A 57,671-nucleotide genomic window follows, 5' to 3' on the forward strand; every position below is an offset into this window, starting at 1 on the left:
GACGCCAACAGAAGTCCGTCCGCACGCGGCGAGATGCGCGGCCATCAGCTCACCGGCGCGGACGTTGTCCAGGCTGATCGAGTGCATTCCGTCAACGACACGCGAAACGATCACGCATGGCGTGCCGTTGTCGGCCATCCGGCGCGTCGGGCTGTCGGCCGCGGCGCCGGTGGTCACGATCAGGCCGCGGACCCGTTGTTCGTCCATTGCCCGGACCTGGGCGGCCTCCCGGTCGTCCCGGCGAAAGGTGTTGGCTAGCATGACGAGGCTGTTGTTGGCCGCGGCCACCTCGTCGATGCCTCGGATCAGATCCAGATAGAACGGGCTGCTCAAGTCACGGATGACCACCCCGATCGTGTTGGACCGACCGGCGAAGATGCTCTTGGTCAGCGCGTTGGGGCTGTAGTCGAGGCTGCTGATCGCGTCCCACACCCTGGTGGCCGTCGTTTCCGCGACGACGCCGCCGTTGATGACACGCGAGACCGTCGCCGTGGACACGCCCGCGTGCGCGGCCACGTCGCCGATGGTTACTCGCTTCATACGACCGTGCCGCTGACCATGACCATGCGCACATTGTGGAGGTTCGCGGGATCTGTCACCACCAGATCCGCGATCGCGCCTGGTACGACGCGTCCGCGGCGCGGTGCGATGCCTGGAATGGCGTCCGCGACATTGGCCGTCGCCATCGCGATCGCCGCGGGCAAGCTCACTACCCCGGCCTTGGTCGCTTGGTCGATCGCCAGCAGGATCGAGTCGTGGTGCCCACCGGCGTAGTCGGTCGAGATGGTGTCCACCAGACCGGCCTCGAACAGCGCGTAGAGCAACTCCGGCCCGGTGGTCAGCCGCCGGGCACCGAATGTGTCCAAAGTGGATACGTCGATGACGGCGCCCATCCCCTTGAGCCGTTCGGCGTGCTGAACGGCCTCGCGGAGTTCGAAGCTGGAATGGTTGGAGTGCCCGGCGATCATCCGCACGCCGGTCGCGGCAGCGGCGGCGACCTTGCTCATCGATGCCGCCGCGTTGTGCACCAGCACTGGCACGTCGAACTGGCGGGCCACATCGGCTGCCTCGGCGATGCCGCGTAAGGCGATATCGAAGGCAGGCAACACAATGTTCGACACGATCTCGCGGACGTCCTTGACCTCCAGCTTGCCGACCAACCCGGCTCCAGCTAGCGCTTGTTCAACGGCAGCCTGGTCGAAGGCCGTGGCCGAGATGTGCCTGCCCAGCACCGCGACCTTCAACGCGTTCGCCTGGCGTGGCGTGATCGTCACGCCGGTCCGTTTCTCGATCTCGGCAGGGATGTACATGTAGCTCGCGCCACCTCCGCCAAGGGTGTGCCCTGCGCCGATCTCGCCGAGGGCAACCGCTCCAGCCTCGATCGCCTGCTGCGCGGTGAAAGCGCGGTTTGCTTCGGTCAGACCGCCGCCGTCGGCGACGGTTGCCGCTTCCAGGCACGCAGGTGTGTTGCAGGACGCCAGTTTGACGTTGATCGGATGCGTTTCCTCAGGCGGAAGGACGAATCCGTCGACGCACATCACTGTGGTCGTTCCTTCCCGAAGGTGCCGGTCGAGGTTGGCTCGGACCTGCTCGCGTGACAGCGCCTCGTGGCCGCTGGGGAACAGTGGGCCGTACGCGGTGCCGTGCGTGTGATTGTTGATCAGCCCTGGGATGACCAGCATTCCGGTGGGTTCGGCTCGCGTCGGGCGGATCTCGCGGATGGTGTCGCCGTCGATGACGATGTCGACGCCTCGTTGGATCGGGGTTCCCTGGCCGTCAATCAGGTCGTAGCCCTGGAGAACGTTCATAGCCGTTCGAATCGATATTGCGCCAGTTCGGCACTCCGGTCTTCGCCGAGGACTTCGGCTGCTACCAGGTCACCGACGTGCACGCTGAGGGTCGCAGCGCTGTGCGATACCGCGAAATGGAAGTTCGGCAGTTTGGCCACTCGTCCCAGCACTGGCATGCGGTCAAGTGGGATCGGCCGGTTGCCCACTCGCACGCTTTCTATGGTCGCGCCACGGATTCCTGGGTATACCTCGCAGGCCGCCGCCAGCACGTTCGCTGGATCGTCGTCGTCCTTGCCGTGCAGGCATAATCGGCCGCCGCCGTCTGGTCGTAGGTGCACGTTGGGCGCGTGGATCACCTGTGACACCGAAACCGCGACCGGCGAGGTGTACACGAGCACGCCAGGCTTGTTGCGCATCGGGAAGGTCAATCCGGCGAGTTCAGCGATCTCTCCCGCTTGCGGTCCCGCGCAGTTCACGACCGCGTCGACATCGATCCGCCGCCCTGAGGCAAGCTGGACCCACCGCACCCGGTCCGTCACGTCGAGGCCGGTCACGGCGTCGCCACGGATCACCTCGGCGGCTGTGGTCAGCAGGTGCGCGATCATCCTGGTCGGCTCGATCCAGGCTTCCCTCGGGAAGAAGGCGATCTCGTTGTCCGGCAACGCGGCGGGGTCGATGTCCGGTTCGAGGCGCAGCACTTCCTTGCGGCTGAGCCAATGTGCTTCGTAGCCGTAGTGATGGAGTCCGGCTACCCGGTTTCGCAGGCGCTCGGTGTCCCCGGCGACCCAGTCGAGGTTTCCGGTCTCGTGGTACCAGTCACCTGCCATTTTGCGGTGGGCTTCCATCCCGGCGACGTTCAGGTCGTGGTACGCGCGCGGTTGTTTGCCGCCGGAGTTGATCCAGGAGAACGTTGCCCCGGACGTGCCGCCACCGGGCGCTCCTGCGTCGACGACCGTGACGGTTGCGCCTCGTTTCGTGAGGGCCGCGGCGACCGCGGCGCCATAGAGGCCAGCACCGATGACAACTACGTTCATGACGACCTCCTGCAGGTCAGGAGTGGTGTAACTAGTTGCTGTAACTAGTTACACCATAAGGAGCGCACCCCCGCCGGTCAACAGCCAACCTCGTGAGTGGTTATTAGGGTTAGAACACGCCTAACCACTCACGAGGTGGTGAGGACCTCCTGGGTTACCCGTTCGGCTGACTCCAGGGCGCCGTTCATCCATCCCGGCCAGACCGACGTGTGTTCACCGGCGAAGTGCACGCGGCCTTCAACCTGGCGCATGGCAGGCAGCATCCACGCCAGCGTGCCGGGCGGAACCAGGCTCCACCCGCCACCGGCCCACCGATCCCGCTGCCACACCTTGTCCACTGTAGACACGACCTGGCCACGCAGCCCTGGGAGCGCACGCTCGGCCATCCGGCGGACCTCGAACCCGCCGAACTCGGCATACTTCGTCGCTTGGTCGTCCATCATGTAGCTGTGCAGCATCCCCATCCGCTGGTCAGGCTGCTGCGAGCTGGTGTTCCAGATCCGGCCGAACGCGGTGTCGCTCGCGACAAGATTGAGGCCACCAAGCCCTTCGGATTCCCAGAACCGCTGCCTGGTCTGGAAGTAGACGCGGGCCGCGGGCATGTAATCCAGTCGCCGAATAGCCTCCATTTTGGACGGCGAGAACACGGCATCGACGCGCCGCAATGGAATGAACGGAAGGGCGCACACAACCCGGTCGGCCCGAATCTCCCGACGCCACCCGGCCTCGCGATACCCCACCGTCACGCCTGCGGAATCCTGGGCGATGCGGGTGACCTCGGTGCGATACTTCAAACGCGTGCCGAGGGCAGCCGCGAACGCATAAGGCAGCCGGTCATTGCCGCCGGCGATGCTGCCGACGTTCCCTGTCGTCAGCGATTCGGCCGCCAGCACGGACCCCGCGTTCCACCGGCCGGCGTTGCCTTCGCGGGCGAACAGAAAGTCGTTCCACGTCTCCGAAGCTCCCAATGACCGCAAATACTCGGCCGCGGTGTACTTCTCGACCTCGGCCGATGACGGAACACTGCCCGGCCAGCCGGGGGTGAGCGCATTCCCGATCTTCTGAATACCTTGGCCAAGGTAGACCGGGAGCAATGCAGTTGGATCTGGTTGCTCGGATGCCAAAAGCCCGTCGAGTGGCCATGGCGTACCGGCGGGCGGAGGCAGGAATCGCTTGCCTTGCATGAGGTACGCCGTAATACCAGCGTCGTAGGGCGTCAAGTTCAGGTTGAATTCACGGATGTACTTGTGGGTGTACTCGTGGGAGTCGAAGACCCTGACAGCGCCCAATTCCGCGTGACCGCCATTCAGCAACGGAGATCTCGCAGTCTGTACGCGTCCGCCCGGCCGCTCCTGCGCCTCCAACACGGTCACGTCGTAGCCGTGCTTCATCAGGTTGTATGCGCTGGCCAGGCCTGCCAGACCCGCGCCAAGCACAACCACGCGCTTGCCACCAGCAGCCGCCGCGCCCACGAACGGGAGAGCCGCCAGGCCGGCTATGAAATGTCGTCGCCGCATCATGGTGAAGAGCTTGGCCTTGTTGGCACCGGGCGTGGTCAAGTCTGCACCTCTATCCCTCGGCGGCTGCCTTATTTGCCGACAAGGTAATCAATCTCCTTTGCCAGTGTCGCGGGATCGTTGAAGTAGGCGGTGTGACCGGCGCCTTGCCACGTGAGCAAGCGGGACCCGCTGATCTGCGAAGCCATTCCCACGCCCCACGAATGCGGAGTGGCCGGGTCGTTTGTGCCTGCTGCAACGAGGAGCGGCGGTGTTCCGCGTACCGGGATAGGACCCCAGGGATTCGCGGGTTTGATCGGCCAGCCCAAGCAGCCTGCTTGAACGTCCCACGCTTCGATGTAGCCACGGATCGTCGGCGCGAGCCGAAGCACTTCCGCCTCTCGTGCCGCGAACTCGTCATATCCGATATTTCCGGTTGGCATGTCGTGGCACGTGATCACGCGGTACGCCGGGCTGCTCGGATTGATGCTGGCGAAAACACTGGGATTGGTAAGGTCTGTCGCCAATTCACTCCATCGGCTGCGGAAAATCAGCCTTCCGTACACCCCGAATCCGATCTGTTCGGCGGTCACTCTGGCGGGCGGATGATCAAGCAACGCCCGGTACGCGGCCTCGATGTCTCGGCCGTACAAGGCGCAGCTGGGATCCGACGAGCACCACGAGGCGAACAGCCCGAACACGTTTTCGGCCGAAGCCGCCTCGTCCGCGACCAGTCTGCGGGATCCCAAGGTGTGGTCGAGTGGCCCATCCAGAACGGCGGCCCGTACCCGATTCGGGAAGAGCCGTGCGTAGCTGGCCGTGAGGAAAGTGCCGTAGGACAGGCCAATCCAGCTCACTTGCCGTTCACCGAGCGCACTTCGCACCGCGTCGAAATCCCGAGCCGCACTGACCGTGTCGACGTGGTCGATCAACGGTCCGGTGGCGCGACGGCATCCTTCCGCGAGGTCACGGTTGTACGCGATCAACTGCTCGAACTCGGCCCGATCACTGGGGTACCGTGTGTGGTTCGAAGTCGGCTTCTCGCAGGCGATCAGCGGCCTGCTGTCGCCGATGCCACGCGGGTCGACGCCGACGATGTCGAAGCGAGCTCTCAGCTCGGCCGGGAAGACGGCGTCGCCCTGCAGGAAAGGCCGTGCCGCGTTGCCTGGCCCACCAAAGTTGACGAACGCCACTCCGATCCGTCGCGCGGGGTCGGTGGCCTCCAGGCGGGTCACGGCAACGGAAATCCGCGTCCCGCCGCGCTGTCCCCAGTCCAACGGCACCGCCATTGACGCGCATTCAGCAGGGCCACACGGCCGCCAGTCAAGCGCAGGGGACGCATGGGCTTCGGGGACGACAACGAAAGCTGCCACGACCAGTGCCACCAAGGACCGCATGATCCATAACCTAGGTAACCAGGGTCCTTCAAGGATGGCTGATATGTGCCACTAACGCATGAGCGTCTTCGCCACTATGTAACCAGAGGCACCGTTGACGCCGTGTCCGGGCCATGTCGCAGCGCCCAATGTCCACAATCTACGGATGGCTGTCCGATGTGAGGGCTGCGCGGGCAATGGCCGGAACACGTAGCTCTGCGACAGGTCGTGGCTGCCACCGAAGGGATCGCCGGGGCCGGTGTTGCGGTTGGCTCTGGTCAGTTCGACTGGGCTGATGACGTGCATGGCGATGATCGCGTCCGGCAGGTTCAGCACGCTCCGCCCGGCGACTTCGAGGACACGGTCGGCGAAAGCCTTTTGACGTCCTCAGTCCAGCCGTCGACTTCGATCGACCCAGCGGCATCGCCGGTCGGATTCGTCGGTACGTCAAGGATCTGCAGCCGCGCAACGGCTTTGCCAGGTGGGCACCGTCTCGGGTCCACAGTGGAAGGAGCGTCGAAGCTGATCGTCGGCTCGACCGGAAGCAGCCCACGCGCGACCTCGTTGACCGAACGGGACAGTGCGTCCAGTCCCCCACTCAGATGTGGTTGGCCAGTGTGCATGAGCCGCTCGTCGGCGAACCGTGGCGGCTCGGACATGGCCACGTGAATCTGAAAGCAACCCCTGCCGTAGCGGTACTTGCCGGCCTGACGGCGGAGGTTGTCGGGCACCGACTCCAGCAGCTCAAGGTACAACTGGTCGGGGTTGACCGAAGCGATCACCGCCCGGCGGGCGCGATGCTTCTCGCCGCCAGCTCGCACTCCCCTAGCCCGCCCGTCTTCCACCAGGATCCGGTCGACACGTTGTCCTGTTTGGACGCTGCCGCCGTGCTTCTCAATGAGCTTGGTGAGGGTCGTCGCGAGTTGCCCGCTGCCGCCTTTGGGCGTCGGCATCCCAGCCGCGCCCAACGCGACCTGCACCAGGATCACCCACAGCGCGCTGTTCACGTCTTCTGGGCCGCGACCGAGATGCAATGCCCAGGGCGCGAGCGTGCCGCGCAGCACGGGCGAGGTGAACGTGTCGGTCAGCAAATCCCTTGCGGTACGCGTGAAAAGATGGGCGAACTCGGAGAACCGGCCGTCCTTCTCGTGGAACAGATCATGAATCTCACGGGATTTGGTCGCCAGGTCGGAGCCCATGAGCTCGAACACTGGCCCTATGTACGGCTCGAAGTCCTTGAGCAACTGGGAAAACTTGGCGCCATCACCGGGCGCGAGCCGTTCGGCCTCGGCAAGCGTCTCGTCGAGATCCCGTGACAGCACGGCAGTGCCCTGGCCGGGCATCGACACGCCTGTCCAATAGCGAGGCTGCAGGTACTCCAGGCCAAGCTCAGTCAATTCCGGCCCTAGCTCAGCAAACGCGGGCCCTCCCGTGAACAACGGATGCGCGGAGGAATAGGTGTCGTGGTGGAACCCAGGGAGCGTGAGTTCGTCGGTGCGGACCAACCCACCGGCGCGGTCTTGCTCCTCCAGCACGAGCACGCTCCACCCGTCGCGCGCCAGCAGTGCGCCCGCGACCAGAGCGTTGTGTCCACTGCCGACAATGATCGCGTCCCAAGTGCCCATACGCCGACCGTAACGGCATTTCGCATGCGCGCCAGGGCATTGCCCCAACGTGCAGGAAGTTCAGCACAGCCGGAATGGTCAGCGGCCACCCCGGCTCATGATCGCGCGAGTAGCGGTATGGGAACCGATGCCAGATGACAGGTCGGGCCCGGTTTCTCCCGTCGTGCCGCTGTGACTGCTCGCGCCAGCCGAAATTCCGGCCGCACACCAAAGCCGAAGTGCACGCGAAACAAAGAACACGGGGATGCAAGACCATTATTTCAGGCCATTCTTGCGGTTTTCTTCCGGTCGGCCAAAAGAGCAGAACATAGGGTCTGAGCTGCGAAGACTGACTCTACCTTTCCGGAGAAGTCTCGGATAATATCCGCACGCCGATTCAGCTTCTCAGGCAAGAGGGGATTTCACAATGCGAAGTCGTGGCGCCTTATTTCGCAGATCGGGATTGGCCGCGGTAGCGCTGATAACCGCATCCGCCGTCCAGACCACGCCAGTACTGGCCGCACCGGCGCAGGCCGAGCCCGTGCTCACGTGCAAGACCGCCGCCAACATATTCGGCGTCCGCCCGGAGATTCCGACCGGCGGCGACCCCAAGGGCGCGCTCGCGGTCTACCCGCACGAGGAACCCGAGACCGGGCAGAACAAGTACGGCGAGGTCCGGGTGATCGGCTCGGGCTGGCACGGGGTGCGGACGCTCGCCGGTCCCGACGGCGTGATGTTCCAGGTGCACACGGACGGGAAGCTCCGCCGGTACCGCTGGAACGGCAGGGGTTGGGACGAGTGGAACGGTCTGCAGTACCGGGATGTCGGCACTGGCTGGCAACGCTTCACCGACCCCGACCACCGGAACAAGATCACGGTGGACGAGAACGGCAGGATCTTCACGATCGCGGCCGACGGCTGGCTGCGCGCCTACACCTGGCGCGATGACGTCAACAACGGCTCGTTCTCCAACGGCAGGGCGCTCGACACCGGGTGGGGCCAGTACGACCTGATCGTCGCGGCTGGTGACGGTGTGCTGTACGCGCGCAAGCCCAACGGCGAACTGTTCCGCTTCCGCTGGGATTCGGCTTCCGACCGGTTCACCCAGTACGGCCTTCGCGTCGCCACCGGGTGGGGCAAGTTCAAGAAGGTGACCTCGGTCGGCGGCGACGTGCTCTACACGGTCGACGCGGCCGGAGTGCTGAACTGGACCCGCTACCTCGAGACTTCCAACACATGGAAGGCGCCGACCGCCATCGGCACCAGCTGGCACGACGAGATCGACATCGTCGGCGACCCCAAGGGCTGCTGGGTCACCGGGTACCCCCGCCCTGAAGCCCCCGGGATCCCGCGACAGTACGACGCACCGAACACAGCGATCCAAGGCACCGACGGCAAAGTGACGGTCTTCTACGTCAACTCGGAAGGCGCGCTGACCGCTGGCAAGCAGACCGGCCCCGACTTCTCGAACCTCCAGTACACGGTGATCGCGAACTACCGGCAGTCCACCGGCAAGCCCGGGGTCGGCGTGCGCGCTGACGGCAGGTTCGACGTCGTCGCCAACAGCTACGACGACGCCACCTTCCGCGGCAAGCTTCAGCAGACAACGAACGGCGACTGGGGGCCGACCGCTCCCGACAGTGTCCACAGTGGATATATGGTCGGCGATCCGGTCGTCATCCCTGAGCCGAACAAGGCATTGACGATGTACGCCGTCGACGTGAGCGGCGCGCTGTGGCGTCGCACGCAGTCTTCGCCATCCACCGACTACACGGCATGGCAGCAGATCTCCCCGATCGGCGCGGTCACGCCCGAGTTCACCGCAGTGCGCAACGGAACTGACGCCGACTTCGTGACCCGCAGAGTCGACGGAATCGTTCTGGCAGCGACGTTCGCCGCGAACAAGCTCAGCGCGTGGCGGATTGTCGGTACCGGCGCGGTCGATCGGCCTGCCGTTGCCGTCCACCCCAACGGCGACCTACGGGTGGCCGTCCGGACTTTCGATGGGGCGATCGTCACCCAGCGCGAGTCGAACAACGTCTTTTCCGGGGAGTGGCAACCGACTGCTGCCATCTCCGCGGTCGGTTCCCCCGCGGTGGTTGTGCGTCCATCCGACATCGCCGATGTGACTGTCCGCGCCACGAACAACCTCGTCCACGTCACCAGCCAGGTCGCGCCCGCAGGTGCGTTCCGGGAGTGGCAGGTCCACAACGTCGACGAAGCGGTCACCGATCCCACCGGGCTGTTGCTCAGCAACGGATCGCCGATCTTCACATGGCGTAACGCGAATGGCGGGGTCCAGTTCCTCTACGAACCCAGCGTCGGCCGGTTCACCAGCCAGTCCAGCCGTCCATAGTAGATAGTCGAGTGCTGGTGGCGAGTCACCGACTCGCCACCAGCACATTGTGTTACTTCCTTCGCCAGAATGTTGGGCGCCACCAATAGAGCGTGGCGCGGTCATCCGGCCATGGCTCCGTCGTATCGCCCGTCGGCTCGAAGAGTTCAGTCATGTGACCTATCACATGCCATCCCTCGTCCCGCCGCTCATTCTCTTGTGGGGCGCGAACAAGATCCTTGAACTGAAGCTCGCTCGCACCCGAATCGGCGTAGTTCTGCTGGGCATCGACGAGTGACGCCTTGTTGGCACCCCCGCGATATGCGGGCCACCGCAATTGCACCAGATCATCTTCCCAGTAACAGATCGGGCAGATGGCATGCGAACCCGCCGGTTCGTCATGAACCAGATATCCACAACACGGACAAGGGAACATCCTAGATTTCAAACCCCGGCTGCCGGTCGAAGTACGCAAGGCCGTCGTCGGGCTCGAAGTAGGTGATAATCCCCTTTTGTCCAGTCATGCCGTACTCTCCGGTCGCGGTGTCGTAATAGTACTTGGTCGTACCGTTCTGCTTGATTTTCATGGTAGACGGCCTACCCCGACAGGTGCACAGGAATTGCTGTGCCGCTTTCTGGTAGTCCTCTTTCAGGTAGAACCCCATGTCACGGCCATGCTTGTTGTAATGCTCGTCCAGGTTGAAATCGCTGGTCCACTGGTCACCACCACAGCCACCTGTGTTGTGCACCAGAATGTCGCGCCATACTTGGCCGTTCGCCAGCTTGGCTGTGACGTAGAAGGTGCGAATATCGGCGACAGTGAGGTTGAAGACCTTACGAACCTCAGTGTGTTTCCGCACGGCCGTGACGGCGCCTCGGCGGCCGTCCGCGAATCGCAGAACATCGCCGGGTGCGAGGTCCTTGGCTTCCAGCCAACGTCCTCGAACATCGAGCCAGAACGGATGACCATCGGTCGTCTCAATGGTTCCGGCCTTGTCGACGGTGACGCGAACAAGGTTCTTGCTGCCCTCACCGACAATCACCCGGGTGACCGCACGAGCCGCGGTCGTGTTGGTGACCGGATCAGTCGCGACAACCTGATCACCGATCAGGACGTCCTCGATCGGTTTATGGGACCCGTCCGCCATCAGTACCGGGGTGTCCGGCGTGAAGCTGTTGCCGATCCGGCACGTCTTCGTCTTCGTAAGGAAGTCGCCGACCTTGTCGAGCAGTTTTCGGCCCGCGGCAGTCGATTCGAGGAACTTGGTGAGCCCACTGACCACTCTGGCGATCGCGCCACTGACCGCTGGCAGCTTCGCGATCAGCATCAGCAATGAACCGACATTGACCACAGTCCACAGGCAAGCCGCGACGTCACCCTCGGTGAAGCACTTCTTGGCGTCGGTGTAGCCGATGACGTCGAGCAGAACCTGGCCACCGACTTCGAGGATGTAGTCGATGACGCTCTTCTTCGCATCCTGATACGCCTTGCGATACTCATCGACCAGCTCAGGACCGCCCTCCTCGAACAGGTCATTCAGCTCAGCGTCGGTGAGCCCCTTCGGCGCCTCTTGATCGACCTGCTGCCCTCGCCTCTCCGCTTCGGCCCTGCGGGCAGCCTCTTCGGCGCGGTCGGCGGCTTTTCCTGCGTCGACAGCGGCGTTATAGGCGTTCTTGGCTGCTTCAGCGGCTCCGTCGGCGTGCTTTTGCGCGCTGTCGGCCGCGGCTGCTGCCGCGGTCGCGTCGACCTCGGCCCGGTCAGCGGCTCCTCGTGCTGCCGCTGCGTCGGCTTCGGCCCGGCTGGCGGCCGAACGTGCTGCTGCCGCGTCGGCTTCGGCCGCGGATGCGGACCGTCCGGCGATCCGGGCGTCGTTGGCCGCCGCGTTGGCCGCGTTGCGTGCTTTACGGGCGTCTTCACGGGCTTGGGCGTCGGCCTGGTTGGCGCGTGCGGCGGCTGCCCGTGCCGCGGCGCCGTCGGCTGCTGCATCCGCGGCGGCTCTTTGGGCTTCGGCGGCGGATTGTGCCGCTGCGGCTGAGGACTTCGCCGCCGCGGCAGCTGCGTCGTAGGCGGGTTTGACTTCCTCCTTGGCCCGGCTGGCGGCTTCCTGTGCCAGACGGGCTGCTTCGAGTGCTTCCGCGGCACGGCGTTCGGCCGCGGCTGCCTGCTCGGCGCCGACCGCGCGGGCCTGCTCGGCGACCCTTGCAACGAAGTCGGCGTCGATGTCCTGACCAGTGAAGGGTGCCACGACAGTGATCGCGGTGTTCGCGGGTTCGGTGATCGCCTGCGACGACGCCTTCGCCGCCGACACCGCCTGGACAGCCAACGTAGCCTGCGTCGCGGCGGACACGGCCTCCTGCGCGGCCGCGTCGGCTTCGGCCTTCGTCCGGTCAGCCGCCATCAACGAGTTCATCGCCTCAGAGGCCGCCTGATTGGCCAAGTTCACTGCGTTCTGTGCCGCTTCGGCGGCCTTGGCTTCCTGGAACGTCGCGTCCGACGCAGCCGAGTTGGCCCGGAGTGCGGCAGCGTGGGTCGCTGCCGCTTCGGCTTCCGCACGGTTAGCTGCCGCGTTCGCCCGGGCTGCCGCTGCTTGAGCGGCCTGAGCCGCGGCGCGAGCACGTGCCGCGGCACGCGTCGCTTCAGTTGCGGCACCACGAGCACCAGCGGCCGCACCAGTAGCGATGTTGGCCGCGTTACGGGCCGCACCAGCGGCACCACGCGCAGTCAAAGCGTCACCAAATGCCTTGTTGGCCTCGTTCTGGGCCGCCTCAGCATGAGGGCCGCCACGAGCCGCCGCGGCCATGGACTCCATCGCTGCCGCACGTGCCTCAGCCGCACGCTGGTCACGTTCGGCCCGGTATGCCGCGTCACGGCTGGCTACGGCATTGCGTTCCTCGTTGCGGGCATTGGTTTCCGCAGTCGCCGCGGCACCATCCGCCGCTTCAGCCCGGCCCCGAGCCGCTGCGGCAATGCCTGCCTGCGTCTCGGCTTCGCCACGCATCGCGCGTGCGACAGCGGCTTGCTGCTCGGCACGGCCTCGCGCGGCGGCTGCGTTGGCCGCCTCACGCTGCGCGATCGCGCGCTGTGCGGCCGCGGTCGCGGCCTCGCGCTCGGCGGTGATCCGATGCTGACGGGTTCGTTCTGCTGCTGCCCATGCGTCGGCCTCGGCACGTTCGGCTGCCTGGCGGGAGGCCTTGGTGCGGGCCGCGGCGTCCTTGGCCGCTTGCGCCTGCACCTGAGCTGCCTTAGCCAGATCGGCTGCAGCGTCGGCGTGTTTCTGAGCGGTCTCACGCCACTTCCGGGCCTGCTCGGCATGCCGTTCCGTGCGCTCCTGCGCGTTGCGGGCCTGGTCAGTGAACGCCGCAGCATCGACCGAGTGCGACGCGGTTTCCACCGCGGAGACCGCGGCCTTGGCCGCCTGTGACATGCCAAAGGCCATCTGCGCCCACTGCGCGCCGTACGGCAAACCCGTCTCGACCAGCACATCAGCCTGGACCTGCGCCTGGACTGCCGCCCGGTTCGCGTCATCCGCGGCAGCACGGGCGTTGCTCAACTGGCGGGCGACTTCCGCCTTCACGCCGTTGAACGAGTCGGCCGGGTGCTGCCCGCCCGCGTCGTTCGCGGCCAGAATCTGCTCGGCCTTGCGGGCTTCGTTGCCTGCCAGGATCAAGGCGTTCGACGAGCGCTGCAACGCACGAACACCGTTGCCGTGCTGGATCATCAACACCCGGCGAGCCTCATTGGCCCGAGCTGATTTCTTGGCTAGCTCGGAGAGCGCTTCGGCGGCCTTGATCCGGGCTTCCTCGTCAGCGAGGAACTTCTCCCGCGCCTCAGCGTCCTTCCTAGCCGCCTCAAGGTAACCAGTGGCCAGGAACTGCTCAATCGCCGCATCCCCAGCGTCCAACGCGGTCTGCGCGGCACGCTTGACCTCCGGCCCACCCGCGGCCAGAACCATCGTCACCCGAGCGCGGTTCTCATCGGCCCGCTGCTTACCACTCTGCACCGCCGCAGCATCACGCTGCTCAGCGATTCCCTTGCCATACGCCAGGAACTGCAAGCGGTCGAGATCGGTGCCCGCGAGCACGCGGTCCACTTCGGCCCGCAGATACGGACCACCCGTACCACGCAACGGCTCGATCGCCGCACGATTCTCCGCCGCGACCCGAGCCTTACGATCCGCGGCCTTCTTCTGCGCTTCCTTCAACCCGGTGTTGAGGAAAGCCATGATCGCCGTGCGACCACCGGCCAGCGCGACCTTGGCAGCGTCCCGGACTTCGACATCCTCGGCCAGCTCAGCATTGTCGGCCACCAACTGCCGCAGCCGTGGATCACCGGTGTCCGGAACACCGGCTGTGCCGTCCCATTCCTTGTACGGATCCGGTGGCATTGGGCGGGCGGGGGATGGTGGTGGATCCTCTGTGGACGATGACGCCACGGTTGGTGCTTCGGCGACGGCGTTCGTTGGCTGGATCAGCCCCGCGAACACCACGGCGGTCAGCGATGCCGTGAGCGCTCTTCGGAAGAGCTTCATTCTTGGGTAACTCCCATGGAATCGAAAAATGGAGCCCGGCACCCGTCGAGCGAGTACCGGGCCCCTTGTGTCAGACCTCGTCGATCAGAACCTGGTGTCCCAGGTCCGTCCGGTCGCTGGGTCGTGATAGATGTAGCCGCCCTGGAAGGTGCTCCGGCGCAGGTTTCCTACCTGCTCCTCGTCCGTCTTCGGGTAGCCGAGGTACGAACGCTCCCAGTCCATTGCCGCCCACCGGTCGTAGATCGCGCCGTAGATCAGGTGCGCGCCGGTGTCCGGGGTCCAGTAGATCGACAGCTTGCTGGCGAAGTGGGTGTACGTGCCCTTGCCGTCTGGCGTGCGGGTGGTGTCGATGATCGGCATCCGCAGCTTGTGACCGCCGGAGGCAAGGAACTTGGTCAGCGCCTCGCCCGAAACGCTGCGCACGCCGGTGTCCTTGCCCCAGTAGATGCGGGCGTTGTTGGCGTACTCGCGGTATCGGATGCCGTCAACCAGCACCTCAGCGGCCTTCGGCGTGCCAACGAACGCGCGCAGCGCGTCGTCGTTGAGCCAGCGCAGCTGGATGTGCGTGGAGATGGCCGGGTCCGGGTCGACGACGGCCCAGGTGGCGTCCGGCTTGAACAGCGTGGGGGTGTCCCAGTCGAACTGACCGCTGTCGTTGGCCAGCCACACTTCCCCGTTGATGTGCCGCATGAAGCGACCGGGCACGTTCTTGGCTTCCAGTGCGATACCGGCACCTTCAAGGCCCGGCTTGGCGCACCAGGTGGCGTCGCCCTTGAACAGGTCGGTGCCGTCGTTGGCGTGCAGCTTCACCCGGTAGTCCTGGTGGCGCACGAAGCTACCCGCGTGGGTGGTGGACTCGAGGGAGAAGCAGTTCTCGTCCGCCAGACCCGGAACGATCTTCCAGCTGGCCTCGCCCAAAGGCGCGTCAGCGACAGTGTCGCCCTGGCTGCCTGGCGTGATCACCGCGTCGCCGCCGCCGGAACGCAGGTACCAGCCCTTGGCAGCGGTCGCGGCCGTGGTGGCCATGATCGACTGAGTCAGCACGTTGTACTGGGTCTCGGACAGGAACTTGGTCACGTCTGCCGCGGTGCCTGCCAGTGCGGCGTTGGCCGCGGCGACCAGGCGCGGGCGGACCAGGCTGGCTTCGGCCTTGGCCTTGATGTCCCGGACCTTCTTACGGTCGGCTTCCTCGCGGATGTCCTGCTCGCGCTTGGCATCCCGCGCGTCCGCGGCCTTGAGACCGGTGTCGATGAACGCTTTCCAGTCCGCCGGGTTGGTGGAGCGCAGCGCGGCCTCGGCGGCGTTGCGGACCTCGATGTGCCGCGGGTTCGCCAGCTCCGGCGTGGTCAGCAGCTGGCGGATGAAGTTGTCGTCCGACAGCACAAGCCAGCCGTCCGGCACGACAATGCCCAGCACCGCGGCGGCGTTCTTCTTGGCCTGCTTGGCCGCGAGAATGCGGGCGGCTTCTTCGCTTTCCTGCTTGGCCTTCTCGATCGCGTCGCGCTGGTCGGCGATGTGCAGCGTGAAGATGTCGGTGGCGATGAACTTCTTCCACGCCGCCGCGTCGCCGCCCCACGCGGTCATCGCGCCGTCTTTGACCTTGGGGCCCGTCGAACGACGCCACACCTGGTAGACGAAGTTCTGGTCGTTGCCGTCCAGCATCGCCGCGTCGGCCGCGATTTCGGCAAAGGCCGCGGCCTTCTGCCGGTCTTCGCGGCTCTTGCGGGCCTCTTCCTGACGACGTGCGTATTCCAGATGGTCACGGTCCACGAAGTCGTGGATGTTCGTCCTGATGAACGCGGTCGCGTCCGGCGCGTCCGGCTTCTCCACCACGATCTTGTAGACGCGGTAGGCCTCGGCCTTGGTGTACGGGTACTTGTCCGCGTTGATCTTGTCGTAGACGCGGAACACGAAGTTCTTGTCCGACAACATCAACCACTCGTCGGTCGCCTCGCCGACCTCGATCGCGCGGACCGCGCGAACCTTCTCCACCTCAGTGGATTCCGGCACGGCGGTCGCCGTGGGGTCGGCTGCGATCTGCGGGATCGCTGGCGCGTTCGCGGTCGCCTCGGAGTTGCGCGAGGCCGCCGCTGGTGGAATGTCGGACGGTGCCGCGTGCGCGGCGACCGGCGCCATCAAGCCGGTGACCACCGCGGCGGCCACAAGACCGCGCGCAAATCGTCTACTGTGGACAGTTGCACTTCGCATACCTCGGGTACCTTCTCTTTTCTGGGCATGGCAAAGCGATCGCCAGCACGGCGAAACGCTGAGAAAGGTCAGTTGATGTTCTTGACGCGCTGCTCCGCGTCAATTGCCTGCTGCAGCAACGCATTCCAGTACGCGGCCTGCTGCGACGCCGAGTCACGCTCGGCCAGCCACGCGGCCTCCGACGAACGCGCCGGATCGATGATCGACTCCCAGTTCGGACCCATCGCAGCCTGCGCCGCGGCCAACACAGCCCGCCAGTTCTCCGCCTGACGCACCGCGACATCCTGCGCCTGCGTCCACCCCGACCGAGCCGGTTCCGTCTGCGTACCCACCTGCTGCCACGCACGCGCCGCAGCATCCTTGGCCTGCTGCTTCGTCTCCTCCGACGCCTCACGCGCCGCCTTCTCAGCAGCCTCCGCATCGGCGATCAGACGGGTGATCGTGCTGCGCCACTTCATGTTGTCGTTCGCGTGCCGCATCCGGAAAACTTCAAGATCCAACCGCGACCCGGTTGCCCAGCCATAAGCGAAAAACTCGACCAAGTCGTCATCCGTCGCACCTACGCGGAAAGCGTGCGAAGCGGACAACCGGACCTGCTCACCCGGATCGTTGGACGCGAGGTTCCGGACAAAATCCCGATCGCGCTGAACAAGTGCTTGCTTCTGCGTACCGATCTCGTCGCGATACACCCGATCGCGTGATCGTGCGGCCTCATAACCCGTACGGACGAACGCCTCACGCTCAGCGTCCGTCGCATTCGGACCCAACAGCCGCTTGGCTTCGTTGTGGATTTCGGGCGAATACTCCACAGTGGTGGTCTCGAACACCCGACGGATGAAGTCCATGTTGCTAATGCGACGCTGCTGCGCCCGTTCGACCGCAAAATCGAACCCAGACTGCAGGAACGCAGCGATCGCCGTATCAGGATCGCTGCTCACCAACGCCGACCAGGCGGCGGTCCGCACAGTGCTGTACGGATGCGCATTCGCCAGATAGCGCACCCAAATCCAGTCGTCCGATGGCTGTTGCGCCTGGATCGTCACGGACGGTCCCGCATAGGCAACAACCGGTGCTGCCACGGAGAAGGACGCCACAATGCAGGCAGCACAAACTAGGGCACGTCTCACCCTTGATCCCCCACGGTTCATCGAGCCCCCCGGCTCGTTCAAATCGCAACCTAATCACCGAGCGGACGCCGCGCAAGCAAAACCATCACACTGTGACCAATACCGACTGAAGTACTAGGCCAACTGCTGCGATCAGACGGTACGGACGCCGAGTTCGAGATAGCGGGTGCGCGCGCTCCACGGCCCGAGATCCGGAGTGTCCGCCACGACGTCGTACCAAAGATCATCTTGCGGTGGCGCTGGGTGAACCGGCTCGTCAGCCCACAACCGGACCCACGACTGCCGGTCGTCCGCCAGGTCACGATCAACACGCCACGACTCAGGATCCAACGCGCTCAAAGCAAGGCCCGCCGCGTTGTAACCACTTTCGACCGCATCCCCGAACTCCCGCCGGATGGCGGACACGAACGACGAGCGGACCCACCCCACCGCGAGCGCGGCATTGAGCACGGCCGGTCGGATCGCGTCGGTCAATCGCTGGACCTTGATGGAGCCGACGCGAGACAGTCCCGTCTCACTCAGCGCGCAAACGGGCGTGCGGACCAGGGTCAACGTCTGGCTCTTGCCACGGTAGTTCGGCTCGCTGTAGAGCGTGACGCCGAGCCGCTCTCCCCGTTCGAACTGGCGGCGCAGATACGACTGCCCACCCGCGATGGCGGCCCCGACGGAAGCGACAGCGGCGATCGCCAATTTCGTCCGACGTTTCACCTGAACTCCAATCGGTGGCAGCCTGGTCGGTTGCGGCCAGCAGGATCGGTCGCATCATTGAACTCTCGCAGATCCGCGCCAAACCCGCCGCACAGGAAAATAAGTGGCGCGGTGCGTCATGCTGAATGCGATGTCAGTACAGCTTGCGTTCGGGGTCACAACGGGAACTGAGGTGCGCTGCTGGCTGCCCGCCTCAGGAGGCAGGTAAGTGTCACGGCCTGCCAGTGATTGAGCGGGCGCCCACCCACCTGGCGCCCCAGTCGCCGTCGGCCCGGCGGACGCGGAGGCCGACGTGGTGCTGGCGGCGACCAGACAGCTCATCGTTTTAGTGGCCGCCGGGACTGAAACGGCTGCTGCCGCAGGAGTTGATCTCGGCGGCGGGTTCACTTCGGCACGGTTGGCTGGCGCCTACGGGGACCGGCGCGATGCGGTGCTCGCGGCACTGAGAGTCCTCGGTGTGGAAGGTGCGCATCGACTCGGTGACCGAACCAGCACCCTGGTGGCACTTTTCGGGCTGTCGGCGACCAAGCGGGTCGGTGCGAGCAACCCCTCGCCCGGGCTCGTCTGCGCTCTTGCGATCGCTACCACCTGCTCACCGTCCACAATGGATGGCCTTGCACAGGTGGCCGAGAAGCGAAAGCGGACGGTGCCTGGCTTTCCAGCAAGTGATCTGGCTGACGCGGACGGGCCATGGCAGCACGCACTGCCCGCTGCCGCTGAACTCGGCGCGCCGGTTGGGCTGTTCTGGCAACGGATCGCTGAACACGGCTTGCTTATCCCGGCCGCACTGCTGGACAAGGGTGGTTGGCAAGCCCTGTGGAGCCGTGCGCACCGGCCTACGGCGCGCAACTGACGCCGACGCATGCGTGTAAGTCGCCTGATGAGGTATTTCCGCCGCCGTCTTGTACGCCAGTGGCCACGCGGAAACCGTAACCGCGATTGTTCACCGCGTGATTGTCCGACAGTGTCACCGATTGGCGGCCTAACTCCGGGTCGATGAGGCCGCCGCGATATTCGGCCGGGACGCCGTGCCGTTTCAGGCTGCCGTTGGCGGTGAATGTGTTGCCGGCGAAGGTGAGCTGCCCGGGACTGGGGTCCAGCCATATGCCAGCGTCGACGTTGCCACTGAACACGTTTCCGGAAATCGTGCCGGTTCCTTCGCCGATTCGCAGACCGACTCCGAACCCGGAAAACATGTTGTCCTGTATGACAAGGCGGCCGGGAGTCCGCACGGCGGGCGAATCCAGCACAAGATCATCCTGACGGTCCCCCATCACGTTGCCGACCAGTTCGAGGTTGTTCGTCGCGGTGATGTCTCCGCCGGTCGACTGGTTGGTCGTCAGCTTCACGTCGTCGCAGGCGTGGCCCAGTTCAGCGATGTCCAGAGCACTGTCCCGGATGGTGATCGACGACCCTGAATCCGTGTCTTCCTCGTTGCGGGCGCAGACGAGCCGATCGATCCTGACGGTGCTGCTGCCTGTCACAGCGCATGTGCTGTGGTCGCTGCACAGCGACACCGCTGATTGTTCGAACGTCGCCTTGCTGAAGGTGACATTCGACCGGTCCCTGAATACAAACGCGGTCGGGCCGCTCGTGGTGCTGTCGGTGACTTTCACGTTGGTCGCACGCGTGCCGACGATGTCCCCAGCCGAATCGTGGCCGAATGACTTGGACCTGATCTTCTGGATGGCCACACCGTTCACGTCCGTCATGGCTATGCCGGTGGTGAAACCGGTGACGCTGCCGTTCTTGATCGTGGCGTTCTTGGCTCCAGCCACTTGGATCCCGACGCTGCTGTTACTGGGGCTGGCGGTGGTGACGGTGTGGCTGCCCAGGTCGAACGTGACGTTGTCCGCGGCGATCCGGAACGCGACGTTCTGCGGGCACACGAGGTCGCCCGTGAGCACCGCGCTGGCGGTGAGGACATCGCCGCACTTCACTCGCGGCGGCGCGGGCGCGACGACGACCTGCTTGGATTCCTGCACCCGGACAGCGCCCGCGGTCACGGCGAGAGCGACCGTGTACGTCCCCGGAGCCGCGAACGTGTGCCGGAACTCTGGCTCCGACGACACTGGTTGCCCCTGGACAGTCCATTCCCACCGGTCAGGCGCTCGGCCAGTGACCTCCGCACCGAACAGGACAGGCTCGCCCGCCCGAGGAGCCTCGGGATCGACACGGAACCCAGCGATCCGAGGTGGCGCGTCCGCTGGCTCGATGACGACGGTGGCCGTGGCGACCGGCGCTGGCAGCCCGACAGTCAACATGGTGGCCACGCTGACCTGGTACTCACCGGGACGTTTCCAGCTATGACGGGCGACGAGCCCTGTTGCCGACGTGCCATCCCCGAAAGACCATTCGGCGGTGGCGAGGCCGATCGAACTTCTGGCGACGACACCAAGTTCGAACTCGTCGCCGACCAGCCCACGGTTGCCTGGCTTGAAGACAATGTCCGCCATCGGCGCGCCCACCAGGGCGAGTTCGTTCGCACCTGGTCCGCGCACCGGCGCGTTGGGCGAGCCGGACTCCGGACGAGGTGGCGGCGATTGCCTGCCGGGGCCGGGGCCGTCCACGGCAACCTGGTTGATGCCGGAACCCGGGTTGACCGGGTTGTACTTCGAGACCGCGCGGCCGTTTCCGTTGAGGTCGAAGACCCCGGCTTCGTCGCTGTCCGGGTCGTTGTAGAACACCAGGCCATCGCGTGCCAGCAGCTCGAAGCGCACTGGACGGTCGAACAGTTTCCGGTCAGCGACAACACGCATTGTCTCGAGGTTGACGACCCACGCTCGTCCAGCGGAATAGTCCGGCACGATGGCGTGACCTGCCACTTCCACCGCGGCACCGAGATCCGCTTTGCCCGAACCGAGTGCGACCGGGTTCCTGCACGACACGGTGAACTCGCAGGCCATCAGCAGGCCTCGGGTGGAGATCAAGATCCCTCGTGACCAGCCGGATACGACCGCAGCGTCATCCGCGCGCACGTCCGCCCTGACCGATTCGACGACCGTGCCAGTTTCCGGATCCAGGAGCTCAGCCTTACGCCGCGCCACATCCAGCACGGCGGGACGACCGTCCGTGACCGTGAGATGCGTGCCCGCATTAGTCCGAGAACCCTGGGAATCCTGCGAAAACCACACGAGCTCGCCGGTGTGCTGATCGAGGATCCACAGGCGACCGCCACCGTCCACTACGGCCTGATCAGCCTTGGTGGCTAACGAATGCGGCGCGCCCAGAGGCGTCATGGTGACCAGGTCTGTTGGCGTGAGCAGGCCGCGTGACGAGTCCAGCGCGTAGAGGGCATGGGGCGTCGGGAAGATCTTGTCAGCCGACCAGGACGAAGTGGACGGTTTCAAGGTCGCGCCGTCCACCCGCACCACCGATCCGTCCCACTGGTTGAGGGCGTAGCCGGTCGATTCGAGCTGTGCGGAACGGATGGGCGCGCCTGGTGGCGCGACCTGGACTCTTGCGGCGACCTCGGCCGAAGCACCGTCCAACAACGTCAGCTGTCCGGTCTTGCTGGACGCCAGCCAGGCCGAGCCGCCGTGCAGCCGCAGTTGCGGCGCCTGGTTGGCGTTGCCCATCCCCAGGACGACGACGCCCGCGAGGCATGCCACGGCCGCTGCGGCGCCGGTCCAGCGCTTGGTCCTGATCATCATTCGCCCCCCTCGCCCCTAGCATGACGCATCGGTCTGACATTTTCGGGACCGCTCCCGCCGCCGCTCCTCACGATAGGCGCATGGACTACCCGACACCTGAGCTGTTTCGGCACGACCGGCTGGCGGTCGCAATCGGCAACGCTTCCCTGCTTGGCGTCGGATATCTCTTGCTCGGCCGCAAAGCGTGGGCGATCGTCACCACGCTGGTCACGGTCGCTTTTCTGGTGCTGCTTGGGGTCACGGTCCCTGGAACATGGTTCGAGGTTCTGTTTGTGGTGTGGTGGGCCGCGCTGATCACGCACGGCTGGTATCTCGCAGGCAAGCCGGGCAGGCCTGCACCTGTGCGGTGGCCTCGCGTGATCGCCCTGCTCATCGCGGTTCCTGTGCTGACAAGCGTCGCATATGCACGGTTCGACGCCGCCAGCATCGAGGACAACATCACCGAGGCACGCGACAGCGGAGACTGTCCGAAAGCTCAGTCCGCTTTGGACAGGATCTGGTTCGGCCACTATGTCGTGGACGGTCCGATGGCTGTTCGCAGTGAGAACACCGCCGCGGCGTGCGCTCGCTTGCTCGAAACGGCCAGGGCTCTGCAAGTCGCGACTTCGGAAAGTGACACCCGTGGCCTGCAAGCCGCTTACCGTGAACTCGACGCGATACGCACGGACCTGCCCGGCCACGACATGATGGTCGGCACTGTCCTCAATGGATTCACTGAGCGTGTTTCCGACCGCGATCCCTGCGGTATCAGCGAAATCACCGATTGGCTGCGGCGACGTCCGGCAAGCAACAATCTGCTCGACCGGCCTGCCGATATTGTGCCGAGGATCGCACCGGCGGCACTCGTGGCTTGCGGAGACGACCGGGCGCGCAACAACGACTGGAACGGCGCGAAAGAGCGTTATCAGCAATTGCTTGACCAATATCCCGGCCACGAACTCACCGCCAAGGCTCAGGAAGGCGCCACCAAAGCCAAGCAGAGCCTTGAACTGATCCACGTTTCCTCGCTTGGCGCGAAGTACTGCCAGACGCCAGCCGCGTACAGCGGCGCGCCCGCGTACACAAAGGGAACCGCGAATCGCGCAGTCATCCACCACACCGACAACCTCAACGACGGGTACATCAAGAAGCTGCCCCAAGACTGGCAAGCCGACACCAGTCAGGCCGCACTGGTCGTCTGTATCGGCGAACGCGAGGCTGGCGCACCGATCCGCACATGTCGCTATCGGATTCTGTCAAACGGCCAGGTCCGAAACGTGACGTTCAGCAAGACGGCGTATTCGGTCAAAGGCTACGAGTTGCGGACCGGCAACCTCGTGATCGACACCAGGGTCGAATTCGGCGGCGCGGTCTGCCCACAGACAGTCACTGTCTTTGGTGACCAATCACGGATGCCCGCCGAACCGGCTGACTCGGACATTGTGGCCGCGTTCGCTCCGATATTCACGCAGTGAGCCCTTTTCAACTTCCCGTCCTGGTGACATTGCGAAGGACCGTCACGGCCTTGACCAGGCTGGTGATCCGGGTGGTACTGCACCGGAGCTTGCGCAGGAGACGCCAACCCTTCAGGGCTGCGTTGGCCTGCTCCCCTACGGCCCGGATCCGGGTGTGTGAGCGGTTGGCCGCCTGCTGGCCTGCGGAGAGATTCGCCCACCGCCCCCAGGTAGGGCACACGCACGGTGCCGCCGGCGCCGCGGTAGCCCTTGTCAGCCCAGCAGCGGATGTCGGCGGCGGTCAGTGCCTCGATTATCCCGTGGGCACGGGCGGCCTTGATGTCGTGCACAGCGCCGGGCAGGGCGGGCGAGGCCCACAACAGACGGCCGAGCGGATCGGCCAGGACCTGCACGTTCATCCCGTGTTTGCGGTGCTTTCCGGAGTAGAAGGGGCGGGCGGCGGCGATCCGGTCGATCGGCAGGAGCGTGCCGTCCAGGATCACAAAGGCGATCCGCCGAGCCTGCTGGATCGCGTCGGCCAACTTGGGCGCGAGCGCGGCAAGCAGGTCGACTGCTTCGCGGATGTAGCGGTAGGCAGTGGCCACGCCGATCCCGAAACTGGCGGCGAGGCGTGCGTAGGTATCCCCGCAGCGCAGGTGCGCGAGCACGAGCAGTGCCTGGCGGTGCACCGGTAGCCTGCGCCACCGAGTGCCTCGTTCGCGGCGACGCCGTTGCAGGTGCCCGGCGAGGAACCGCAGGTGCGAACTGGACAGGTCGATCGCGGATGGGTAGACAAGCATGGCGAAGCTCCTGGTCGAGCGAGTGATCTTGGTCGTGAACTCCTCTATCAGGAGCTTCGCCACATTCAGCACCTGGGGACCGACAAACTCCAGCCTGTCGCAACAAGGTTGGGAAGTGCTCACTGCCTGACGGGTGATGTTCCGGGCGCGATACTGCCTTCGTGACTCCAGAGAACCGCCCAGACAAAGTCCACTTGAGGGCGTTCACCGAGACCGACCTCGCCTTTCTCGACCGCCTCTGCACGGATCCCGATGCGCTCGGCGAGTTCGAGTGGCCCGGATTCGGTGATCCGAGGGCACGCCGCAAGCGATGGGAGATCGACGGGTATATCTCCGCCGAGTCCGCGGCGGTTGCGATCGCGCGGGCCGACGACACGGTTATCGGCATCGCCACCTGGAAGCCCCGCGGCTTCCCTTCGGGTGTCACCTACGAGATCGGCGTGGGGGTGCTACCCGAGCATCGTAGACAGGGGGTGGGCACGGTGGCGCAGAGGCTGCTCGTGGACTACCTGTTCGGCCGCACGACTGCGAACAGAATCGAAGCCCTCACCAATGGCGGTAACCTCGGCGAGCAGAAAGCCCTCGAACGCCTGGGGTTCCGCCGGGAAGGGGTCATGCACGGCAGGTCCTTCCAACACGGCGAGTATGTCGATGTGCTCGTCTACGGTCTGCTCCGCTCAGAGCATTGTCCCGGAACGCCATGAGCACTCCTCCCAACCTGTTCAGAGTGAGGTTGGAAAAGGCTCAGTGCCGCCTACTGTCGGCCAAATTGTGCCGATCTGCGAGAGATCCCGGCTCCGCGCAGCCAGGCTGGACCACGATGGTCAGTCATGAACGAAGAGCAGCAGCGCCAGCAGCTGATCGAACGGATACAGCGCAGAAGGCTGGAGATCGACGAGTTCCTTGATCGCGCCCGGCCACGCACGAACCGTCTCACGGTGTTCAGTGTGGTCAGCAGCGCGCTCGCTGCGGCTTTCACGGCAGGCCCGGCAATCGGCGGTCCGGGGATGGCAAGTGCCGTGCAGGGCCAACTGGGTTTGCCGTCGGAGTCGATCGTGTGGCAGGTCTTGTGCCTGCTCGCGCTGGCCGTGTCCATCATTGCCGCGATCTGCGCTGCTCTTGTGCGCTCACAGGACAACTCAAGCCAAGTGGCGGCAGCCGAGGCGACGAACGCTGAGCTCTACGGGCTGAAAACCATGCTGGAGTTCGGAAATCTGAACGTCGTTCCGGCGCTGGGGTTCTATCAGCAGTCCGTGGCCAAGGTCGCGTTCGTGGACGAGAAACTCCGCTGAGCGGCACCGCGGCATCTGACACGATGCGCCTCGTGACCGTCGAAGCATATGGACAACGGGCCGCCGAGTACATCGATCTGTTCGGCACCATCGACTCGGTCGCGGCCCGCGATCGCGAACTGGTCGGTGCCTGGGCACACAAGCACGCCACCGGGCAGATCATGGACGTCGGCTGCGGGCCCGGGCAGTGGACGAACTGGCTGCACGAACAAGGACTCTTTGTCGCAGGCGTCGACCCGACGCCCGAGTTCGTCGCCCATGCACAGCGGCAGTATCCGGACGTCGAGTTCAAGCTTGGCCGCGCCGAGGCGCTCGATGTCGCCGACGCGAGCCTCAGCGGCATCCTGGCCTGGTATTCGCTGATCCATACGCCACCACAGGAAATCCCTGGGATCCTGGCCGAATTCGCCCGATGCGTCGAACCTGGCGGCGGACTTTTCCTTGGATTCTTCGAAGGCCCGGAACTCGCGCCATTCGACCACAAGGTCGTCACCGCGTACTTCTGGCCGATCGACGTGCTGAGCCGCACGGTCGAAGAAGCCGGTTTTTCGGTGACCGCCCGTGAAGCCCGCACTGACCCCGGAACTCGACGGCAAGGCACGATCGTGGCGATCCGCGACGCCTAGTTCATTCCAAGCGGTAATCGGCTGACGGCGTTACAGTGACCGACCGTGTCCACGTCGAGAATGACCTGCAGTACGCGGACGTGTCGAAGGACGCCTGGGTTGTGGCCGACTGCGGTCGCCTACGCCAGCAACGCGTTGGCCTTGCCGTGCTGATCGGCCTGCCAACGTTGATGCTGTTCACCCTCACGGTCGTCGGTCGTTCCCCTGCCAGACTGGACCTTCAAGTCCGACACCACGTCCGGCGACACGGACCACCTGTTGCCACTACTCGCGGTCCGATTCGCACCAGCCCTCGACGCTGAGAACCGTGCATCCGCCGCTGTGCCAACGATCGTGCCGATCACTGTGGACCATGGCAGCCAACGCGACTGCTGACCGTCGGCGGCAAATGGTTCACCGTGCTCGTCCACCCGAAGGGCGCGAAGACCGTGTCCCTCAAGGCAACCGCGAGCGACACTCAAGGAAACTCGGTGGACCAGAAGGTTCACCGAGCCTTCCTCTTGAAATAGCAACCCACCCCTCGTGAGTGGTTTGGCCGGTTCTAACCGGCCAAACCACTCACGAGACCTTCATTTCCCTTCGCTGTGCAGGATTTCCAACGCCTCCTGTCGCCACGAAGGCTCCTCCAACAGCTTCAGCCCCAGAGCAATGCGCGCGGAGGCGTTGTCCCGCAACAGCCAGAGCACGTGTTCCAGGACTTGGTCGTAGCCCATCTCTTGCGAGGTGGCCGCAAGGAACAACCCCAGGTTTCCGGTCAACCCACGGACGATCACCGCGGCATCCGGCCGTACCGCCGCGGACACCAGCATCCGTGCCTCCGGCTCGTCATCCGGGACAACCAACGACTGCAACCACGAGACCGTGGCCTCGTCGCCAAACCCGGCGAACTCCACGGCGGCATACACGATCCACAACCGCGTCACCGGATCGGTTTCAACGGACCATCGCCGCGACAACGCGGGCAACACCAGCGAGCTGTCTCCGCGGCCCTGCCCCACAACGAACAACGCGGACCGGCGCATCTCTGGCGAAGGGTCGTCCAGCAGCGCGAGCAGTGCGGGCTTCGCGGCTTCCCAAGCCTGCGTCCACGGCCCTCCGATGCGGGCCCCTAGTTCGGCGTTGCTTGCGTACAACCCGTCCAGCAACCACTCTCGGCTGGGTGTGTCCGGACTTGCGGCCAGCTCCAGCACGAATGGCCATGCTGCCGCAGCTGCCTCGCTGACTTCGAACTCGTTGGAGTTCAGCCGATCCTCCAGATCACGGTGCACCGCATCAGAAGTTCGCGCTGCCAGCAGCAATACCGGAATATCGCCAGCAGGGCCAAGATCGTGCCGCAGCGACTTCCATTCGATGTCCCCCAGTGCATCCACCATGGACTCAAGGATAGGAAACCCGTGGAATCGTTGAAGATCGGTCAATGTATCGAGCAATTTTCCGATCTTCGCGCAGGGGTTGGTGGCATTTCGTGCACTGCTGCACCGAAGTGGTTGTGATTACCCGACTACGCCCTGTTGTCTTCTGGCGGTAAATCACTCCACAGCAAGGGGTTCCACAATGTTGATCAGGGGAGTACGGACGACTGCGATCGCGGCTCTGGCGATTGCCTTCACCGGTGCGGTCGCGGCGCCTGCCGCGCAAGCCATCGAAGGCGGCACCGCGGCCACCGCGACGAAGGGCACCGTCCAGATCTTCTACAAGGGCGAAGTCGCGTGCAGTGGCTCGTTGCTGGATGAGCGCCGTGTCATCACGTCATCGCGCTGTCTCGCGGACGTGGAGGGGGTGAGGTCGAGCGATCTGACCGTTCGCGTCGGCGACACCCGCTTGGGCCAGGGCGAGGAGGCTACGGGATGCGGAACCCTCGGCCGGGTAACCAGCGGCGACCCCGAAGACCCGAGCACGTGGAAGCTCTCGGACATCCAGGTTCTTTATCTGGACAAGGGTGTCAGCTCCAAGGACTTCGCCATGCCGACCGGCAGGCTTCCCAAGGTCGGCGACACGGTCACGGTCCGGGGCTACGGCCACGGCGGCGACCTCAAGGAAGCCACCGCGAAGGTCAACACTGTCAATGACGTGATCCCAGGCGGCGACGACGTCAAGGAAGGCATGGCGATCGAGGGCGTCAGCGGTAAGGTGGAGGCTCGCGACGTCGGAGCGCCCCTGTTCGTGCCTGCCAACGTCGCCGGCGTCGACCTCCAGGTCGGCTTCGTGGCCACGCCCCTCCACGCGGTGGAGATCCAGCCGCACCTCGACTTCCTCATCAGCGCCCTCCAGGAGGACATCTGCGCGCTGATTGGCGACAGTGGCAAGGCGGCCAGTGACAAGCTCGTCCAGAAGGCCGATGGCACGCTGGTGAAGTTCTGATTTCCAGCTGACTGAGGGTGCTTTGCCGTGTCACAGCGGCAAAGCACCCTCAGTGTTTGACGAACGGCCAAGGGCGCCAAGGATTTGCTCCAGCGGCCCGGCACCAGGCGCTACCGGCAAGACCGGACCGAACGCCGCCTCCGGGCCCAGCCCGCTCTCGCCTACCGGGACCTTCAGCGCGATCTTGAGGGCGACCTCGGCAAGGTCGGGGTCCAGTTCGTAGTTGAGGCCCAGCGACTTGGCGACGTCCCATCCGTGGGCCACGTAGTCGATCAGGTGAAAGCCGATCGCGACGGGTGCGGGGAACTTCATCTCGCCGAGCTCCGGAAGCGCGAACTCCCTTTCCAGCACCCCTTTCTCAGCGAAGGCCGCCAGCACGTCATCGGCGGCCGCGCGGTAGTCGGCGACCGGATCGTCTCCGAGCGGCTGCACGCGCCAGATCGACAAGTCGCCGTAACCCTGGCCGAAGCAGCAAAACCGCGGTGTTGCACGGTCATGTGCGCAAGCAGGTCGGCCAAGGTCCAGCCCGCACAGGGTGTCGGACGGTCGAGGTCGTCGGTGGCCACTTTGGACACCACCTCGATACTGTCAAGGACGGCCTACCGGTTCAGTTCGACTATCGTATGCATGAACCTATCATATACACATGCTTACGATAAGCTCGGTGGTATTTTTCGCGTATGGCTGACCGCCCTGACCTCGCTGCGATGATCGTTCCGCTTGGCCGTGCCCTGATGGCCGACGAACTACCGATCCTCGAGGAACACGGGCTCTCCATGTGGGCCTACGTGGTCCTCACCGCCGTCGACGGGCAACCGGTGCGCACGCAGTCCGCGCTCGCCCAGTCCATCGGCGCCGACAAGACCCGGATCATCAGCGTGCTCGACGACCTTCAGCGACGCGGCCTGATCGACCGGCAGCCGGATCCCACCGACCGCCGCGTCCACCTCGTCTCGATCACATCCGAAGGGCACAAACTCCGCCGAGCAGCACAGACCGACATCCAGCGCAACGAGGAACGGCTGCTCGCACAGCTGTCCCCGCAGGATCGCCGCAGCTTCCTGCGCGCGTTGGAGAGGCTGTTCTCAGCTACCCGGTAGGAGCGGCACCATCGCGAACGACAGGTCGGCGGTCAGTGGTGTCGAGACGTGTCCTTCGCCTGTGGTGTCCTCGAACAGGAGCACGTCGCCGGGCCCGAATTCACGCCGCTCACCGCCCGAAACCGTAACCGCCGCGCGTCCGGTCAGCACGATGACGAACTGCCTGCGCGGCGCCACGTGTGGCTCCCAGTCCGGCGCGTCCGCGGGTTGCTCGACAAACGTGATCGATCCCGCCGGGAACGGGCCGGACAGCAGCAACGGCGGGACGCCGTCGACCGTGATCCCCGGCTTCCCTGTGACTTCAACGTCTTCGAACTCCGACCGGCCGGATCCGTCCGCATGGATTCGTACGTAACGCATCCCTGAACGCTACTTGTCCTGGTACGCTTGTCGTGATGATCACCTACTTGTGCAGATCGGGGGTACCGTTCGCAAAAGGTGAGTGCTGATGCGCCCCTTGACCGCGAATGCGAACGACCGCCTTCTTTTCTGGTCGCACGTGCGCGAATTCGCCGTGCCGACGTCGATGATCGAGTCCGCGACCGCCCGCCGTGCGGTGGGTGACTGGTCCGGTGCCTGTGCTGCCGCGCGGGTTGATGTGGATCTGGATCTACGTGCTGTCGGCCGTGCCCATGGCCAGCAGTTCGCCGCGCAGGTCCGCGCTGACCTGCGTCAACTGGCTCCGGACCTGCTTCGCTGGCATTTCCCGAGAATTCGGCCCGACGGCCTGGCCTCACCGTCACCTTGGCTCGCTACCCAGCCGTACACCTCGTGGCACGGACGCCGCCTGCGTGGGCAGATGCCGGTCAACGGATCAGCCTCGCGCTGTGGGACCGGGCCGGGCCGCACCCTGACCGGCGTTTCCGTCTCGACCTGCACCGCCATTTATGGGACGCGCGCAGGACCAGTGAGCTGCGGGAACGGTCCGGGGGTCGCGACCGGTGGATGGCCGAAGCGGCTTTGTTGCTGCGCGCGGATGAACGTGCGGACCGCGTCGTCACCGTGCGGCTCCATAAACGGCACCGCCTAGCACTGAATCTGGACGACGGGTCGACCACTCCCCTGCGCGGAAACGACCGTGCGTTGCCAATCCTGCCTGACGCCGCGACCTGGGTTCCGCCCGATTTGGAGCTGCTCGACGCAGGACTGATCGACGCGGACCGGTTGCATCCGCTTGTCGCGTCGGCACTTCTACCGGACCAACCCGCGGCTGCGTCACGAAGTCCGGACAGCACAAGGAACTTGGTCGAGTGTCGTGGCGCCACGCATCGAATCGGTGTGGTGGACGGCGTGCTCGTTCCGCTGGACCACGATCCCGACGAGATCCGCCGCGAGGAGCTGCTGGTCGCGTTGGGCGGGAACCCGTTGCCATGCCTACGTGCGATCGACAGGGCACACAAGAACCCGGAAAGTCTCGTGGAGGTTCGTGCCCGTCTTGACCACGGCGACTTCGCCGGTGCCCTTGCTGCCGTCGAAGACCTACTTGGACCGGACGCACTCCTGCGCGACGGCGCATTGCGCGATGAGCTGGAAACAGCCGCGCGCCGCCAAGTGGTGCACGGGATGTACCGAGCCGGACTCACCGGGTACGGACCGCCGCCGTCCACAAGGGGCGCGAGACGCCGCACCCACCCACGCGACTTGACCACAAGGTGATTGACATATGTCTTTTTCCGTTCGGCCGCTTGACGTCGCCGCCGATCTGCTTGCCCTGCTGCACAACACAACCACCGAAGCACGTGCCGACATCCAACTCGAAGCCTTGACACTGGCCGTGTCCGCCGATCTGCCAGTGCTGCTGTGGGGCGAGCCGGGGATCGGCAAAACCGCTGCCCTCAACCAGCTTGCCGACGCCCTAGCGCTGCCGTTGACCACGGTGATCGCCAGCGTGCACGAGCCATCCGACTTCTCCGGCCTTCCGGTGGTCGGCGATGATCCCGCGACACAAGGCGTTCCGATGGCGCCGCCAGACTGGGCCGTACGCCTGGTCCGGTCCGGTGAAGGCCTGCTGTTCCTTGACGAACTGTCCACAGCGCCGCCAGCCGTCCAGGCCGCACTGCTGCGCGTGGTGCTTGAGCGCCGGGTGGGCGCACTGCGGCTTCCGCCAGGAGTACGGATTGTGGCCGCCGCCAATCCACGTTCCTCCGCCGCCGACGGCTGGGAACTGAGCCCGCCATTGGCCAACCGGTTCGTCCATCTACAGTGGACATATGACCACGAGGTCGTGGTGCGTGGACTGAACGGGACGTGGCCGAGGGCTGCACTGCCACAGCTGGACTCCGATCGGTTGCACGACGCTGTGGCGTTCGCCCGCCGGGCGGTGTGCGAACTCCTGGCCGCTCGTCCCGCGCTCGTGCACCAACTGCCGAAGAACGAAGCGCGCCGCGGCGGCGCTTGGCCCTCACCACGCAGCTGGGACATGGCACTGCGGCTGATCGCTTTCGCCACTGCCGCAGGCACTTCCCGGGACGTGCTGTCAATGCTGGTGCGAGGAGCGGTGGGAGACGGACCGGGTTTGGAATTGCTTGCCAGCCTTGATCGGATGGACCTGCCTGATCCTGAGGACCTACTCGCGAATCCGGCGGCCGCCGTCCTGCCCGAGCGCGGCGACCTGCGCCAGGCAGTGCTCGACGGCGTTGTGGCCGCCGTGCGCAAGCGGCCCTCAGAATCCCGGTGGAACGCAGCGTGGTCGCTGCTGATTCTGGCCTTGGAAACCGGCGCGCCGGACCTGGTGGTCGTACCGGCGACCACGCTCGCCACGCTGCGCCGCGAGGATTGGCAGGTTCCAGCGGCAATCGAGCAGCTGGCTGGCACGGTGTCGCTGTCACAGCGAGCGGACCTGGCCCGCCGATGATGGACGAGGAAAAGTTGTACGCCGCCCGCTTGCACGCGGTCCGCAGTCGGCCATATCTGGCGACGGCGTTGTTCGCTTTGCACGTGGTGGAATCGCAGCGAGTGCCGACGATGGCTGTCGACCAGCACTGGCGCTGCTACGTCTCACCGGCGTTCGTTGACTGCACCCCGTTGGAGGAACTCGCCGGGGTCTGGGTGCACGAGGTCTCCCACCTGCTCCGCGACCACCATGGGCGCAGCGACCGGTTCGCGGTCAAACACGAACTGACCGGGCCGGGCGAGCGACTGCGGATGAACATCGCCGCGGACTGCGAAATCAACGACGACGTCTTCGGCGACGGATTGGCATGCCCTGAGGACGCCGTCAAACCGTCTGTGCTCGGGTTGGACGAGGGGCTGCTGATGGAGGAGTACCTGAGCCAGTTCCGGCTCGGGGCGCGCACCAATGCGTTCTCCTGGCTGGACTGCGGCAGCGGCGCCGACGGGCTGGAGCGGGAGTGGGACCTAGGCGCCGACGACACGCACAGGCTGACGGCGCAGGAACGAGATGCCGTCCGGTTCCGGGTCGCGCAGGGCATCAAAGGACGTCCAGGAAGCGTCCCGAAGGGCTGGCAACGCTGGGCGGAAAAGGCGTTCCATCCGCCACAGCCGTGGCGGGAGTTGTTGGGAGCGGCGGTTCGTTCGGCCGTTTCCGCCGCCGGTGTGGGTGAGGACTACACCTACGGCCGACCTTCGCGCAGGTCAGCCGGTGTGCCTGGGGTCGTCATGCCGAGCCTGCGGCGCAGGCCGCCTCGGGTTTTCGTCATCGTCGACACGTCCGCGTCCGTGAGCGACACCGAACTGGGCAGCGCGATCCTCGAAATCGCCGCGATCGTGCACGCTGTGGGCGGACGTCGTGACCTCGTCTCAGTGTTGTCCTGCGACGCCGCAGCCCACATCACAGATCCGCTGTGCCGTGCCGAAGGGATCCCGCTGATAGGTGGTGGTGGTACGGATTTGCGCGCCGGTTTCGCCAAGGCCGTGCGTACCAATCCGCGTCCCGACGTGATCGTCGCACTGACCGACGGCGAGACACCCTGGCCTGCTTCACGACCGCCCTGCCGGACGGTCGTCGGCCTGTTTCCCCGACGGCCTCGATCACGCGAAGACAATCCCCACTACAAGCCGGACACCCCGCCCGCATGGGCACGGGTGGTCAACGTGGGCTGACGTCCGAGGATTGACAAACTTGTCGTAAGAGTTCTTCGTCATGGGCTGCCATGTCCGAAAACAGGACAATTCTCGTATGAGTACGATCGACAATAATACTAACCCTGCACAGTTGAGTCGACGAGGTTTCATTGGCGGTGTCACGGCTGGCGCCGCGTTCACCGCATTGCCGGGAACAGCGACCGCGCAAACCGCGCCACCGACGAACCCACGTTTCTTCGGCAGACTGTTCAACAACTTACCGCCCTTCGCACCAGCGACCCAGCAAGTCCAGGAAGCCCTGCGGGAGCTGGGCAGGCCAGGCGGCATCATGGACGCGAAGGACCCGTTGAACGAAGGCCCGGTCCGGCTCATCACCAATCCAGAACTATCCCCCAACAATGTCGACAACCCATTCCACACGGCCGGAACAACATTCTTGGGCCAATTCATCGACCACGATTTCACGTTCGACAACAACTCCCGCCTCGGCGTGCCGACCCCACCGGAGACATCGCCGAACACCCGTATTCCGACGCTGTCACTGGATTCCGTGTACGGCGGCGGGCCCAATGTGAACCCCGAACTGTACGAACCCTCCGACCGGGTCAAGTTCCGCCTCGAATCCGGCGGCATGTTCGAGGACCTGCCCCGGCGCTCGGACAACGTGGCGATCATCGCCGACCCGCGCAACGACGAGAACCTGATCATCGCAGGCATCCACGCGGCGTTCCTGAAGTTCCACAACCGGGTGGTCGACCTGGTGCGCTCCCAGGGCGTGCCGGCCGACCAGGTTTTCGCCCGCGCCAAGCAGATCGTCACATGGCACTACCAGTGGATCATCGTGCACGAGTTCCTGCCACAGATCATCGGGCACGGCCTGACCACGGACATCCAGCGCCACGGCCGCCAGTTCTACCGCCCGGCACCAGGGCAGTTCTTCATGCCAGTGGAGTTCCAGGGCGCGGTGTACCGGTTCGGGCACAGCATGGTCCGGCCGTCGTACCGGGCCAACCGCAACGGCGACCCCAGCGGCAACCCAGCCACTGGCGCGCCCGCGTTCTTCGGGTTCATCTTCGACCCACGCGGGCAGGGCCAGGCCGACCCGGTCGACCTTCGTGGCCGGGCGAGGGCGCGGCGCCGGTTCATCGGCTTCGAGACGTTCTTCGACTTCGGCGGAAACCAGACCCAGCACGTCCGGCCGAACAAGCGGATCGACACGATGATCTCGACGCCGCTGTTCAACCTGCCGCTGCAGGCGATCGCGAGCGGCGACCCGCCGACCTCACTGCCGCAGCGCAACCTGCTGCGGCACCTGACGTGGTCGCTGCCGTCCGGGCAGGCGATCGCCGAGGCGATGCGGATTCCGATTCTGACCAGGGAGATCTTCCCCGAGCTGCGGCCACTGGGTAACAACCTCGATGCCAGCACCCCGCTCTGGTACTACATCCTCAAGGAAGGCAAATACCTCGGCGACGGCATCACACTGACCGGCGTCGGCGCCCGGATCTGCGGCGAGGTCTTCTTCGGCCTGCTGCAACTGGACACCACGTCGTACCTGTCAGCGCAGCCGAACTGGACACCGACGCTGCCCCGCCGCAACGCCTCGACCTTCACCATGGTCGACCTGCTCACGTACGCCCGCGTCGACCCCGCCAGCCGTGGACAGTGACCGCTTGAGTTCGAGATGGCGCGCCGGTTGCCGTCAGTTGTCCACTCACTGACGGCACCACCGGATCAGTTGTAAATCGCCGGAAAAATCAGCCGATCGCGCGGAATGTGTGTAGCCAGATGAGATGGACGCATTCCCGCCCGCGGTACACCGGACGATCTTCGTTGCCGACGTCGAAGGGTTCGGAGCGCGGCGCCGGACGAATCCGGTCCAGGTCGCGATCCGCGAAGGGCTTTATCGAGTGCTGCGCGAGGCATTCGACGCCGCCGGGATTCGCTGGGAAGACTGCTATCGGGAAGACCGCGGCGACGGTGTGCTTGTCCTGATCTTTCCGGGCGTACCAAAACACCTTGTGGCGGCACGATTGCCCGACCAGTTGAGCGCCGCGTTGCGGCGGCACAACCGGGGATGTACCGAGGTCGTTCGTATTCGGCTGCGGGTCGCGGTCCATGCGGGCGAGGTGCATCACGACACGCACGGAGTGGTCGGTACGGCGATCAATCTCGCTTTCCGGTTGCTGGACGCCGCCGCGGTGAAGTCGGCCCTTGCGGCCTCGCCAGGCGTTATCGCGTTGATCGCCTCGGAGTGGTTCTTCGAAGAGGTCATCCGGCACGACCCGGCGAGCAATCCAGCCACGTATCAACGGGTCTGGGTTGCCGTAAAGGAAACACACACCACAGCCTGGATCAGGCTGCCTGACCAGCCCAGCCCCGAAAACGAAGTCGTGATGACCGGCGAGAGGCGCAGTCTTCCGGTTGAGCTGACGAGTTTCGTCGGTCGTACGGCGGAGGTCGCCGAGATCAAGCGGTTGTTGTCGGAGTCCCGCCTGGTAACTCTCACCGGTCCCGGCGGCGTGGGAAAGACAAGGATCGCGTTGCGTGTGGCGGCGGAACTGCGCAATTCCTATCCCGATGGTGTCTATCTGGTGGAACTGTCCGGGTTGCGGGACCCGCAGTTGTTGACCTACACGCTGGCGGCCGCCATGGGATTGCCGGGGCAGACGGCTCGTCCGGCGATCGACGTCCTTGCCGATTATCTGAAAACCAAACGAGTTCTGCTCGTCCTGGACACCTGCGAACACATCATCGACCCGTGCGCGACGCTTGTCGATGTTCTGCTGCGGACGACCACCGCTGTGGATGTGCTGATCACCAGTCGCCAGCCGCTTGATTCGACCGGCGAACGCATCCTCTCGATCAGGCCAATGCCGGTCCCCCAGGGTGGTGAGCCCTTTGGCCGCTACGACGCGTTGACATTGTTCGCCGATCGGGCAGCCGTGGTGCTGCCGGAGTTCGCGGTGACCGAAGAGAATTGGGCAGTCGTCGCCGCGGTGTGCCGTCGGCTCGATGGCATTCCGCTCGCTATCGAGCTCGCGGTAGTGCGGCTGCGGGTGTTTTCGCTCGATCAGATGGTGTCACTGCTCGATGACCGGTTCCGGTTGCTCACCAGGAATCGACGTACGGCGCCGCACAGGCAGCAGACGCTGCGTACCGCGATCGATTGGAGCTATGAGCTCTGCACGCCTGAGGAGCAGCTGCTGTGGGCCCGATTGGCGGTGTTCCCAGCCGATTTCGACGTGCCCGCCGCGCGGCAGATCTGCGCGAACGGAAAACTGGCAGCTCGTCAAATTCTCGAACACCTGGCCGACTTGGTGGACAAGTCAGTTGTCGTCCGGGTGGAAACCAGTGTGGGAACGCGATATCGCCTGTTGGACACCATCCGCGAGTACGGCCGCGAACGAATGGCCACACTCGGCGAAGAAGTGGAACTCCGTCGGCAGCATTGCGAGTTCTATTCGGCCATGGCACAACGGTTCGACGCGGAATGGCTTGGCTCGGCACAGGTTGCGTGGACTCAGTTGCTGAATGCCGAACGCCCGAATCTGCGGATGGCCATGGATTTCTGCTTCAGTGAACCAGGTGAGGCGATGGCCGGACTCACTATGGCGACCACATTGTGGGGATATTGGCTGTGCTCCGCACGGCTGTCAGAGGGGCGTTACTGGTTCGATCGAGGACTGGGACTTCTGCCTGAACCAACGCCGATCCGGGCGCGGGCACTGTGGCTGACCGGCTGGTTCGCGATCGCTCAGGGCGAGCACCCGGCAGGCGAACCGTTGTTCGCGGAATCCAGGGCGATCGCGGAACAGATTGGCGACGATTCCGCCGTCGCCTATGCCATCCAATACCTTGGTGGCCTCGCCATGTTTCAAGGTGATTCCGCGCGTAGCCTCGTGCTGTACGAGGACGCACTGACCCGGCTGCGAACCCTTGGCGACCGTCCCGGTCTGGTGATCATCACGTTTCAGCTGGGCTTGTGCCTTGTCCTCAACGGCCATCTCGATCGAGCCCTCGCCGCGTGCGATGAATCCCTCCTGATCAACGGTGACAACGACGAGCGATGGTGCCGAGGCTGGGCCCTGTACATCAAGGGCCTCGCATTCTGGCTGGTCGGCGACTACTCCGACAGCGTCGAGATGATCATGGCCAGCCTGCGGATGAAACACGAACTCGGCGACATCCAAGGCATCGCGCACTGCCTTGACGTGCTCGGCTGGGGCGCCGCACAGCAAGCCCGGCACGAGCGGGCTGCCTGGCTGCTGGGTGCGGCGCAGCCGCTGTGGCAGAAGATCGGGGTGCCACTGTTCGGCGCGGAGCTCCTGCAGAACTACCACCGTGCGGCCGAAAAGCAGGCGCAGGAGGTGCTCGGGCAGGACACGTACGCGGCGATCTTCCACGCTGGCACGAAACTCACGGTGGACCAGTCGGTGAAACTCGCGACCGAGGACGAGTGACAGATCCATGCCCTGTGGCTTCTCTTGTCCTTCTGATCATCCCTGTTCTATGTTGCCTTCGCGCGCATACATCGGATGCGAGCTCCGTTCTGAGAAGGGACGCGATGAAGTCCATGCATCCGTCGTCCGCCCACACCTCCCGCCGAATCCGGGCATTTGCAGCCGTTATCGCAGGTTGCAGTGTTGTGTCACTGCACTTCACACCCTCGGCGGTCGCCACCGAGTCGACGTCAGACATCGGAGCTATGGTCCAGGTCGACAACAGTCGACGGACGGTCGTCGAGGTCACGGATTTCGGCGCGGACCGCACCGGCAGGAAGGACTCGGCGGCTGGGATCGCCGCGGCCGTCGCGCACGCGAAGCGTCTCAACCGGCCGACGACCGTGCACTTCGCCCCTGGCACGTACCAGATCTACCCGGAGCGCGCCCCCAAGCGGGAGCTCTACATCAGCAACACGATCGGCGCCGACCAGGCGTTGAAGACCAAGAGCATCGGCATCCTGGTCGAGGACATGCGTGATGTCGTCGTGGACGGCGGCGGCTCGACCATCATGAATCACGGGTTCCAGACCGTGTTCGCGGCGATTCGCTCGACCGACGTGCGGTTCACCAACTTCAAGCAGGACTGGGTCGCCCCGAAGACGGTCGACATCACGGTGGCCGAAACCGGCGTCCGGGACGGGCGCGCCTACCGCGTCATCTCCGTGCCGCCGACCTATCCGTATGCCATCGAGGGCACCTCAGTGCGCTGGAATGGCGAGCGCAGCCCGGTGACCGGGCAGCCGTACTGGACCGGGACGAACTCGTTCAACTACGCGCAGGTGTACGACCCGGTGTCGAACAAGGCCCGGCGCATCTCGAACCAGGTCTTCAAGAACGTCGCCGAGATCACCGACCTCGGCAACCGCAAGCTGGAGATCGTCTACAGCAACGGTGTCCCGCCGACGGACAACGGCTACGTCTACGTGATGCGGGAAGACACCCGGGACACCGCGGCGGCCCTGTTCTGGGAATCGGCCAGGATTTCCGTCGACCACATGCGGCTCGGCTATCTGCACGGCTTCGGGATGGTCGGCCAGTTCAGCGAGGACATCACGGTCGACTCGGTCGTCTTCAAGACCGACCGGAAGACCGGTCGCATCACCTCCGGCTTCGCCGACCACATCCAGATGTCCGGCGTCAAAGGAACTGTGCGCATCACCAACTGCGTGTTCGACAACCCGCAGGACGACCCGATCAACGTCCACGGCACGTATCTGAAAGTGACGGGCGCGGAGGGCAAACAGTTGCGGCTGGAGTACATGCACAACCAGACCTCGGGATTCCCGCAGTTCTATCCCGGCGACGTGATCGAGCTCGTCAGCAGCCGCACAATGCTTACGTTGCCCGGTGCGACGGCAACCGTCGTGTCGGTGGACGGTCCCACCGGGCGGAGCGTGCCACCGGGCGTCGATCCCGCGACTTATCTACGCACCATGACCGTGGTGGTCGACCGTCCGTTGCCTGATGCGGTCATCGCGGCTCCGGGCGACTTCGCTGCGGAGAACGTCACCTATACGCCGTCGGTCGTGATCAAGAACAACACCTTCACGGCGGTGCCCACCCGCGGAATCCTTGTCACCACACGCAAACCCGTGCTGATCGAGGACAACCACTTCGACGGCATGACCATGGCCAGCATCTACATCTCGTCGGACGCCCGCTCCTGGTACGAGTCCGGCCCGGTCCAGGATGTCGTCATCCGCGGCAACGTCTTCGACCGCCCGGCGAGCCCGGTGATCTTCTTCGACCCAACCAACCAGGAAGTCGTGCCTGGACAACCGGTACACCGGAACGTGCGGATCGAAGACAACGACTTCAACCTCATCTCCGGAACGGTGATCGGAGGCCGCAGCGTCGGCGATCTGACCTTCCGTGACAACCGGATCAACCACTACTCCGGCCTCCACCTGACCGGCCCAGATCGGCCGTTGTACGCCGGAAGCACCGCGAAACTCGCCACAGACGCGCCATCCCCATCCAGCACAGCGCCACTGTTCACATTCGACGGTGGCGACGACATCACCTTCGCCGGAAACCATTACGACAAAGGATTCAACCAACGCGTCAGCACAACCAACATGCCCGCCTCAGAGGTCACGGTCAGCGGCGACGCTCTAACCCTGAACGCGGACAACATCACCAGCACGCCCGTGAGCGTGACCTACACGAGCTCAGCACCTTCCGTCGCCACTGTCGACAGCAACGGTGTGGTGACAGGGCACCGAAAGGGTCGGGCCGTGATCACGGCACAGGCGACGATCGGCGGCAAACGCGTCCGCTCCAACCCGTTGACGGTGTCGGTAGCGTCCATGCCTGAGGTTCCGAAAGGCCAGTCGGCTCACCTGCTCGTGAGTGGTTATCCGTGTTAGAACACGGATAACCACTCACGAGGCTTCCCCCTAAAGCGTGAGTCGTTTTCGCCGATACCTGTCACCGTAGGTAGGGTCGGGTTACGTCAGGACAGACTGCTGATGCGTAGGGGAGAAATTCTTATGCGGCATCGCCGGAAGCCGACCGGACTGCTGATTTCGCTCACCGCCGCCACGGCTCTGACAGCATGCTCGAGTGACACCGACGGGGCGACCAAGTCGCTGGACGCCTTCCTGGCCGCGTGGCGCGGCGGCACGATTCCTGGCAATGAGCAGCAGTATCAGCGGTTGACCGACAGGTTGGGCACTCGTACCCCGGAGTTGACTGCCGACAAGGTCACTGTCGACGGCGACAACGCCTCCGCTCCGGTGAATGTCACTTGGTCTCTGGGTGGTGGGGTTCGCTGGCAGTACCCGACGACCGTTCGATTGACCCAGCGCGACGGTAATTGGCAGGTGGATTGGACTCCTGCCACCGTGCACCCTGATCTCGCTCCGGGGAGCCAGCTTGTGCGCAGGCAGGGCGAGCAGGAGCGCGGGTCGATCATGAATGCCGCTGGCGAAGCGATTACGAAGCCACAGCCTGTGGTGGTGGTCGGGGTCAAACGCAGTGCTGTCACCGATCCTGACAAGCTTGCCAAGGATCTTGGGGCCGCCCTCGCTGCCGACGGCGTTGACACGAGCGGGCTGCCCAAGCGGATCAACGAGGCCAAGCCGGATGCCTTCGTTTCGGTCATCACCTTGCGCAAGGAGCGGTATTCCCAGATACGAGCGCAGATCCGCGACCTTCCTGGCACGGTGTTCCGGGAAGAAACCCGGGTTCTGGCGCCCACAAGGGAGTACGCCCGCGCGTTGCTTGGTTCGGTTGGCCCGGTTACCAAAGACCAATTGGACCGCAATCCTGGCAAGTATGTGACAGGTGATGAGGTCGGGCAGGGTGGTCTGCAGCAGCGGTACGACGACCTCTTGCGGGGCGCCCCTGCGGTGACTGTCTCAGCAGTCGCCGACAAGCCCGGTGACACGGGCAAAGAGTTGTTCCGCAACGAAGCCAAGCCTGGCTCGCCGCTGCGAACCACGATCGACAACAAGGTGCAGACGGCCGCGGACGCTGCTGTGGCACCGGAAGCCAAGAAGGCTGCCCTCGTCGCGGTTCGTATCTCCGACGGCGCTGTGCTCGGTGTGGCCAACTCCCCCAGCGCTGGCGCGCAGAACCTGGCCATGGAAGCCAAGGTTCCGCCGGGGTCAACGTTCAAAATGATCAGCGCGCTCACTCTGCTTGATTCCGGTGCGGTGGATCTGGATCAGCAGGTGCCGTGCCCAGCCACCACGACCGTGGAAGGGCGCAGCTTCAAGAACGCGTGGAACGGCGGCCTCGACAACGCCACCTTCCGCAGTGCCTTCGCGAACTCGTGCAATACCGCTTTCGTCGCACTGGCGCCAAAGCTCGGCTCGGATGGTCTGGCCAAGACCGCGAAACCGCTCGGCATAGGCGAACCGTGGGACCTTGGCGCGGATATGTACGCGGGCTCCGTGCCCGCTGGCGGCAGTGCCGTCGACCAAGCCGCCGCTTCCTTCGGGCAGGGCAAGACTGTGGTGAGCCCGATCGTGATCGCGGGTGCCACTGCTGGTGTGGCCGCGGGTCAGTGGCGTCAGCCCAAATTGGTGCTCGAACCCGCGCCAGCCAAGCCTGCCGCCGATGGTCCACAGCTCAACGCGGGGTCGCTGGAGAAGTTGCGCACCATGATGCGTGAAGTGATCACCGCGGGATCTGCCAAGGCGCTCAACGGTGTCAAGGGCGGCCCGGTGTCCGGCAAGACCGGCACAGCGGAGTACGGCACCGAGAACCCGCCGCGCAGCCACAGCTGGTTCACCGGCTGGCAGGGCGATATCGCGTTCGCGGTCTTCGTCGAAGACGGCGGCAACGAGGCCAGCTTGGCCGTCTCCGCGGCCAAGCGTTTCCTCACCGCCGTCAACTCCTAAGTGGATTAGTCGTTCGCGCCCATGCCGACGTAGTCGTACATGCCGAACGACCCCGTCACGTAGACGTTGGTGGCGTGCGGGTCCCGGTACAGCAGAGACCGCGGGTACAGATAGGGCACGATCACCGCGTGCTCCATGGTCAGCCGGTCGATCTTGTGCCAGATCGCCGCCCGCTCAGCCTGATCCGTGCAGTTCGCACCGCGATCGAGCAGATCGTTGATCTCCGGGTCGTCCAGCTCGCCCATGTTCTGGTTGCCGCGCTCCTTGATCGCCCTTCCGTCGACGATCTGCTGCAGGAACCCATATCCGTCAGGGAAATCGGCACCCCAGCCGAACATGATGATCCCGATCCCGTTCTCGGCGAGGTATGCCGGGCAGCCGCCGTACCGGTCGAAGTAGTCACCGGACGGGTGACCGACCACTTCGGCCTCGATCCCGACCTTGGCAAGCCCGGCGGCGAGCGCCTCGGCGGCACGGTATTCCTTGAGACGGTCGGTACGTGCGGCGATCTTTGTCCGGAAGCCTTGCGGCATACCGGCTTTGGCGAGTTCGGCGCGAGCCGCGTCGAGGTCGCCAGTGCCGTCCTCGCCGACCGGATAGCGGTCGAACGGCTGGTATCCGTCGATCGTCGGCGGCAGGATGGTCGTAGCGAGGTCGCCGCCGACCGATCCGCCATACGCGAGCTGCATCGCCACCTTGTCCGTGGCGTACTGCACGGCACGGCGGCAGTGCACGTTGTCGAATGGCGCGATCTTGCTGGAAATACAGTAGATCCAGGTAAACCCGGTCAACGGGTTGTCCGCATTGGACTTCATGGCCGGGTCGGACAGTATGCGTTCCTGTGTGGAGGGTTGCACGCCGAAGCCGGCGAGGTCGATGTGCGCCTCGCCGTCAAGCAGCATGCGATCCACCTCGTGCGGCTCCGCGCCAAGCACGACCTCGACGCGCTCGGCGCGCTGCTTGCGCACCGGATCCGTCGCCGGATCCCAGTGCGGGTTGCGCTCAAGCACGACCAGCTTTCCCTGGTCATAGCTCGAAACCCGATAGGGCCCACTGGATACCGGACGGAGGCGGTAGTCCGCGCCGGTGTCAGCCGAGCGTGGCACCGGTGTGGTGCTTGGCATCGTGGCAAGCAGGTCGAGACCGGCGAACGGCTGCTGGAGACGGAAGACCAGGGTGCGCTCGTCGGGCACCTCCAGCGTCGTCGGACCGTCCACAGTGGGCTCACGCCACGGGCCGCCGTAGTCGGTGCCGAGCAGTTGGCGGAAGTAGGTCGGGCCCGCGCCGAGAACGTCGGTGCCGTAGTTGCTTCTGGCGATCGCGTACTTGATGTCGGCCGCGGTGATCGGGCTGCCGTCCTCGAAGGTGAGCCCGGGCCGTAGCCGGTATGTCCACGTCCGTCCGCCGTCGGACACCTCGCCCAACGACTCGGCCAGGTCTGGCACGAGCCGTTGCCCTGCTTTGCCTGGCACGGTGTCGAAAGTGACCAGTGTCCGGCCGATGAAACGGAGGAAGTTCCAGGTGTACGCGTAGTAGGTGTTGCCGGGATCCAACGAGTCGAAGTCGTCGGTACGGACCAGCCGCAGTGTGCCGCCCATCCGGTCGGTTGGGTTGACAACACCGCGCACAGCCGCGTTGAAGCCGTCGGTCATCTCAGTTCTTCCTCACTATCGCAGACGTCAGTCCGAGACACGACATTCCGGCACCCTCGGGCCCCGTTTGATGTCATCGAGCAGTTCGTCGAACTCGACTTGAGCCGCGTTGACCTCGGCGAGAAGCCGCCTTGCCAACGGCGTGAGCGCGGTCCCCTGGTGGCCACGGCGCAGCAGCCGCGCTCCCAGCTGACGCTCAAGCCGGCCAACCTTGCGGGTCAGCGCGGGCTGCGTGATCAGCAGCTGCGGCGCCGCGCGGTTCAGGCTGCCACTGTTGTTGATCACTCGGAGCAGGTGCAGATCCTCCGGCCACAGGCGCAGGTTCGACTGGTTGTCGCTGCTGGTCAAGCCGGGCAGCGCGCCGGAAACGTCAGTGCCGATCTCCTCGGCCTGCGGCATCGACCCGGCCGCATGGAAGTCCACATTGGACAGGCAGCGCGGGTTGCGCTTCATCGCCTTCCACTGGTAGCTGGTGCACAGCGCGCTGCACAGCACCTTCGCCAGGCCGTCGTTGATCACCAAGGGATCGACCACGAGCTGGTGCAAGCGCTTGGGCGCGTGGCGAAGCGGCCGGGTGACGAAGCCAGATCCGGCCACCGGCAACAAAGTCAGCGGCGAGACGAGCGCGACCCCTTCGCCGCGCCATAACAGGCCACGAGTCGCGGACAGCGACGGAACCACGTGCGAGATTTCCGGGCTGTATCCGTAGGGCGCGCATATTTCGGCAAGCCCTCGCTTCGCCCGCTCGTCGCCGACGACGATCCACCGGTCGTCTCGCAGGTCCTCCAGTGACACCTCAGCGTCGTTGGCGCAGCGGTGACCGGCGGGCAACGACACCCACATCGTGTCGCTGAGCACGTCGTGCGCCACGCTTCTGCGGCTGAAACGCCTGCGCTGCTGCGGATAGGTCCACCCGTACACCGCGTCCACCGCGTGCTGTTCGAACATGTCGATGCCTTGGGCCCGAGGGGCGGTCGTGACATCGACGACGAAACCCTCAAGGCGTCGTGCCGTGTCGTCGACGAAGTCCTCCCAGTTGCGGCCGAAGAAAGCCATCCGCAACACCGGTCGCGGCAACTGCGGCGATCCCGACGGCATGTCGACCAGACGGTGCACGACATCAGCGAGCGTGGCCTGAAACCGCCTCGCCGCGGCGAGCACCGCCAAGCCCGCTCTGGTCAGCCGGAGGTGTTCGTCGGCCCTGATCGCCAGTTCGGCACCGATGCGGTGTTCCAGCCTGGCCAGCTGACGCCGGACGGTCGGCTGGCTGATCCGCAGGCGTTTGCCTGCTGCCGCAACGGAGTTCGTCTCGGCGACGGCCTTGAGCAGGTCCATGTCGTCCTGGCTCAGCCGGATTTGGAGAATGTCCTTGTCGGCCTCGCCGTTGTTGAGCAATCTGGCACCGCCGCCGGCTACCACGTCGTGACCCCCCAGTTGATCCAACCTGTCTCCGGTAAAGAATTTACGAGACGTTCCGCCGTGCCGATTAGGGCCGTTCGGGCTAATTGCTTACTGACGTCGCACGACCGGGTGATCAGTCGCGGTCATCGGCGAGTCCGGTTACGTCGTTTCGGATTTACCACGAGGATCGACGCGCATTGATCACCCACAAACCGCCGAAATGTTGGTGGAGGCCGGATGTTCGCCGAATTTGATGTTGTGAGTCGACGTGGCCTGTTCCGCGGCTCGTTACTCGCGGCTGCCTTGAGCGCCCCAGTTCTCCCCTCGGTCGCGAGCAGTGAGGCACAGGCCAGTCCAATTGGCATGACACTGCGCTGGTTCGGCACATCTAGCTGGGAGTTCGCGTTCGGAACGCATCGCGTACTCGTCGATCCGTGGCTGACCCGGTTTCCGTCAACCCTCCCCAACGGCGCCTTCGACGAGTCCTTGCCTTTGTCGATCAACGAACCCCTGATTGACCAACATCTTCCTGGAGCTGATCTCATTCTGGTGACGCACGGCCATTTCGACCATATCGGCGACGTGCCCTATTTGTCACGCAGGAACCCCGGCACCAAGATCGTCGGCACGGAGAGTCACGGTCACCTGCTCGGCGCGATGGGCGTGCCGGACCGGTCAATGATCACGGTGAGTGGCAGCGAGTACCTGGATTTCGGCGCATATCAAGTACGCGTGTTGCGCAGCCTGCACAGTCGCAACCGTGAACACAGTTATCTCGCACCAGGTGTGCTCACTGCGCGTCCACAACCGCCTCGGACGATTGGAGATCTCGTCGAGGGCGGCACACTCGCGTATCTACTGTCCGTGAACGGAACGGACATCCTCATACTCGGGACGGGCAACTGCATCGACCGTGAACTCGCCGGACTACGGCCCGATGTGGCGATTATCGCCGTGCCGCCATGCGGCGCTACTTTCCGCTACCTGGAACGCACCCTTGAGGCGTTGGATGGCCCGAGCTACGTCCTGCCCAACCATCACGACGATATGAACCGGCCACTGGGCGAGACCGTGATCGACCCAGAAGTCATGGCTTCGTTCCGCAGGACGGTCGCCGACGTCAGCCCGGCCTCGAAGATCATCGAGCCCGCCCATCTCGTGCCCATCACCTTGTAGTTTCTTCGGCACCATGGCACTGAGCTGGGGTTATACCGATTGCGGCGCGGTCATGCCGAACCGCGAGACCCCCTACTCCCCAAGGGAGTTCCGGCCGAAGATCTAGTTCGTCGCTGAGGTCAGCACGTCCATCCGCGCGAGTCCGGGTGTCGGAAGGTAGCGAATGCGAGGTCGCTACCACTGGAGTGGCCGACGTCCTGACACACGCGGGTCGTCAGCACGGCCGTGACTCTGTGTTGCCCTCATCGGCGGTTCCGGCTGCGCGAGTGCTGGCGGTATTTATACCCACTGTCGTTACGCGAATAGAAAGTGTTATCGGGAAACAAGGGGCTTTCGTCGGTATTCAGCCAGGGCTGAACACCGACGAAAGATGGGGCCGCGACGACCCGATCTCGGTAAGATCACGACTGAGGATCTTTCACTACTCCTCGCGTGCACACGGGACAACCGCGGTAGGCCATTGCCGCCACGGATGAGCGGTGCCGGTAATCCAGCACACCGTTTCGCGGTCGATGTCCAACTGAACATTCCGGAATGACGGCTCTGGGTGGAAAGACAGCCGTGCTCATTCCGGCTGTTCAGCCACGCGAATCGGCGGACGACATCGCGGTCCCGCCGTGTTCACCGCGTCTTTCGGACGAATTAACAAGGGAAGGAACAACGTGCGACCAGTAGTTAGCACGCTCGCCGCACTGGCGTTGACCGCAGTTATACCCACAACGGCATCCGCGGAAGTAGAAGCAGCGGCGACGAGCAACGTCGCGACGGCGATCAACGACAGCGGAGTCGTCGTCGGGCGCAAGGGGTCGACCGGAGTGCGCTGGGCGGCCAACGGCACGGTCACCAGGCTCGGCACGCTTCCGGGCTCCGATATCACCCAGCCCGCCGCGATCAACAGCAGTGGCGTGACCGTGGGCTGGCACAACCCCAACGGAGTAGGCCGGGCCGCGAATTGGGACGCCGCGGGCAAGATCACTCTGCTGCCTGTCCCCGCGGGCATGCACAGCGACGCGTTCGACATCAACACCGCGGGTGTGATCATCGGCAGTCTTTCCCCTGCCGGAGGGCCGGTGCGGTGGGAAACCACTGGTGCCATCACCACGTTGGCCAGTCTGCCCGGCTACGGCGTGGCAAAGGCGGAGGCGCTGAACGATTCCGGCATAGCCGTCGGCAGAGCCACACGTCCCGGTCCTGAACCCGAGAGCACGGAAGACCAAGCAGTGCGGTGGGACAGCAGCGGTGCCGTGACCGCACTGCCTCCACTGGTCGCCGGTAAGCAAAGCGCGGCCTACGACATCAACAGCAACGGCGTCATCGTCGGTGCGGCGCAGGACGCCACGGGTGTGTTCCGACCCGTGCAGTGGGACAGCGCTGGCAACATCACCAAGCTGGCCGACCGGCTCACCGCGGTGGAGAGTGTTATCGCGATCAACAACAACGGCGAAATCATCGGCTTCACGTCGGGGCCAGGACGCACTGACCCGGCGCGGTGGGACAGCAGCGGCACCCTCACCAGGCTCAAGCAGCTTTCCAGCGACGCTTGGACGATCCCATCGGACTTGAACAACAACGGTGTCGCAGTCGGGATGGACCAGAGCGACAGTGGGGCGATCAACGCCGTGCGGTGGGACCGTGCGGGCAACGTCACCAAGCTTCCGTAACCACAAGGAAATAGTGACCAGCGCCGCAGCAAGCATGACGCCACGGCGCTGGTCGGCATGTGGCCAACGCACCATTGTGGACAGTGCGCCTCCTATGCACCTCCGCGACGACCTATGCACACGTTCACCGCACGGTGGCTTCATGACGGGCAAACGACTGGACTGGCATCGACCGCCGTAGAGCGTCGCGAGAGCTGTCCCGCGGCGTACCCACCGCGCTGAGGAGCCTTTACATGTCGTCCACCGCAGCCAAACTGATGCTGTCGCGCTTACGTGACCACGGCGTCGAGCACGTCTTCGGAATCGTTGGCCGTGAGGCAGCGGCGATTCTGTTCGACGAGGTCGACGGCATTGACTTCGTGCTGACCCGGCACGAGTTCACCGCGGGCGTGATGGCCGACGTGATGGCCCGCCTGACCAACCGGCCACAGGCCTGCTTCGCCACCCTTGGCCCCGGCGCGACGAACCTCTCCACCGGTGTGGCCACCTCTGCCCTTGACCGCAGCGCGGTCATCGCACTGGCAGCACAGTCTGAATCACACGACTACTTCCCCAACGACACCCACCAGTGCGTCGACACCGTCGGTGTGATGAAGCCGCTGACGAAGTACGCCGCCCAGCTTGAGCGTCCCGGCGACATCGTTGACCTCGTTGACTCCGCGGTACAGGCGGCGACGGTCGAGCCGCTCGGCCCGAGTTTCCTCAGCCTGCCGGTGGACCTGCTCGGCGCGAAGGTGGAGAACCCGATTGCGTCCCAGGCGCCGTCATCGGCCGTGCGCGGAGTCGTTGACCCGAACTGGCAAGCCGAGTTGGCGCGCGTCGTTCCGTTGCTGGAGAACGCCAAGCACCCGGTGCTGGTCGTCGGCAGTGCGACGATTCGGGCCGGTGGGGTCGCGGCGCTGCGCAAGTTCGTCGAGCGCTTGAACATCCCGGTGATCACGACTTACACCGCCAAGGGCGTCCTGCCGTCGGATCACCCGCTGAACTACGGCGCGATCAGCGGTTACATGGACGGCATTCTCGACTTCCCCGCGCTTGACACGCTCTTCGGACCGGCCGACCTGTTGATCACCCTTGGCTACGACTACGCCGAGGACCTGCGGCCGGGCATGTGGGTCAAGGGCGACCCCAAGACGGTCGTACGCGTCTCGCCGACCCCGAATCCAATCCCCCGGGTGTTCCGGCCGGATGTCGACGTCGTTGTCGACCCGGTCAGCTTCCTTGCCGGCCTTGAGCAAGCGACCGCGAGCCTGCCCGCAAAGACGCCGCACGACATCGCGCCGCTGCGGGCAAGGATCGCGGAGTTCCTGTCCGACCCGAAGGAGTACCCGGACGGCATGCGGGTGCACCAGGTCATCGACACGATGAACTCGGCACTGCGCGGCGGCACGTTCGTCAGCGATATCGGCTACTTCCGGCACTATGGCGTGCTGTTCGCCAAGGCCGACCAGCCGTACGGCTTCCTCACCTCCGCTGGCTGCTCCAGTTTCGGGTACGGCCTGCCCGCGGCGATGGCCGCGCAGATGGCCCGCCCGACCGAGCCGGTGTTCCTGATCGCCGGTGACGGCGGGTTCCACTCCAACAGCGCTGACCTGGAAACCGCCGCACGGCTGAACCTGCCGATCGTGATGGTTGTGGTGAACAACAGCCGCAACGGCCTGATCGAGCTGTACCAGAACCTCGGCCACGGTCGCTCGCACAACCCGGCGGTCGGTTTCGCCGACGTCGACTTCGTGCAGCTGGCGCAGGCCAACGGTGTCGAGGCGGTGCGTGCCGAGGACCGCACCAGCTTGGCTTCGGCTCTGCACAAGGGTCTTGAGCTGCGTCGGCCGTTCCTCATCGAGGTGCCGATCGCCTACGAGTTCTCCTCCGGCGGGTTCGACGCGCTGGACGTCTAAAAAGGACAGCCGTCGGCACGGCACGAGGAAGGAACGAATCGACATGGGAGGACCCCCGATCACCGGGTTCTCGATCCGCATCACCACCGGTGAACCGCAGGCGGGTGACGCGCCAACGCTGACGGCCACCGGCCAGGCCGTGGCGATCAACGTGCCGGCGGGTGGCCTGCACTGGAGCGGATGGGCGCTGACCGCCTCAGCGCCCATCCCCAGCGCCGACGGGGTGACCGTGGTGCTGGCGGGCGAGCTGTATCACCGGGACGCCCTGCGCGTGGCCATCGGACCGTCAGCCGACGGCGTCAACGACGACGCCGAACTGCTGCTGGCCTGCTGGCTGCGCTACGGGGCGCCCGGCCTCCGCCTGCTCGACGGTCGGTTCGCCGCCGTCGTCACCGAAGGCGACACCGTCGTCGCGGCCACGGACCACGCCGGGACCGTGCCGTTGTACGTGCGGCACGGCCAGGACGGGCTCGCGATCGCCACTGAGGCCAAGGCACTCAGGCACGGCGGACCATCAGAACCTTTGCCGGGCACCGAATCGGTGCCCGGCAACACCGGCGTGCGTCGAGTGCGCGCCGGTACTGCCGTGGCTGTGGTGCCCAGTTCCGGCAAAGCGTCGGCGATACGCACGTGGCTCCCGCCGGAACACCGCATAGTGCTGCCCGAGGAAGAGGCAGTACGCCGCGTCTACACGGTCCTCGACGAAGCGGTCCGCTCAAGGCTCGACGGTGGACCGGTGACTGTGGTGCTCTCCGGTGGGATCGACTCAAGCTCAGTCGCGGCGCTGACCCGCCAGAGCGGTGTCGAGACGATCTCGCTTGGCACCGACGCGGGTGACGAGTTCGAAGCCGCCCGCACAGTGGCCGACCACATCGGCACCCGGCACTCGGAATTCCGGGTCGGCAGCGAGGATCTCGTGCGTCAGCTGCCGTGGGCCGTCGCGGCCGCGGAGATCATCGACGCGGACGTGCTGGAGTACCTGCTGCCGCTGGTGGTGATGTACCGGCTGCTGCCCGGCGCCGGGCGGCGGATCCTCACCGGCTACGGCGCCGACATCCCGCTCGGCGGAATGCATCGCGCCACCCGGCGGCTGGACTCGCTCGACACCGTGATCTCCGACGACATGAACACCTTCGACGGGCTCAACGAGATGTCCCCGGTGTTGGGATGCCTTGCCGGGCACTGGACAACCCACCCGTACTGGGACCGCTCGGTGCTTGACGTGTTGACCGCGTTGGAACCTGGCCTCAAACGCAGGCACGGCCGGGACAAGTGGGTGTTGCGGGAAGCGATGCGCGACCTGTTGCCCGAGGCCACCGTGAGCAGGCCGAAGCTGGGTATCCACGAAGGTTCCGGCACGACAAGTGTCTGGACCTCGATGTTGCTCGACGCCGGTGTCGCGGCGGCCGACGTGCCGAGGGCGAAGCGCGCGATGGCGATCGCCATTCACGACCGTGTGGTCGGCCAAGCCGAACCGCCAGCCGACGTGTCCTTCGATGACGTGCTGCGCGACGTGATCGCCAGCCCGAGTTTGGCGGTGGTGAAATGACCGCACCCCTCGCGGACTATCCACAGTTCGCTGGAAAGCGGCTGGCGATCGTCGAGCACATGCTCAACCACCCGTTCTACCTCGGCTTGCGGCAAGCCCAGGAGCGCGGGCTGGAAGTGTGGCTGCTGACCGGTGACCGCTCGTGGTACACCCACGGCCACGACTGGGACGCGCACCCGTTGGCCTGTGTGGACAAGGTTTTCGACGTCGACACCAACGACCCGGAGGCAGTGCTCGCGGTCGTCACGGACGAGAACGGAAAGTCCCTTGTGGACGGACTGACCTCGTTCTCCGACTACCACACCGTGCTCGCGGCGCAGGTCGCACGCAGGCTCGGCCTGCCAGGCCCGAACCCCGAGGCGATCGAGACGGCGAACGTCAAGGACCGGCTGCGGGTGGCACTCGGCGACAAACCGTTCAACATCCCGCATTTCCTGGTGCAGAGCCGTGACCAGCTGGACGAGGCGGCCGAGCTGCTCGGCTTCCCGATGATCGCCAAACCGCCTGCCGAGGCGATCAGCTACGGTGTCGTCCGGGTGGACGACATGGCGCAGCTTGTCAAGGCGTGGGAGGAACTGTCGGCCGTACGCCACAGCCTGCGGGGGCAGCCGCGCTCCGGCGATGTGTTGCTGGAGCAGTACGTCGAGGGTGTCGAAGTCAGCGTCGAGACGATGACCGTAGACGGGCACACCCACGTATTCGGTGTAACATCAAAGGATCTCTTCGGCGATCCCGCGTACATCGAGTGCGGGCACACGTTCCCGGTCCCGTTGTCCGACGAGTCGCGCGCCGAGCTCTACCACGCGGTGCGCCGCACGTTGGAGCTGATCGGCTACGACCGCGGGCCATGCCACACCGAAGCCCGCGACACCAAGGACGGCTGGCGCATCATCGAGGCGAACCCGCGCACGCCGTCGAGCTGCATGACGATGCTTGTCACGGACGTGACCGGACGCAGCCCGATCCTTGACGCGTGGGTCCTCGCACTCGGCGGGACACCGCAGATCGAACCCGTCACGCATTCCGGCGGCGCCGCAGTACGAATGATCTACCCGACCCGGCGGGGCGTGCTCAAGCGCGTCGACGGCATCGAATCCGCGCAGGCAGTGCCCGGCGTCGAGGTGCTGCTGCACGTCGAGCCAGGAGACAAGTTGCTGCAACGGATGGACAACTCCTCCTGCGTCGGATTCACGTACTGCAAGGGACCGGACCGGCTGACCGCACAGAAGGCCGCGGACGAAGCCGCCGCCTGCCTTGACTTCGTGGTCGAGGAGGACGAGCTGTGACCGAGTCCAGCGAACCGAAACGGATCAAGACCACCAGCTCACCGCGCTACGCCCAAGTGGCGACGTTCATGCGGCTGCCGCTGGTGCCGGACCCGACCGGGCGCGACGTGGTCGTGATCGGCGCGCCATACGACGGCGGCGCAAGCTATCGGCCGGGTGCGCGGCTGGCGCCGCGGGCCATCCGGCACGAGTCGTGCCTGATCCACGGAACCGGCATTGATCGCGGCCCGAACATCTTCGACGTGATCGACGTCGTCGACGCGGGCGACATCGACCTGAGCCCGTTCTCGATGGAACTCGCGATCGACACCGCGACCGAGGCGCTGACCGATCTGTTGCGTCGCAACAACGCGTTCCTCATGTTCGGCGGTGACCATTCGTTGTCACTGCCGGGTATGCGCGCGGCGTACGACAAGCACGGCCCACTCGCTGTGCTGCATCTCGACGCGCACAGTGACACGTTCCCTCCGGTGTACGGCGGGCTGCATCACCACGGCACACCGTTCCGTTGGGGCCTTGAGGAAGGCCTGATCGACGCGCACAGCATGATCCAGATCGGCATCCGTGGACACAACCCGAGCCCGGACTCGCTGGACTTCCCACGCGGGCGTGGCGTCACCGTCGTGACCGCGCAGGAGTGCACGGGCATCGAGGCCACCAAGCAAAACGCGCAGCGAATCCGCGAAGTGGTCGGCGATCGGCCGTTGTACGTGTCGATCGACATCGACGTAGCCGATCCCGCGTTCGCGCCCGGCACCGGAACCCCGGCACCTGGCGGCCTCAGCTCGCGGGAAGTGCTTGCGCTGCTTGACGCCATCGGCGATCTCAACCCGGTCGGCTTCGACGTTGTCGAGGTCTCGCCGCCGTGGGATCCGTCGGGCATCACCGCGTTGCTCGCCGCCGAGATCGGCGCTGAGCTGCTCTACCAGTACTCCCGCGCGCACCGACGTGGTCCCGCCGAGCGCGCGGCTCTCGCAACAGCCAATGGGGCCATCGATCCCCGCTGAGCGGAAAGGAAAGCCATGACTACCACCTTTGACTCACCGGTGATCGACTTCACCGACCACCACGCCCTGCTCAATGAACTGCGGGCGACGCTTCCCGACGTGCCGCGCGCCGACCTGCCCGCGTTCTTCGCGGCTGCGGCTGAAGCGGCCAAGCGGCTGCCCGCCGAGATCGTCGAGCACCTGAAGTCGTTCCGGGACAACGGAAACGAGGACGGCTATCTGCTGCTGCGCGGATTACCGGTTGAGCAGAACCTGCAGGCGACGCCGACCACCACACCGGCGCCGGACGACCGACCGCTGATCGCCGCCGAGGCGTGGCTCGCACTGGTTGGCCGCGTGCTCGGTCTGCCGACGGGATACAAGGAGCTGCGCGTCGGGACCGTTTACCACGACGTATACCCGTCGCCGGGCGCGCACTACCTGTCCTCGGAGACTTCCGAGACGCTGCTGGAGTTCCACACCGAGATGGCCTACCACCAGCACCAGCCGCAGTACGTGATGCTGGCGTGCTCGCGGGCCGACCACGAGCGCAAGGCCGCGACCCTGGTCGCGTCGGTGCGTAAGGCCCTGCCGTTGGTGGACGCCGAGTCCCGTGCCCAACTGCTCGCCGAGCCGATGCCGTGCTTCCTTGACGTGGCCTTCCGTGGCGATGACCCGGAGCAGAAGCGTGGCCCGGCCGCTCGGGTGAAGGTGTTCGTCGGTGACGCCGATGACCCGTTGCTCGGCTACGACCGTGAGCTGCTCGCGCCTGACACCCCGCAGGCCACGGAAGCGCTCGCGGTGCTGTCCAAGGCTTTGGACGAGGTGACCGTGCCGGTCAAGCTCACCCCCGGCGACCTGGTGATCATCGACAACTACCGGACCACGCACGCGCGTACCCCGTTCACGCCGCGCTGGGACGGCGAGGACCGGTGGTTGCACCGCATGTACATCCGGGTTCCCGAGCGGATGCAAGGCACCGGCGAGCCTGGCGACGTAGTCACGTTCATCCCGCGCTAGTGACCGGCACGACGCTGGCCGTGGCCACGGCCGCCGAACTGCCGGCCGCGGGCTGGCAGGACCTGCTTGGTGTGGAGGACTTCTTCCAGACCCCGCGTTGGCTGGCCGTGCAGGAACGCAATGGTGGTACCACGCTTGACTTCCTGATCCGGCGGCAGGCAGGTGTTCCTGTCGCCGGACTGGTGGCCGCGTGGGCGACTGACAAGGTGCCGTGGCTGCTGGCCCGGCCGGACGCCTTGCTCAAACACTCCGTCGCGGCAGGCAAGGAAGGCGCCGAGCGTTGCCTTGCCGAAGTAGCCAGGAACGACCCGGACTCGTTGCTGCCCGCGTTGGTCTGCGGCGGCAGGCACCTCGGTCGTACCCGGACGCTGACCGCGCCCGGCGCGGACCCCAGTGATGTCGATGCGTTGGTGGAGCACGCCGAGCAAATCGCGCTGGAGCGTGGGGCCGCCTCGGTGTGCTTTCCGCACGTTGACGCCCGCGACACGGATCTCATTGAGCTGCTGGACAAGCGTGGCTACAGCTGGCATTCCAGCGAGCACTACTCCTGGCTGCCGGTGCCGTCAGGCGGGTTCGACGAGTTCCTCGCAGGCATGACCCAGCACCGGCGCAGGCGGGTTCGCTTGGAACGACGGGCGATCGCCGAGGCCGGAGTCGAAGTGCATGTGGAGCCGCTGACCAAAGCGCTGGCACCGCGGCTCGGTGAGCTTGACGCCAATCTGCTTGCCAAATATGGAAACCCTGGCAGCCCGGAGTACTCGGCCGGGTTGCTTTCCTGGATTTCCGAGGTGATGGGATCCGACGCGTTGGTCTCACTGGCCACAAAGGACAGTGAGATCATCGGTTTTGGGTTGGTGCTGCGTTCATCCGCGCGTGGCGAAGAGCAGTGGTTCGGTCATCGAGCCGGGTTCGACTACGCCGCACAGGGCAAACTGCAGCTCTACTACGAGGTTCTGTACTACCGCGTGCTCGAGGCGGCGGCGCAGGCCGGTGCGACCGTGCTGCACGCCGGGATCGGCAGCACCGACGCCAAGCTGGCCCGCGGCTGCCTGGCCAGTGAGCAGCGTTCGTATCTGCTTCGACTGAAGGAGTTCCGAGAGTGAGCGCGGGAATCGAACTGCAGACCGGCGCGGGCTGGGACGCCGCAGTCGGTTCCATGGTGAACCCGTCGGACCGGCGCGGCGGCACGCTGCGGCTGGTGTCGTCGGCCGACGTCGACTCGCTGGATCCGGCCCGCACGTACTACGTGTGGGTATGGCTGTTGCAGCGGATGCTGAACCGGACGCTGATGGCCTACCCGACCGACGCCGCTTTGACCGGGCTGACGCCGGTTCCTGATCTCGCGGAGGCACCGGGGGAAGTCAGCGACGACGGCCGTACGTGGACCTACCGGCTGCGGCCGGGCGTGCGCTACGACGACGGCACCGAGGTCACGTCCTTCGACATTCGCTATGCCGTGCAACGGGTATTCGCCCAGGACGTGTTGCCGGGCGGGCCGACGTACCTGATCTCGCTGCTGGACGATCCGGACCGGCCGTATCCCGGGCCGTACCGCGATCCGGACGGGTTGGCTGCCGTACGCACCCCGGATGCGCGGACGATCGTGTTCCATCTGCGTAGCCCGTTCGCGGATTTCGACCACCTGATGGCGCAGCCCTGCGTGTCGCCTGTCCCCCGGTCGGCGGACACTGGCGCGCGCTACGGCGAGGACCCGAGGTGTAGCGGTCCATATCGGATCGCCGCGTACCGCCCGGGTGAGTTGTTACGCCTCGACCGCAACCCCCATTGGGATCCAGCAACGGATCCGGTCCGGCCCGCGTTGCCTGACCAGGTAGAGCTGACCATCGGGATGACGGTCGACGAGCTCGACGACCGGCTGATCGCGGGCGAGTTCGACATCAACCTCGAAGGCCGCGGCATCCAGCACGCCGCGCAACGGCGGATCATGGCCGACGAGGTCCTGCAGTCCAATTCGGACAATCCGAAGACCGGGTTTCTGCAGTTCATCTCGGTGAACAAGCAGATCCCGCCGTTCGACAACGTGCATGTGCGCCGGGCGGTGCAGTACGCGGCGGACAAGATCCTGTTGCAGGAAGCCAGAGGCGGGCCAGTCACCGGCGGCGAGATCGCGACGGCGTTGTTCCCGCCCCGACTGCCCGCATACCAAGGGCTTGACCGTTATCCCACCGGCCAGGACCTGCGCGGTGATCTCGACGCGGCACGTGCCGAGCTCGCTGCCGCCGGCCTGCCGGACGGGTTCAACGCGGTGATCGGCACCCAGCGTGGCAAGTTCCGGCTCGTCGCCGACGCGCTTGCCGAATCGGTTGCCAGGGTCGGCATCCGGCTTTCCGTCGTGGAACTGGACGTGGCCAGCTACTTCAGCCTCGGCGTTGGCAAGCCCGCCACGATCAGGGAGCATTCGCTCGGCCTCGTGGTGACCGACTGGGGCGCGGATTTCCCCACCGAGTACGGGTTTCTCGCGCCTTTGGTGGACGGCCGCCAGATCAAGGAAGCGGGCGGGAACTGGAACCTCGCCGAACTCGACGAACCCGCGGTCAACGACCTGATCGACCGGACGCTGATCACCGCGGATCCGGAGCGGCGGGCGCGGCTCTGGCAGGAGGTGGAGCGGGAGGTGATGGACCACGCGGTGATCCTTCCCTTGGTGCACG

Annotated in this window: 43 protein-coding genes and 2 pseudogenes (2 of these 45 only partly in view); 24 read left to right on the forward strand and 21 right to left on the reverse strand. The window is 65.3% G+C overall.

Annotated features, from left to right (window positions below; all coding sequences use genetic code 11):
- From LWC34_RS35695 to LWC34_RS35725, 7 genes are all read right to left on the reverse strand, one after another.
- Positions 1-540, reverse strand: the 5' portion of a protein-coding gene (locus LWC34_RS35695; RefSeq protein WP_233729655.1) for a LacI family DNA-binding transcriptional regulator. It extends 408 nt beyond the left edge of the window; the window shows 540 of its 948 coding nt (coding positions 1-540); it begins with the start codon at positions 538-540; the stop codon falls past the left edge of the window.
- Positions 537-1,808 carry an amidohydrolase family protein gene (locus tag LWC34_RS35700; RefSeq protein ID WP_233729656.1) on the reverse strand — a complete coding sequence of 424 codons (1,272 nt, stop codon included), beginning with the start codon at positions 1,806-1,808 and terminating at the stop codon, positions 537-539. The genes LWC34_RS35695 and LWC34_RS35700 overlap by 4 nt, the downstream gene beginning before the upstream one ends.
- Positions 1,805-2,824 carry an NAD(P)/FAD-dependent oxidoreductase gene (locus LWC34_RS35705; protein ID WP_233729657.1) on the reverse strand — a complete coding sequence of 340 codons (1,020 nt, stop codon included), beginning with the start codon at positions 2,822-2,824 and terminating at the stop codon, positions 1,805-1,807. The genes LWC34_RS35700 and LWC34_RS35705 overlap by 4 nt, the downstream gene beginning before the upstream one ends.
- Before the next feature lie 128 nt (positions 2,825-2,952).
- Entirely contained in the window at positions 2,953-4,383 is a 1,431-nt protein-coding gene (locus LWC34_RS35710; protein ID WP_233729658.1) for a flavin monoamine oxidase family protein, read from the reverse strand.
- A 29-nt stretch (positions 4,384-4,412) separates the two neighbouring features.
- Positions 4,413-5,717 carry an alpha/beta hydrolase gene (locus LWC34_RS35715; protein WP_233729659.1) on the reverse strand — a complete coding sequence of 435 codons (1,305 nt, stop codon included), beginning with the start codon at positions 5,715-5,717 and terminating at the stop codon, positions 4,413-4,415.
- 51 nt (positions 5,718-5,768) lie between these two features.
- On the reverse strand, positions 5,769-6,032 hold the full coding sequence (locus LWC34_RS35720) for a hypothetical protein (RefSeq protein ID WP_233729660.1): 264 nt from the start codon (positions 6,030-6,032) through the stop codon (positions 5,769-5,771).
- A complete protein-coding gene (locus tag LWC34_RS35725) occupies positions 6,026-7,321 on the reverse strand; it encodes a phytoene desaturase family protein (RefSeq protein ID WP_233729661.1) in 1,296 nt (431 codons plus the stop codon). Before LWC34_RS35725 ends, LWC34_RS35720 begins: the two co-directional genes overlap by 7 nt.
- A 406-nt stretch (positions 7,322-7,727) precedes the next feature.
- Between LWC34_RS35725 and LWC34_RS35730 the strand changes: the two genes are divergently transcribed.
- Positions 7,728-9,656, forward strand: a complete 1,929-nt coding sequence (locus LWC34_RS35730) for a tachylectin-related carbohydrate-binding protein (protein ID WP_233729662.1) — start codon at positions 7,728-7,730, stop codon at positions 9,654-9,656.
- 52 nt (positions 9,657-9,708) lie between these two features.
- Here LWC34_RS35730 and LWC34_RS35735 read toward each other — a convergent pair whose 3' ends face one another.
- From LWC34_RS35735 to LWC34_RS35755, 5 genes are all read right to left on the reverse strand, one after another.
- On the reverse strand, positions 9,709-10,071 hold the full coding sequence (locus LWC34_RS35735; RefSeq protein WP_233729663.1) for a CPCC family cysteine-rich protein: 363 nt from the start codon (positions 10,069-10,071) through the stop codon (positions 9,709-9,711).
- Position 10,072: 1 nt separating this feature from the next.
- Positions 10,073-14,164 carry a polymorphic toxin-type HINT domain-containing protein gene (locus LWC34_RS35740; protein ID WP_233729664.1) on the reverse strand — a complete coding sequence of 1,364 codons (4,092 nt, stop codon included), beginning with the start codon at positions 14,162-14,164 and terminating at the stop codon, positions 10,073-10,075.
- Positions 14,165-14,248: 84 nt separating this feature from the next.
- Entirely contained in the window at positions 14,249-16,372 is a 2,124-nt protein-coding gene (locus LWC34_RS35745) for an AbfB domain-containing protein (RefSeq protein ID WP_233729665.1), read from the reverse strand.
- A 68-nt stretch (positions 16,373-16,440) separates the two neighbouring features.
- On the reverse strand, positions 16,441-17,415 hold the full coding sequence (locus tag LWC34_RS35750) for a hypothetical protein (protein ID WP_233729666.1): 975 nt from the start codon (positions 17,413-17,415) through the stop codon (positions 16,441-16,443).
- 216 nt (positions 17,416-17,631) lie between these two features.
- Entirely contained in the window at positions 17,632-18,207 is a 576-nt protein-coding gene (locus LWC34_RS35755; RefSeq protein WP_233729667.1) for a beta/gamma crystallin family protein, read from the reverse strand.
- Positions 18,208-18,499: 292 nt separating this feature from the next.
- On the opposite strand from LWC34_RS35755, the gene LWC34_RS35760 reads away from it, so the two are divergent.
- On the forward strand, positions 18,500-19,060 hold the full coding sequence (locus LWC34_RS35760; RefSeq protein WP_233729668.1) for a hypothetical protein: 561 nt from the start codon (positions 18,500-18,502) through the stop codon (positions 19,058-19,060).
- Here LWC34_RS35760 and LWC34_RS35765 read toward each other — a convergent pair.
- A complete protein-coding gene (locus LWC34_RS35765; RefSeq protein WP_233729669.1) occupies positions 19,044-21,860 on the reverse strand; it encodes a PKD domain-containing protein in 2,817 nt (938 codons plus the stop codon). The two genes, LWC34_RS35760 and LWC34_RS35765, sit on opposite strands and share 17 nt — an antisense overlap.
- Before the next feature lie 80 nt (positions 21,861-21,940).
- Here LWC34_RS35765 and LWC34_RS35770 point away from each other — a divergent pair, with 80 nt between their 5' ends.
- A complete protein-coding gene (locus LWC34_RS35770) occupies positions 21,941-23,314 on the forward strand; it encodes a tol-pal system YbgF family protein (protein WP_233729670.1) in 1,374 nt (457 codons plus the stop codon).
- 7 nt (positions 23,315-23,321) lie between these two features.
- On the opposite strand, the pseudogene LWC34_RS35775 reads toward LWC34_RS35770, so the two are convergent.
- Positions 23,322-24,093, reverse strand: a pseudogene (locus LWC34_RS35775) (transposase family protein).
- Positions 24,094-24,254: 161 nt separating this feature from the next.
- Here LWC34_RS35775 and LWC34_RS35780 point away from each other — a divergent pair.
- The 3 genes from LWC34_RS35780 (at position 24,255) to LWC34_RS35790 (ending at position 26,011) form a co-directional block, all read left to right on the forward strand.
- Complete coding sequence (locus LWC34_RS35780) at positions 24,255-24,797, forward strand: GNAT family N-acetyltransferase (protein ID WP_233729671.1); 543 nt, start codon at positions 24,255-24,257, stop codon at positions 24,795-24,797.
- Between the two features lie 126 nt (positions 24,798-24,923).
- Positions 24,924-25,385 carry a hypothetical protein gene (locus tag LWC34_RS35785; protein WP_233729672.1) on the forward strand — a complete coding sequence of 154 codons (462 nt, stop codon included), beginning with the start codon at positions 24,924-24,926 and terminating at the stop codon, positions 25,383-25,385.
- Positions 25,386-25,417: 32 nt separating this feature from the next.
- Entirely contained in the window at positions 25,418-26,011 is a 594-nt protein-coding gene (locus tag LWC34_RS35790; RefSeq protein ID WP_233729673.1) for a class I SAM-dependent methyltransferase, read from the forward strand.
- A 119-nt stretch (positions 26,012-26,130) separates the two neighbouring features.
- Here the strand turns inward: LWC34_RS35790 and LWC34_RS35795 are convergent, their stop codons facing one another.
- Together LWC34_RS35795 and LWC34_RS35800 are read right to left on the reverse strand one after the other, a co-directional pair.
- Positions 26,131-26,499: a hypothetical protein gene (locus LWC34_RS35795; protein ID WP_233729674.1), complete on the reverse strand. Its 369-nt coding sequence runs from the start codon at positions 26,497-26,499 to the stop codon at positions 26,131-26,133.
- Positions 26,500-26,580: 81 nt separating this feature from the next.
- Positions 26,581-27,384, reverse strand: a complete 804-nt coding sequence (locus tag LWC34_RS35800; protein WP_233729675.1) for a HEAT repeat domain-containing protein — start codon at positions 27,382-27,384, stop codon at positions 26,581-26,583.
- 181 nt (positions 27,385-27,565) lie between these two features.
- On the opposite strand from LWC34_RS35800, the gene LWC34_RS35805 reads away from it, so the two are divergent.
- Positions 27,566-28,372, forward strand: a complete 807-nt coding sequence (locus LWC34_RS35805; protein ID WP_233729676.1) for a trypsin-like serine protease — start codon at positions 27,566-27,568, stop codon at positions 28,370-28,372.
- Positions 28,373-28,402: 30 nt separating this feature from the next.
- Here LWC34_RS35805 and LWC34_RS35810 read toward each other — a convergent pair whose 3' ends face one another.
- Positions 28,403-28,819, reverse strand: coding sequence for a TIGR03086 family metal-binding protein (locus LWC34_RS35810; RefSeq protein ID WP_233729677.1), 417 nt, complete (start codon positions 28,817-28,819; stop codon positions 28,403-28,405).
- Positions 28,820-28,839: 20 nt separating this feature from the next.
- A pseudogene (locus LWC34_RS59035) lies at positions 28,840-28,950 on the reverse strand (maleylpyruvate isomerase N-terminal domain-containing protein); the annotation flags it as partial.
- 102 nt (positions 28,951-29,052) lie between these two features.
- Here LWC34_RS59035 and LWC34_RS35815 point away from each other — a divergent pair.
- Positions 29,053-29,472, forward strand: coding sequence for a MarR family winged helix-turn-helix transcriptional regulator (locus LWC34_RS35815; protein WP_233729678.1), 420 nt, complete (start codon positions 29,053-29,055; stop codon positions 29,470-29,472).
- On the opposite strand, the gene LWC34_RS35820 is transcribed toward LWC34_RS35815, so the two are convergent.
- Complete coding sequence (locus LWC34_RS35820; protein WP_233729679.1) at positions 29,458-29,832, reverse strand: cupin domain-containing protein; 375 nt, start codon at positions 29,830-29,832, stop codon at positions 29,458-29,460. The genes LWC34_RS35815 and LWC34_RS35820 overlap by 15 nt on opposite strands.
- A 411-nt stretch (positions 29,833-30,243) precedes the next feature.
- On the opposite strand from LWC34_RS35820, the gene LWC34_RS35825 reads away from it, so the two are divergent.
- The 7 genes from LWC34_RS35825 (at position 30,244) to LWC34_RS35855 (ending at position 42,370) form a co-directional block, all read left to right on the forward strand.
- A complete protein-coding gene (locus LWC34_RS35825; protein ID WP_233729680.1) occupies positions 30,244-31,128 on the forward strand; it encodes a hypothetical protein in 885 nt (294 codons plus the stop codon).
- A gap of 7 nt (positions 31,129-31,135) precedes the next feature.
- On the forward strand, positions 31,136-32,326 hold the full coding sequence (locus tag LWC34_RS35830) for an AAA family ATPase (protein WP_233729681.1): 1,191 nt from the start codon (positions 31,136-31,138) through the stop codon (positions 32,324-32,326).
- Positions 32,326-33,534 carry a vWA domain-containing protein gene (locus tag LWC34_RS35835; protein ID WP_233729682.1) on the forward strand — a complete coding sequence of 403 codons (1,209 nt, stop codon included), beginning with the start codon at positions 32,326-32,328 and terminating at the stop codon, positions 33,532-33,534. The genes LWC34_RS35830 and LWC34_RS35835 overlap by 1 nt, the downstream gene beginning before the upstream one ends.
- 112 nt (positions 33,535-33,646) lie before the next feature.
- Positions 33,647-35,185: a peroxidase family protein gene (locus LWC34_RS35840; RefSeq protein ID WP_233729683.1), complete on the forward strand. Its 1,539-nt coding sequence runs from the start codon at positions 33,647-33,649 to the stop codon at positions 35,183-35,185.
- A gap of 124 nt (positions 35,186-35,309) precedes the next feature.
- Positions 35,310-37,979 carry an ATP-binding protein gene (locus tag LWC34_RS35845; protein ID WP_233729684.1) on the forward strand — a complete coding sequence of 890 codons (2,670 nt, stop codon included), beginning with the start codon at positions 35,310-35,312 and terminating at the stop codon, positions 37,977-37,979.
- 185 nt (positions 37,980-38,164) lie between these two features.
- Positions 38,165-40,390: an alpha-1,3-galactosidase-related protein gene (locus LWC34_RS35850; RefSeq protein WP_233729685.1), complete on the forward strand. Its 2,226-nt coding sequence runs from the start codon at positions 38,165-38,167 to the stop codon at positions 40,388-40,390.
- Between the two features lie 123 nt (positions 40,391-40,513).
- Complete coding sequence (locus tag LWC34_RS35855; RefSeq protein WP_233729686.1) at positions 40,514-42,370, forward strand: penicillin-binding transpeptidase domain-containing protein; 1,857 nt, start codon at positions 40,514-40,516, stop codon at positions 42,368-42,370.
- Positions 42,371-42,375: 5 nt separating this feature from the next.
- On the opposite strand, the gene LWC34_RS35860 is transcribed toward LWC34_RS35855, so the two are convergent.
- Both LWC34_RS35860 and LWC34_RS35865 read right to left on the reverse strand, forming a co-directional pair.
- Positions 42,376-44,022: an ABC transporter substrate-binding protein gene (locus tag LWC34_RS35860; RefSeq protein WP_233729687.1), complete on the reverse strand. Its 1,647-nt coding sequence runs from the start codon at positions 44,020-44,022 to the stop codon at positions 42,376-42,378.
- Between the two features lie 27 nt (positions 44,023-44,049).
- Positions 44,050-45,441 carry a LysR family transcriptional regulator gene (locus LWC34_RS35865; protein ID WP_233729688.1) on the reverse strand — a complete coding sequence of 464 codons (1,392 nt, stop codon included), beginning with the start codon at positions 45,439-45,441 and terminating at the stop codon, positions 44,050-44,052.
- Between the two features lie 345 nt (positions 45,442-45,786).
- Here LWC34_RS35865 and LWC34_RS35870 point away from each other — a divergent pair, with 345 nt between their 5' ends.
- The 9 genes from LWC34_RS35870 to LWC34_RS35910 all read left to right on the forward strand — a co-directional run.
- Positions 45,787-46,599: an MBL fold metallo-hydrolase gene (locus LWC34_RS35870; RefSeq protein WP_233729689.1), complete on the forward strand. Its 813-nt coding sequence runs from the start codon at positions 45,787-45,789 to the stop codon at positions 46,597-46,599.
- A gap of 662 nt (positions 46,600-47,261) precedes the next feature.
- Positions 47,262-48,260, forward strand: a complete 999-nt coding sequence (locus LWC34_RS35875) for a hypothetical protein (protein ID WP_233729690.1) — start codon at positions 47,262-47,264, stop codon at positions 48,258-48,260.
- A gap of 233 nt (positions 48,261-48,493) precedes the next feature.
- A complete protein-coding gene (locus LWC34_RS35880) occupies positions 48,494-50,158 on the forward strand; it encodes a thiamine pyrophosphate-binding protein (RefSeq protein WP_233729691.1) in 1,665 nt (554 codons plus the stop codon).
- A gap of 43 nt (positions 50,159-50,201) precedes the next feature.
- Complete coding sequence (locus LWC34_RS35885; protein ID WP_233729692.1) at positions 50,202-51,707, forward strand: asparagine synthase-related protein; 1,506 nt, start codon at positions 50,202-50,204, stop codon at positions 51,705-51,707.
- Complete coding sequence (locus tag LWC34_RS35890) at positions 51,704-52,993, forward strand: ATP-grasp domain-containing protein (RefSeq protein WP_233729693.1); 1,290 nt, start codon at positions 51,704-51,706, stop codon at positions 52,991-52,993. Before LWC34_RS35885 ends, LWC34_RS35890 begins: the two co-directional genes overlap by 4 nt.
- The gene (gene speB, locus LWC34_RS35895; protein WP_233729694.1) at positions 52,990-54,000 is read left to right on the forward strand and encodes an agmatinase; all 1,011 of its coding nucleotides are present in this window, start codon (positions 52,990-52,992) and stop codon (positions 53,998-54,000) included. Before LWC34_RS35890 ends, speB begins: the two co-directional genes overlap by 4 nt.
- A 15-nt stretch (positions 54,001-54,015) precedes the next feature.
- On the forward strand, positions 54,016-54,999 hold the full coding sequence (gene cs1, locus LWC34_RS35900; protein ID WP_233729695.1) for a clavaminate synthase Cs1: 984 nt from the start codon (positions 54,016-54,018) through the stop codon (positions 54,997-54,999).
- Entirely contained in the window at positions 54,999-56,102 is a 1,104-nt protein-coding gene (locus LWC34_RS35905; RefSeq protein ID WP_233729696.1) for a GNAT family N-acetyltransferase, read from the forward strand. Before cs1 ends, LWC34_RS35905 begins: the two co-directional genes overlap by 1 nt.
- On the forward strand, positions 56,099-57,671 hold the 5' portion of the coding sequence (locus LWC34_RS35910) for an ABC transporter substrate-binding protein (protein WP_233729697.1). Its footprint extends 104 nt past the window's final position; only the first 1,573 of its 1,677 coding nucleotides appear in the window; its start codon is at positions 56,099-56,101; the stop codon falls past the right edge of the window. Before LWC34_RS35905 ends, LWC34_RS35910 begins: the two co-directional genes overlap by 4 nt.

Origin of the sequence: Kibdelosporangium philippinense, from assembly GCF_021390435.2 — a bacterium.
GTDB lineage: Bacteria > Actinomycetota > Actinomycetes > Mycobacteriales > Pseudonocardiaceae > Kibdelosporangium > Kibdelosporangium philippinense.

Bases quoted from the DNA above. Each gene is read 5' to 3' on its own strand.
- LWC34_RS35820 (WP_233729679.1), bottom strand. From the start codon at position 29,832: ATGCGTTACGTACGAATCCATGCGGACGGATCCGGCCGGTCGGAGTTC.
- LWC34_RS35705 (WP_233729657.1), bottom strand. From the start codon at position 2,824: ATGAACGTAGTTGTCATCGGTGCTGGCCTCTATGGCGCCGCGGTCGCC.
- LWC34_RS35830 (WP_233729681.1), top strand. From the start codon at position 31,136: ATGTCTTTTTCCGTTCGGCCGCTTGACGTCGCCGCCGATCTGCTTGCC.
- LWC34_RS35880 (WP_233729691.1), top strand. From the start codon at position 48,494: ATGTCGTCCACCGCAGCCAAACTGATGCTGTCGCGCTTACGTGACCAC.
- cs1 (WP_233729695.1), top strand. From the start codon at position 54,016: ATGACTACCACCTTTGACTCACCGGTGATCGACTTCACCGACCACCAC.
- LWC34_RS35740 (WP_233729664.1), bottom strand. From the start codon at position 14,164: ATGAAGCTCTTCCGAAGAGCGCTCACGGCATCGCTGACCGCCGTGGTG.
- LWC34_RS35805 (WP_233729676.1), top strand. From the start codon at position 27,566: ATGTTGATCAGGGGAGTACGGACGACTGCGATCGCGGCTCTGGCGATT.
- LWC34_RS35735 (WP_233729663.1), bottom strand. From the start codon at position 10,071: ATGTTCCCTTGTCCGTGTTGTGGATATCTGGTTCATGACGAACCGGCG.
- LWC34_RS35800 (WP_233729675.1), bottom strand. From the start codon at position 27,384: ATGGTGGATGCACTGGGGGACATCGAATGGAAGTCGCTGCGGCACGAT.
- LWC34_RS35890 (WP_233729693.1), top strand. From the start codon at position 51,704: ATGACCGCACCCCTCGCGGACTATCCACAGTTCGCTGGAAAGCGGCTG.
- LWC34_RS35700 (WP_233729656.1), bottom strand. From the start codon at position 1,808: ATGAACGTTCTCCAGGGCTACGACCTGATTGACGGCCAGGGAACCCCG.
- LWC34_RS35765 (WP_233729669.1), bottom strand. From the start codon at position 21,860: ATGATGATCAGGACCAAGCGCTGGACCGGCGCCGCAGCGGCCGTGGCA.
- LWC34_RS35855 (WP_233729686.1), top strand. From the start codon at position 40,514: ATGCGGCATCGCCGGAAGCCGACCGGACTGCTGATTTCGCTCACCGCC.
- LWC34_RS35715 (WP_233729659.1), bottom strand. From the start codon at position 5,717: ATGCGGTCCTTGGTGGCACTGGTCGTGGCAGCTTTCGTTGTCGTCCCC.
- LWC34_RS35860 (WP_233729687.1), bottom strand. From the start codon at position 44,022: ATGACCGACGGCTTCAACGCGGCTGTGCGCGGTGTTGTCAACCCAACC.
- LWC34_RS35770 (WP_233729670.1), top strand. From the start codon at position 21,941: ATGGACTACCCGACACCTGAGCTGTTTCGGCACGACCGGCTGGCGGTC.
- LWC34_RS35745 (WP_233729665.1), bottom strand. From the start codon at position 16,372: ATGCGAAGTGCAACTGTCCACAGTAGACGATTTGCGCGCGGTCTTGTG.
- LWC34_RS35725 (WP_233729661.1), bottom strand. From the start codon at position 7,321: ATGGGCACTTGGGACGCGATCATTGTCGGCAGTGGACACAACGCTCTG.
- LWC34_RS35785 (WP_233729672.1), top strand. From the start codon at position 24,924: ATGAACGAAGAGCAGCAGCGCCAGCAGCTGATCGAACGGATACAGCGC.
- LWC34_RS35845 (WP_233729684.1), top strand. From the start codon at position 35,310: ATGGACGCATTCCCGCCCGCGGTACACCGGACGATCTTCGTTGCCGAC.
- LWC34_RS35815 (WP_233729678.1), top strand. From the start codon at position 29,053: ATGGCTGACCGCCCTGACCTCGCTGCGATGATCGTTCCGCTTGGCCGT.
- LWC34_RS35835 (WP_233729682.1), top strand. From the start codon at position 32,326: ATGGACGAGGAAAAGTTGTACGCCGCCCGCTTGCACGCGGTCCGCAGT.
- LWC34_RS35885 (WP_233729692.1), top strand. From the start codon at position 50,202: ATGGGAGGACCCCCGATCACCGGGTTCTCGATCCGCATCACCACCGGT.
- LWC34_RS35870 (WP_233729689.1), top strand. From the start codon at position 45,787: ATGACACTGCGCTGGTTCGGCACATCTAGCTGGGAGTTCGCGTTCGGA.
- LWC34_RS35730 (WP_233729662.1), top strand. From the start codon at position 7,728: ATGCGAAGTCGTGGCGCCTTATTTCGCAGATCGGGATTGGCCGCGGTA.